Annotated in this window: 45 protein-coding genes, 1 tRNA gene and 2 pseudogenes (1 of these 48 only partly in view); 23 read left to right on the forward strand and 25 right to left on the reverse strand. The window is 63.2% G+C overall.

Features of this window, described 5'->3' with window-relative positions; all coding sequences use genetic code 11:
- The 6 genes and pseudogenes from ACWGTI_RS26415 to ACWGTI_RS26440 form a co-directional block, all read left to right on the forward strand.
- A pseudogene (locus ACWGTI_RS26415) lies at positions 1–173 on the forward strand (hydrogen peroxide-inducible genes activator); the annotation flags it as partial.
- A gap of 432 nt (positions 174–605) precedes the next feature.
- On the forward strand, positions 606–1793 hold the full coding sequence (locus tag ACWGTI_RS26420; protein WP_454589838.1) for a magnesium transporter: 1188 nt from the start codon (positions 606–608) through the stop codon (positions 1791–1793).
- A gap of 355 nt (positions 1794–2148) precedes the next feature.
- Positions 2149–3423 carry a tetratricopeptide repeat protein gene (locus ACWGTI_RS26425; RefSeq protein ID WP_454589839.1) on the forward strand — a complete coding sequence of 425 codons (1275 nt, stop codon included), beginning with the start codon at positions 2149–2151 and terminating at the stop codon, positions 3421–3423.
- Between the two features lie 88 nt (positions 3424–3511).
- Positions 3512–4237 (forward strand): FecR domain-containing protein, encoded by a 726-nt coding sequence (locus tag ACWGTI_RS26430; protein ID WP_454589840.1) that lies wholly within the window; start codon positions 3512–3514, stop codon positions 4235–4237.
- A gap of 15 nt (positions 4238–4252) precedes the next feature.
- Positions 4253–6298, forward strand: a complete 2046-nt coding sequence (locus ACWGTI_RS26435) for a CHASE2 domain-containing protein (protein ID WP_454589841.1) — start codon at positions 4253–4255, stop codon at positions 6296–6298.
- Positions 6299–6333: 35 nt separating this feature from the next.
- Positions 6334–6526 (forward strand): annotated as a pseudogene (locus tag ACWGTI_RS26440) (IS630 family transposase); the annotation flags it as partial.
- A gap of 335 nt (positions 6527–6861) precedes the next feature.
- Here the strand turns inward: ACWGTI_RS26440 and ACWGTI_RS26445 are convergent.
- The 4 genes from ACWGTI_RS26445 to ACWGTI_RS26460 all read right to left on the reverse strand — a co-directional run bounded on the left by ACWGTI_RS26445 (position 6862) and on the right by ACWGTI_RS26460 (position 9351).
- Complete coding sequence (locus ACWGTI_RS26445; RefSeq protein WP_454589842.1) at positions 6862–7233, reverse strand: hypothetical protein; 372 nt, start codon at positions 7231–7233, stop codon at positions 6862–6864.
- 176 nt (positions 7234–7409) lie between these two features.
- Positions 7410–7673, reverse strand: coding sequence for a hypothetical protein (locus ACWGTI_RS26450; RefSeq protein WP_454577475.1), 264 nt, complete (start codon positions 7671–7673; stop codon positions 7410–7412).
- Between the two features lie 149 nt (positions 7674–7822).
- Positions 7823–8980 (reverse strand): calcium:proton antiporter, encoded by a 1158-nt coding sequence (locus ACWGTI_RS26455; RefSeq protein ID WP_454589843.1) that lies wholly within the window; start codon positions 8978–8980, stop codon positions 7823–7825.
- Positions 8981–9129: 149 nt separating this feature from the next.
- Positions 9130–9351 carry a cysteine rich repeat-containing protein gene (locus tag ACWGTI_RS26460; protein ID WP_454577473.1) on the reverse strand — a complete coding sequence of 74 codons (222 nt, stop codon included), beginning with the start codon at positions 9349–9351 and terminating at the stop codon, positions 9130–9132.
- 80 nt (positions 9352–9431) lie between these two features.
- Between ACWGTI_RS26460 and ACWGTI_RS26465 the strand changes: the two genes are divergently transcribed.
- Together ACWGTI_RS26465 and ACWGTI_RS26470 are read left to right on the forward strand one after the other, a co-directional pair.
- Positions 9432–10601 (forward strand): efflux RND transporter periplasmic adaptor subunit, encoded by a 1170-nt coding sequence (locus ACWGTI_RS26465; protein ID WP_454589844.1) that lies wholly within the window; start codon positions 9432–9434, stop codon positions 10599–10601.
- Positions 10598–13738 (forward strand): efflux RND transporter permease subunit, encoded by a 3141-nt coding sequence (locus ACWGTI_RS26470; RefSeq protein WP_454589845.1) that lies wholly within the window; start codon positions 10598–10600, stop codon positions 13736–13738. The genes ACWGTI_RS26465 and ACWGTI_RS26470 overlap by 4 nt, the downstream gene beginning before the upstream one ends.
- Before the next feature lie 32 nt (positions 13739–13770).
- On the opposite strand, the gene ACWGTI_RS26475 is transcribed toward ACWGTI_RS26470, so the two are convergent.
- The 4 genes from ACWGTI_RS26475 to hisS form a co-directional block, all read right to left on the reverse strand.
- Positions 13771–15537, reverse strand: coding sequence for an AMP-binding protein (locus ACWGTI_RS26475; protein WP_454589846.1), 1767 nt, complete (start codon positions 15535–15537; stop codon positions 13771–13773).
- 246 nt (positions 15538–15783) lie between these two features.
- Positions 15784–16482, reverse strand: a complete 699-nt coding sequence (gene hisG, locus ACWGTI_RS26480) for an ATP phosphoribosyltransferase (RefSeq protein WP_454589847.1) — start codon at positions 16480–16482, stop codon at positions 15784–15786.
- A complete protein-coding gene (locus tag ACWGTI_RS26485; RefSeq protein ID WP_454589848.1) occupies positions 16479–17597 on the reverse strand; it encodes an ATP phosphoribosyltransferase regulatory subunit in 1119 nt (372 codons plus the stop codon). The genes hisG and ACWGTI_RS26485 overlap by 4 nt, the downstream gene beginning before the upstream one ends.
- 178 nt (positions 17598–17775) lie before the next feature.
- Complete coding sequence (gene hisS / locus ACWGTI_RS26490) at positions 17776–19278, reverse strand: histidine--tRNA ligase (RefSeq protein WP_454589849.1); 1503 nt, start codon at positions 19276–19278, stop codon at positions 17776–17778.
- Between the two features lie 248 nt (positions 19279–19526).
- Here hisS and ACWGTI_RS26495 point away from each other — a divergent pair, with 248 nt between their 5' ends.
- Positions 19527–19769, forward strand: coding sequence for a hypothetical protein (locus tag ACWGTI_RS26495; RefSeq protein WP_454589850.1), 243 nt, complete (start codon positions 19527–19529; stop codon positions 19767–19769).
- Positions 19770–19864: 95 nt separating this feature from the next.
- On the opposite strand, the gene ACWGTI_RS26500 is transcribed toward ACWGTI_RS26495, so the two are convergent.
- Positions 19865–20503, reverse strand: a complete 639-nt coding sequence (locus ACWGTI_RS26500) for a DNA-3-methyladenine glycosylase I (RefSeq protein ID WP_454589851.1) — start codon at positions 20501–20503, stop codon at positions 19865–19867.
- Positions 20504–20713: 210 nt separating this feature from the next.
- On the opposite strand from ACWGTI_RS26500, the gene ACWGTI_RS26505 reads away from it, so the two are divergent.
- Together ACWGTI_RS26505 and ACWGTI_RS26510 are read left to right on the forward strand one after the other, a co-directional pair.
- The gene (locus tag ACWGTI_RS26505; protein WP_454589852.1) at positions 20714–21457 is read left to right on the forward strand and encodes a L,D-transpeptidase; all 744 of its coding nucleotides are present in this window, start codon (positions 20714–20716) and stop codon (positions 21455–21457) included.
- Positions 21458–21825: 368 nt separating this feature from the next.
- Positions 21826–22746 (forward strand): bifunctional 5,10-methylenetetrahydrofolate dehydrogenase/5,10-methenyltetrahydrofolate cyclohydrolase, encoded by a 921-nt coding sequence (locus ACWGTI_RS26510; protein ID WP_454589853.1) that lies wholly within the window; start codon positions 21826–21828, stop codon positions 22744–22746.
- A gap of 4 nt (positions 22747–22750) precedes the next feature.
- Here ACWGTI_RS26510 and glcF read toward each other — a convergent pair whose 3' ends face one another.
- From glcF to ACWGTI_RS26535, 5 genes are all read right to left on the reverse strand, one after another.
- Positions 22751–24076, reverse strand: coding sequence for a glycolate oxidase subunit GlcF (gene glcF, locus ACWGTI_RS26515; protein ID WP_454589854.1), 1326 nt, complete (start codon positions 24074–24076; stop codon positions 22751–22753).
- A gap of 3 nt (positions 24077–24079) precedes the next feature.
- Entirely contained in the window at positions 24080–25291 is a 1212-nt protein-coding gene (locus ACWGTI_RS26520; RefSeq protein WP_454589855.1) for an FAD-binding protein, read from the reverse strand.
- Positions 25292–25505: 214 nt separating this feature from the next.
- Positions 25506–26018 carry an endonuclease domain-containing protein gene (locus ACWGTI_RS26525; protein ID WP_454589856.1) on the reverse strand — a complete coding sequence of 171 codons (513 nt, stop codon included), beginning with the start codon at positions 26016–26018 and terminating at the stop codon, positions 25506–25508.
- The gene (locus tag ACWGTI_RS26530) at positions 26018–27514 is read right to left on the reverse strand and encodes an FAD-linked oxidase C-terminal domain-containing protein (RefSeq protein WP_454589857.1); all 1497 of its coding nucleotides are present in this window, start codon (positions 27512–27514) and stop codon (positions 26018–26020) included. The genes ACWGTI_RS26525 and ACWGTI_RS26530 overlap by 1 nt, the downstream gene beginning before the upstream one ends.
- A 264-nt stretch (positions 27515–27778) precedes the next feature.
- Positions 27779–29101, reverse strand: coding sequence for a DUF3422 family protein (locus tag ACWGTI_RS26535; protein WP_454589858.1), 1323 nt, complete (start codon positions 29099–29101; stop codon positions 27779–27781).
- A 275-nt stretch (positions 29102–29376) separates the two neighbouring features.
- On the opposite strand from ACWGTI_RS26535, the gene ACWGTI_RS26540 reads away from it, so the two are divergent.
- From ACWGTI_RS26540 to ACWGTI_RS26550, 3 genes are read left to right on the forward strand one after another with little or no spacing between them, the layout of a single operon-like run.
- The gene (locus tag ACWGTI_RS26540; RefSeq protein ID WP_454589859.1) at positions 29377–30174 is read left to right on the forward strand and encodes an FCD domain-containing protein; all 798 of its coding nucleotides are present in this window, start codon (positions 29377–29379) and stop codon (positions 30172–30174) included.
- 19 nt (positions 30175–30193) lie between these two features.
- Positions 30194–31330: an alpha-hydroxy acid oxidase gene (locus ACWGTI_RS26545; RefSeq protein ID WP_454589860.1), complete on the forward strand. Its 1137-nt coding sequence runs from the start codon at positions 30194–30196 to the stop codon at positions 31328–31330.
- A gap of 56 nt (positions 31331–31386) precedes the next feature.
- Positions 31387–32154, forward strand: coding sequence for a metallophosphoesterase (locus ACWGTI_RS26550; protein WP_454589861.1), 768 nt, complete (start codon positions 31387–31389; stop codon positions 32152–32154).
- On the opposite strand, the gene ACWGTI_RS26555 is transcribed toward ACWGTI_RS26550, so the two are convergent.
- Both ACWGTI_RS26555 and ACWGTI_RS26560 read right to left on the reverse strand, forming a co-directional pair.
- A complete protein-coding gene (locus ACWGTI_RS26555; protein ID WP_006206855.1) occupies positions 32151–32291 on the reverse strand; it encodes a hypothetical protein in 141 nt (46 codons plus the stop codon). The two genes, ACWGTI_RS26550 and ACWGTI_RS26555, sit on opposite strands and share 4 nt — an antisense overlap.
- 277 nt (positions 32292–32568) lie before the next feature.
- Positions 32569–33267, reverse strand: coding sequence for a type 1 glutamine amidotransferase (locus tag ACWGTI_RS26560; protein WP_454589862.1), 699 nt, complete (start codon positions 33265–33267; stop codon positions 32569–32571).
- A gap of 86 nt (positions 33268–33353) precedes the next feature.
- On the opposite strand from ACWGTI_RS26560, the gene ACWGTI_RS26565 reads away from it, so the two are divergent.
- The 4 genes from ACWGTI_RS26565 to ACWGTI_RS26580 all read left to right on the forward strand — a co-directional run bounded on the left by ACWGTI_RS26565 (position 33354) and on the right by ACWGTI_RS26580 (position 37507).
- Positions 33354–34001 (forward strand): hypothetical protein, encoded by a 648-nt coding sequence (locus ACWGTI_RS26565; RefSeq protein WP_454589863.1) that lies wholly within the window; start codon positions 33354–33356, stop codon positions 33999–34001.
- A gap of 31 nt (positions 34002–34032) precedes the next feature.
- The gene (locus ACWGTI_RS26570; RefSeq protein ID WP_454589864.1) at positions 34033–34767 is read left to right on the forward strand and encodes a 16S rRNA (uracil(1498)-N(3))-methyltransferase; all 735 of its coding nucleotides are present in this window, start codon (positions 34033–34035) and stop codon (positions 34765–34767) included.
- Between the two features lie 246 nt (positions 34768–35013).
- Positions 35014–36387, forward strand: coding sequence for a glutamate--cysteine ligase (locus ACWGTI_RS26575; protein WP_454589865.1), 1374 nt, complete (start codon positions 35014–35016; stop codon positions 36385–36387).
- Positions 36388–36475: 88 nt separating this feature from the next.
- Positions 36476–37507 carry a DUF937 domain-containing protein gene (locus tag ACWGTI_RS26580; RefSeq protein ID WP_454589866.1) on the forward strand — a complete coding sequence of 344 codons (1032 nt, stop codon included), beginning with the start codon at positions 36476–36478 and terminating at the stop codon, positions 37505–37507.
- Between the two features lie 183 nt (positions 37508–37690).
- Here the strand turns inward: ACWGTI_RS26580 and ACWGTI_RS26585 are convergent, their stop codons facing one another.
- Positions 37691–37981 (reverse strand): DUF1127 domain-containing protein, encoded by a 291-nt coding sequence (locus ACWGTI_RS26585; protein WP_454589867.1) that lies wholly within the window; start codon positions 37979–37981, stop codon positions 37691–37693.
- Positions 37982–38157: 176 nt separating this feature from the next.
- Between ACWGTI_RS26585 and ACWGTI_RS26590 the strand changes: the two genes are divergently transcribed.
- Positions 38158–39114, forward strand: a complete 957-nt coding sequence (locus ACWGTI_RS26590; protein WP_454577449.1) for a LysR substrate-binding domain-containing protein — start codon at positions 38158–38160, stop codon at positions 39112–39114.
- 3 nt (positions 39115–39117) lie between these two features.
- On the opposite strand, the gene ACWGTI_RS26595 is transcribed toward ACWGTI_RS26590, so the two are convergent.
- Positions 39118–41331: a bifunctional diguanylate cyclase/phosphodiesterase gene (locus ACWGTI_RS26595; RefSeq protein WP_454589868.1), complete on the reverse strand. Its 2214-nt coding sequence runs from the start codon at positions 41329–41331 to the stop codon at positions 39118–39120.
- Positions 41332–41485: 154 nt separating this feature from the next.
- Between ACWGTI_RS26595 and xseA the strand changes: the two genes are divergently transcribed.
- Together xseA and ACWGTI_RS26605 are read left to right on the forward strand one after the other, a co-directional pair.
- Entirely contained in the window at positions 41486–43096 is a 1611-nt protein-coding gene (gene xseA, locus ACWGTI_RS26600) for an exodeoxyribonuclease VII large subunit (protein ID WP_454589869.1), read from the forward strand.
- Positions 43097–43202: 106 nt separating this feature from the next.
- Positions 43203–44321 (forward strand): DmpA family aminopeptidase, encoded by a 1119-nt coding sequence (locus ACWGTI_RS26605; protein WP_454589870.1) that lies wholly within the window; start codon positions 43203–43205, stop codon positions 44319–44321.
- A 36-nt stretch (positions 44322–44357) separates the two neighbouring features.
- Here ACWGTI_RS26605 and ACWGTI_RS26610 read toward each other — a convergent pair whose 3' ends face one another.
- From ACWGTI_RS26610 to ACWGTI_RS26620, 3 genes are all read right to left on the reverse strand, one after another.
- Entirely contained in the window at positions 44358–44606 is a 249-nt protein-coding gene (locus ACWGTI_RS26610) for a hypothetical protein (RefSeq protein WP_454577445.1), read from the reverse strand.
- Positions 44607–44782: 176 nt separating this feature from the next.
- Positions 44783–44859: transfer RNA gene (locus ACWGTI_RS26615), tRNA-His, on the reverse strand.
- Between the two features lie 348 nt (positions 44860–45207).
- Positions 45208–45666, reverse strand: a complete 459-nt coding sequence (locus tag ACWGTI_RS26620) for a phasin (protein WP_454577444.1) — start codon at positions 45664–45666, stop codon at positions 45208–45210.
- A gap of 299 nt (positions 45667–45965) precedes the next feature.
- Between ACWGTI_RS26620 and ACWGTI_RS26625 the strand changes: the two genes are divergently transcribed.
- Positions 45966–49964 carry a PAS domain S-box protein gene (locus tag ACWGTI_RS26625; RefSeq protein WP_454589871.1) on the forward strand — a complete coding sequence of 1333 codons (3999 nt, stop codon included), beginning with the start codon at positions 45966–45968 and terminating at the stop codon, positions 49962–49964.
- A 258-nt stretch (positions 49965–50222) separates the two neighbouring features.
- Here ACWGTI_RS26625 and ACWGTI_RS26630 read toward each other — a convergent pair whose 3' ends face one another.
- The gene (locus ACWGTI_RS26630) at positions 50223–52181 is read right to left on the reverse strand and encodes an acetoacetate--CoA ligase (protein WP_454589872.1); all 1959 of its coding nucleotides are present in this window, start codon (positions 52179–52181) and stop codon (positions 50223–50225) included.
- A 329-nt stretch (positions 52182–52510) separates the two neighbouring features.
- On the opposite strand from ACWGTI_RS26630, the gene ACWGTI_RS26635 reads away from it, so the two are divergent.
- Positions 52511–54364, forward strand: coding sequence for an AsmA family protein (locus tag ACWGTI_RS26635; protein ID WP_454589873.1), 1854 nt, complete (start codon positions 52511–52513; stop codon positions 54362–54364).
- A gap of 67 nt (positions 54365–54431) precedes the next feature.
- Here the strand turns inward: ACWGTI_RS26635 and ACWGTI_RS26640 are convergent, their stop codons facing one another.
- The 3 genes in view from ACWGTI_RS26640 to ACWGTI_RS26650 are tightly spaced (at most 9 nt apart) and all read right to left on the reverse strand, a layout consistent with a single transcriptional unit that may run on beyond the window.
- The gene (locus ACWGTI_RS26640; protein ID WP_454589874.1) at positions 54432–55250 is read right to left on the reverse strand and encodes an ABC transporter permease; all 819 of its coding nucleotides are present in this window, start codon (positions 55248–55250) and stop codon (positions 54432–54434) included.
- Positions 55247–56212 (reverse strand): ABC transporter permease subunit, encoded by a 966-nt coding sequence (locus tag ACWGTI_RS26645; RefSeq protein WP_454589875.1) that lies wholly within the window; start codon positions 56210–56212, stop codon positions 55247–55249. The genes ACWGTI_RS26640 and ACWGTI_RS26645 overlap by 4 nt, the downstream gene beginning before the upstream one ends.
- 9 nt (positions 56213–56221) lie before the next feature.
- Positions 56222–57336, reverse strand: the 3' portion of a protein-coding gene (locus tag ACWGTI_RS26650; protein WP_454589876.1) for an ABC transporter ATP-binding protein. The gene runs 25 nt beyond the window's last position; 1115 of the gene's 1140 nt are visible here — the last part of the coding sequence; its start codon lies off the right edge, out of view; it ends in the stop codon at positions 56222–56224.

Here is a 57336-nt window from a genome sequence, read left to right on the forward strand (position 1 = left end):
TGGCGGCCAAGCCGGCCAGCGTCATGCCGGACCTCAAGATCGTCCCGTTCCAGGAGCCGATGCCGCAACGCACGATCAGCCTGGCGTGGCGCCGCAACAAGGTGCGGCATGACGAGTGCGTGGAACTGGCCAAGATCATTCGTGGGCTGGGCGAGGTCGTGCTGGCGGCGTGAGTTGTCTGATAGGCCAACATCGAATGCCTGTTTCTGATCAAGGGGACCTGCGTGAGGGCCGGATGGGGGGTTTGCGCCGCTTCGCGGTCATTGAGATATTAGCAGCCGCTTCGCCGATGACCTTTTCGACGATGTCAGACTCTCCAACCCGCCATTGGCAGAGCTTGAATTGAAGCTGGCTGAAAGGATCTTGCCCCCACGCATTTCCCAGGACGGCCATTGATCGCTCAGGCCGGAATTCCCGGCCGGTCCGGATCACTCAAACGAGATGGCGTCTGCAGGTCGACGCTGGCGTCGGTCGGCGTACATCAACTCATATTCTTCGAGGACCACAAGGCGGACTGCTGCGGCCGGAAAAAGCTGTCGTATTTCCGCACTGGTGCGATCCGATACTTTACCTACTATGCGACCTTCAATTGGGGGCTATAGCAAATGAAAGAAGAGACCGGCGTTCAGAAGTTGGTGCGCACGCTGCGTGCCCGAGCACCCGATGACGCGGCTGAATTGCTCGCCAAAGAGTCTCCCGAGTTCATCCGCGACACACTAAAGCTGTTGCCGGACGGGCACGCCCGAAAGGTGGCCGAGCATTTGCCGCTGCACATGCGGCCCATCGGGTCTGATGACGGTGACGAGGGTGTCGCGATACCCGAGTCGCTCATCGAACTGATGGACCCGATTTCCGCCAGCGTTCCGGTCGGAACGACCGTTGCTGCCGCGGTTGAAGCTGTCAGACGCGCCAAGGTGCCGACCGAGCTCACCTATCTCTACGTCACGAGCGAGGGCGATAAACTGGTTGGCCTGGTGGTCCTGCGCGATCTGATGCTGAGCGAACCGGACGCCATTGTCGATCAGATCATGCTGCCCAGGCCGTTTGCTCTTAATGTCGATCTCTCTTTGAGCAACGCGTGCGAGGCAGCGGTACGGCGTCACTACCCTGTCTACCCGGTGGTGGACGCGGAGAACCGGCTGCTCGGGCAGGTTCGCGGTTGGCGCTTGTTCGAGCAGCAAATCATCGAGATTTCCGCCCAGTCTGGCCAGATGGTAGGTGTCCAGAAGGAGGAGCGCTCTTTTACGCCGCTGTTTTCAGCCTTCTTGAAGCGTCATCCGTGGCTACAGTTGAACCTCCTGACGGCCTTCATGGCCGCATTCGTGGTCAGCTCGTTCACAGGCACGATCGAGAAGATCGTCGCCCTGGCGGCGTTCCTCCCGGTCCTGGCCGGGCAAAGCGGAAACACTGGCTGCCAGGCACTGGCTATGACGCTGCGTGGCCTTGCCCTGGGGGATGTGGACAAACGACCGAAGCTGCACCTGGTGATGAGAGAGGGCGCGCTCGGGATCGCTAACGGCGTGCTCGTCGGCCTTGTTGCGGCAGCGGCGATGTGGTTCTACGCCTCGAGGCAACCGGAGTCGGCGGCCCAAGCGCCCATGCTGGCACTCGTGATCCTGCTTGCCATGTCCGGAGCGTGCCTCTTGTCCGGAATCTCCGGCGTGCTGATCCCGTTGGGCCTTCGCCGGGTCGGCGCCGATCCGGCGGTCGCTTCGGCGATCTTCCTCACCACCTTGACTGATATTGTAGGCATGGGCCTGATGCTGTGGCTGGCTACCCTGCTCGTGCTCTAGCAAGGCGCGGCCAGGGACGCGTCCCTGGGAATTGGGGCAACAAGCGAAGTCGAGGATGACCTTCGGTACCAGATGCGCGCAGAATCGCGCAACAACACAAATCTTGTGACCTGCCATCCGCCGCTGAGGATTTTGAGTTGTTTTCCGCTGGTGCCGGATACTCCAATTATGTTCAGCAACGCTAGGAAGATGTTTTGGCAACCAACGCAGCCGAAATAGGAATAAACCCGATAATTTGTTGCGCAGCTGCAACAGCTGCTGAAGCTCGCACGGTCTGGTGACGGTTTCGTCGCCTTTTTTTTTGTAGCCGTGCTAGATCCTTCGCACTAGTCGGGTCGAGGGTGGGGTTCTCGGCATGCAATCTTCGGCTCGAACGATCTTCGGCTTCGCCGCAGCGCTGCTTTTCGGCGGCGTATTGCCGGCCGGCGCACAAGGTCTTTTTGCGGGCTATGACGACGCGTTTTCGGCCCGCATCGCCAATCCTGCCGACAATGGAACGCTCGCCCAGTTCGTTACGGTTGCGGTCAACGCGGGCCAGTACGATCAGGCGATCTCCTCAATCGAGCAGTATCTGATCAAATACCCCCGCGATGCGCGCGCCCGGCTTGCGGCCAGCCGGTTGTATTATCATGTCGGGTCCTATGAATTGGCCCGGCGGCAGGTGCAGTACGGCATCGAAGTCGGCGGTCTGACCGAAAGTGAGCAACAGGAAGCTGTTCGTTTGCTCGCCCGCATCGAGCGCGCGTTGCGTGGCGTCACCTGGGAACTCGCCCTGACCGGAGGCGTATTCAGCGCATTCACCGATTTTGAGCCAGGCGGGGCGCAGGACGACGACAGCTTCGTCTCGCCCTACGGGCGGGCCGACGGCTTTGTTCGGTGGGACCTCGGCACGCCAAGCGCTGACGCCCTCGTTCTTTCGGGCTCGTTGATGGCGACACAGCGTTTTTTCACGGAAGACCTGTCGGTTCCGGGTAGCGAGAAGACTTTTGTCCACGGCAACGCAGCGATTACCTGGGACAAGGGGCTGCCCAACAGTGGGATCGATTCGCTTCGCCTGCTGCTTTCCGCGTTTACCGTTACAGATCGTTTCGACAGCGATATCAACGAAACCGGCGTCGGCCTCAGTGGACGTTTCCTCGTTCGCCCCACGGTCGAGACGACCCTCTTCGCCGGTGGCGGCTACATCGATCTAAGCGCCTCGCAAGGCATTTTCGCCGATAGCAGGGTCTTCTATGAGGCAGGCGGCAGCTACCGCTTCCGCAATGGCCAGGCGCTCGGACTGCGCTTTGTCGGCTCGAATGACTTCGCGTCAGGATCTGGCGAAATCGGCCACAGCTACTCGGGCGAGGTCCGCTATGGCGGCCTGTTGATGACCGTACCGGATCTTTTCGCATGGTCGCACCAGATCGCCTTCTCGGCCGGCCACAGCGACACTCCCGATCTGTCTGTCGGCATCGGCACAAATATCAAGAGTGACTTCTGGCGCATTGCCTCGGAAAGCGATTTTCAGATGACGGAAGCCCAGAAGATCAGCGTTGATCTCGCCTATCGAGAAACCAACTTCGCAGTCGCTAGCCGCGACCAAAAATCGTTCGAAATGCTAATGAGCTATACGTTGACGCTCAATTGAAAGGGCCGCGATGAGGTACCGTCAGATCGCGATTTTTATCGCCTGCCTTGCCTTAGCGTCACCCTCCGCCGCTGAGACGGTCGGGTCGATGACAGCCTATCAGACCAACATCGTCCGCAATAACGGTGGGACAATGAACGTTGGTGCCGGCGTCGAACTGGGCGACCAGCTGCACAGCGATCCCACCGGTCTTGGAATGCTGGTGTTCCGGGATGAATCGAGCGCCAAGATAGGTCCCAACACCAGCCTGACGATCGATGAATTCGTCTATAATCCGGGCTCCGGATCGGGAAAGATCGACATCGGCATGAACAGCGGCCTGGCCCGTTTTTATGGCGGCCAGGTTTCGAAACGGGGCGCCATGCAGGTTGCGACGCCGCACATGGTGCTCGGCGCGAGGGGCGGCATCATCGAAGTGCTGGTGGCAGCTGGCCAGACTGTCGGCATTCTGCGCGCCGGCCGTATGACCTGCACCATCAATGGCAAACGGCTGGTTATCACAAACCCGGGCTACGCCTGCACATCGCAAGATGGCAAGCTGCTGGCCGGCTACGGCGGAATCGACACCTTCCCGATATTGGACAGTATCGACCGGATAGCCGGTACCGGCCTGCCAGGCGCGCCGGGTCCTGGTTTGGACGTGAGCGCACTTTGTGCGTCGGCACTCGGCGGCGCGCTCAAAGTCTGCGATTCCACGGACGGCGCATTGCCAGGAGTGGTCATGGACTTCCCTGACAGCCCAACGCCACCCGTGGGCAGCGGCGGACGGAGGGACGATGGCGAGGGCGAAGGCTGCGGCCGCTTCTGCAATTAGGCCCGGGCGCCCGGTATGAGCCCCTTTGCTGCTCGACGTTGGGCGGATTGGCGCTGGACCGTGAGGCGCAAGATATCCGGTCTCGTGCTCATTCTTTTGCTGCTCGCTTGCCATTTGGTTTTCGACGGGCCGCTGTCGCGCCTACGCGAACGCACGTACGACTTCTACCAGTTTCTCGCCCCGCGCCAGGCGACGAGCAATCCTGTCGTGATCGTCTCGATAGACGACGCCAGCCTCAACGCACATGGACGATGGCCCTGGAACCGTGGCCTCTTGGCCGATCTGGTCGATGGCATCACACAATCCGGCGCGTCGGTGGTCGGGCTTGCGCTGGTACTCCCCGAGGCCGACACCTCGCCTGAGGGCATCGCCGGAGACAAGCGCCTGGCCACGGCGCTGGCCAAAAATCGAACGGCGCTTGCCGTCAGCCTGGGCAATGAGGCGACGGTTTCAGAAGCAGAACCCAAAGCCGGCTGGTCGATCGTCGGGCAAGTACCCGATACACTTCCCGGCTTCACCGGCCTGACCGGGTCGCTTGCCGAATTCTCGAACGCGGCCGTGGGCCTCGGCGTGATTCGCACCTTGCCCGATCCCGACGGCGTACTGCGCCATGTGCCGTTGCTCTGGATTCGCAACACCGCTCAAGGCGTGCAGCTGTGGCCGTCCTTCTCACTCGAGCTCCTGCGCCTTTACGCCGGACAGGACGGTTACATAGCCCGGATGAATGCAGCCGGGTTCGACGCGCTCAGGATGGCCGGCGCCATTGTGCCGCTCGAGCCGGAGGGGGGCATCCGCCTCTGGGAAACCGCCACCGATACGCCCCGCCTGTCTGCCAGCACCATCCTTTCGGGCCATGGCGATCCGCGGCTGCGGGACGCTATCGCCATTGTCGAGCTGTCGGCTGTGGGACTGATGCAGTACCTGCCCACGCCGACGCGTCCAACGCGACCAGGCGCGGACATCCACGCCGATGCGATCGCCCAGATGCTTGCCGGGCGCTACCTAGCAGAGCCAACGCACGCGCGAATGTTCGAGCGGCTCTGGTTTCTCCTCAGTGCCGTCGTTTTCATCGGGCTTTCCGGAGTGCTCGGCGGGCGTGTCGTGCTTGGCGCCCTCGCCCTGGCGCTGCTGACTGTCGCCCCGTTCGTGTTCGGCGCTCTCGAGTACAGCCTGCAGGGTGCACTCTACGACCCGCTGCAGCCGGCGCTTGCAACGATCATGGTTGCGGGCTTCGAAGGCTATGTCCTATACAGGCGCAGCGAGCAGCGCCGGTCCACGCTGACGCGACAGTTCTCCCAATATCTTTCGCCCTCAGTGGTGCAGCGCCTCGCAAGCTCGGACACAGAGGCAATCCTGTCCGGCGAGAAGCGCGAGATCACAATCCTGCTCAGCGACATACGCGGCTTCACGACAATGAGCGAACAGCTCGACACCCAAGAAATCGCCAAGGTGGTCAACCATTTCCTCGGCATTGCGACCGATGAGATCCTCAAGCGCGACGGCACCATCGACAAGTTCATGGGCGATGCGGTGCTGGCCTTCTGGAACGCACCGCTTGATCAACCCGATCATCGCGAACGTGCGCTGGACGCGGGCCTTGCCTTGATCGAGCGGGTCAAGCGCGAAAACGCCGCCTTCACCGCGGATGGCCATCGCTCCATCGAAATCGGCGTCGCCATCGAGACCGGCATCTGCTCGGTAGGCAATTTCGGCTCCGAAAGGCGCTTCGATTACACCGCGATCGGCTCCCCGGTGAACCGCGCGGCACGGCTCGAATCGACGACGAAGAAGCTTGGCATCCCCCTTGTGATGGGACCCGGCTTTGCGGCAGGAGCATCGACGCCGATTGTCCAGGCGGGCGCCTTTGAACTCCAGGGTTTCAAGGGCGAGGTACCGGTTTTCACCGTTCCGGAGATGCAAATTGCTCACCAAAGTATGAGCAGCGCAGTAGAGAGCCCAAGTGGTGAGCAATCTGGCGCCCCTGCCGGGGTGGTTGGTTCGCCGCCATCCGTGCAAATGTCCCCGCCTAATGTTGCACCCCGAACCCGAAGCACACGCTGACCGGATCCAGCGGATTGCAGGGGTGCCGACCTGAGCGCGGCTTGAAGGTCGATTGCCGTTCGGTGTGGGAGTTCGTCCACGCCCGACAGGCTCAGTCACAAAAAAGACGCTGATCGCGGGTGAGCAGGATCGCCCGGATGTGGCGCGTGCCGGCGGGCACAGTGGGCAAAGTATCAGGACCGTATCGATCCTCCCCGCCTGGTGTTCATCGACGAAGAGCTGACCCGAGCAATCGAGGAGTCTGCCGCGTCGCAAAACCAGGCGGGCTTGTTGCCGTGAAGGAGGTCGATATCTAGGTTTGGCAGTATCAACCGCAGGATCTAAATTGACATGGCGTCTGCTCCGCCGCCATGAGGGCAACCCGCGTGTCAGCCTGGCTTCGAGCGGCTGAGCCTTGAGAATATCTCTGCCATCGCCAACGCTGGCCGAGCGCCGTCAGCCACTCAGGCCGGTGGAGCGCGAATACATCGGCAACAATCTCTGCCTCACGCCGTCTTCCAAGCCACCATCCCCAGTTCCTTGGCCATTGCCTCACGCATCAGCAGCCGCATGCGTCGAACCTTTCATGGTACAAATATAAGAAATACATAAGTAAAAAATACAACAGCATGGACCATTCCGGTCAGGAACGTCGTCCTTTCGTTACTAAAGCTTACGCCGCATATGAAAAGCGCCAAAATCAAAAGTACGGCGTCAGCCTCCGGGAGCCCCAGGGTCAACCCTCGTCCCGTCAGCAGGCTGGCTGCTGCGACTGCCGGTATCGTCAAACCAATTGTGGCGCAGGCCGACCCCATTGCGACATTCAGGCCGCGTTGCAGCTCATTGTTGAGTGAAGCGCGAACCGCCGAAATGGCTTCCGGCATCAAAACCAGACCCGCGATCATTGCGCCCACAATGCTGTCAGCCTGGATAGCGGCTTCGTCGAAGTTTCCCATCCTGGAACCGGCTCGGTGCACATCGGGGCGTGCAGATATGATACGGTCAGTCAGGTGCTCGATTCTCGTCCGCGCTCATTCCAGAAATGGCTGCGAGGCCGGCCAGCGCCATGCCAGATCTCAAGATCGTGCCACAGGGCCGTAACAGGCTTTATGCCTCACACCATACTGTCTCACTATTTGATGTAGACGAGCACGTACCTGTTTTTGTAGGGCTGGTAGTATTTCGTGCCGCACTTCCAGACCACGATCCCACCGCTATAGGTGGTCTTAACGCAGCCCGATGGAAGTGTCGTAATGTAGATGGTGGTCTTCTGGATGACGACCGTCTTTGCTTCCGCCGATGCGATGAAACGAAATCCAGAGGCGCCTGCCATCGACGAAATCGCGAGCAAAGCTCCAACGGCAAATGTGCATGCAAACAAACCACGTCTGACCATAGGTTTCCCCTCTCCTTAACCTGCAGCCTCTCTAATGTAGCATCAGCGAGCTAAAGCCTCAACGGATCGATTGATTCCGTTCCAGTGAGGCGCGGCCAGATCGGCGATGCAGCACCCGGCACAGCCGGACCCTGCATCAGTGGCCAGTTTCACGGCACAAAGATCAGAAACACATACGTAAAAAACACCACGATATGGACCATGCCGGTCAGGAACGTGGTTCTTTCGGTACTGAAGCTTACGGCGCATGTGAAAAGCGCCAGGACCAAGAGGACCGTGTCAGCCGCCGGCAGCCCCAGGGTCAACCCCCTCCCCGTCAGCAGGCTGGCGGCTGCTACTCCCGGTATTGTCAGGCCGATCGTGGCGCAGGCCGAACCCATCGCGACATTCAAGCCGCGCTGCAACTCATTGTTGAGCGAAGCGCGAATTGCCGAAATGGCCTCTGGCATCAACACCAGCCCTGCTATCATTGCTCCGACAATGCTGTCGGCCTGGGTCACCTGGTAGGCAACGAGCATATCTTCAACGCTTGCGGCGACCTGCTCGGCAAGCATAACAATTCCGATCAGCCCGGCCATCAACAGCACAGCGCTGACAAAGATGTTCTCGTCAGAGGCCATTCGCACCGAAACGTGGTGCTCTTGTCCCTCGACAAAGTCTTCCCGGTGCCGGACCGTCTGCGCGAACACGAAGCTTGCATAGAGCAGTACTGAAAGGGCACTGACGAAACCAAGTTGAGCTGCCGAAAACGTGCCGGGACCCGTGGTCTGGGTGTAGGTCGGCAGAACAAGCGTCATGACGGTCAGCGCGATCAGAACCGCCAGATAGGCACTGGTTCCTTGCCGGACGATTGCCTGCTTGCGGTGGCGCCAGCCGCCAAGCGCGAGACAGATGCCGACGACGCCGGTTGAAGTGATCATCACCGTCGAGAAAACGGACTCGCGCGCCAGCGTAGGATTGTTTTCTCCGTGCAACATCATAGAGACGATGATCGACACTTCGATTGCCGTCACGGCAAAAGTCAGCACCAACGTTCCATAAGGCTCCCCCACGCGCCGGGCGACTGCCTCGGCATGCTCGAGCACCACGAAAATGGTGGTGAACAAGATCGCGCTCGACAGTGCGCCAACGAGCATCCTGAGGTTCAGCGATCCTTGGTCGACCGAAAGGCCGCTGGCCCTCACCGCGAGAGCCATGGCCAAGGCACCCAAAGGCATCACCCAAGACATCACCGATCGCCCGAAACCGCCCGATGCGGCCTTGGATGTTGCAACCCTGGGCGTTTGCGTAGGCCTGTCTTCAAGCATCCAGCCAACATTCCACGAGATCAGCGGGCCTTGCCGGCCAGCGTTCGCTGATCCCGCTCAGTCGTCGGATAGGACGAGCCCTAGAGCACTCTATCCCAATTCCGGAGGCAAAATCACCGCGCACTTTTGCTGGAATTGCCTTGGTGGCCCTATTGGGGCGTATTCTCCTTGACGACCTTCTGGCATTGCGGCGTCAGGTCACTTAGATGATCGTTCAGGCACTTGATGATGCGGCCTCCGCCCTGCTCCACCCCCTTGCAGAATTTCTCGTAGTCAGACTGGCAGGCTTCGCGCTCGGCCGCAGTCTGCGCAAATGCGACATTGGCCGTCACCTGAGTTGCCAGAAAAAGCACGCTTAACGCAATCCGCATGACAAACTCTCCAAAAAAAGCTAGGTTCACGCAATTTCACAGCAATACGATATATATACCGAAGTATTCAGAGGGGCAAAATGGTTTTCTCATGGAGGAGAGCCGCGCCGACGGCTGGTTCATTCGCATTTGCAGCAATTTTATTGTGCGCCTGCAGCAATGAAAACAGTTACGCGCCGCCCCCGCCACCCAAGATAGATGTAGCGCTTCCGGTCAAGCAGACTGTAACCCCCTATCTCGAGGCCACAGGCAGCGCCGCGGCGGTGAACACGACGCCGCTGGTTGCGCGTGTCTCCGGCTTCATCCAGGAAATCGACTATAGGGACGGAGATGAGGTCAAGGCTGGCACCAGGCTGTTCCTGATCGAACAGGATACCTACCAATTGGCACTCGAACAGGCCCAGGCCGGGCAGGGTTCGGCCGACGCCTCCGCCAAGCAGTCCGGAGCCGACCTCAAGCGGCAGCAGGAGCTGCTATCACAGAAGATCATCTCGCAATCGACCCTCGATCAGTCCGCCGCGGCGGCGGATGTCGACGCCGCCAAACAGAAGCAGAGCGCCGTCGACGTCGAGCAGGCCCAGCTCAATTTGAGCTACACCGAGGTCAAGGCGCCGTTTGCCGGCATCGTTGGCGCCCGCCAGGTGTCGATCGGGCAACTGGTTGGCGCCGGCAGCGCGACTACGCTGGCGACCATCGTTCAGCTCGCACCCATCTATGTCAACTTCAACATCTCGGAGCAGGACGTGCTGCGCATTCGCGCCGCCATGGCCAAACGGGGCATAACCGGTCAGGACCTCAAGAAGATACCGGCCGAAGTCGGCCTGCAGAACGAGACAGGCTATCCGCACAAGGGAATGCTGGACTACGCCTCTCCTGAGGTTACCGCCACCACCGGCACGCTCGCGGTGCGCGCCGAGCTGCCCAACGACGATCGGGCATTGCTTCCGGGTTACTTCGTGCGCGTGCGCGTGCCGCTGGGAGAAGAACCGGATACGCTGCTGGTTCCCGACCGAGCGATCGGAAGCGACCAGAGGGGTCGCTACCTGCTCGTTGCAGGAAAAGACGACGTCATCGAGGAGCGTCCGGTCGAGATCGGCCAGCTTGTCGGTGCCTTGCGCGTGATCAGCAAGGGGATCACTGCGGAAGACCGCGTCCTAGTCTCCGGCTTGCTGACGGCCGTGCCCGGCCAGAAGATCGAACCGCAGGTGAAAACGCTGGAAGCGGCTGCGGCCGACGGCACTGCCCAATGATCTCCAAATTCTTCATCGAGCGGCCGGTCCTGGCCAATGCAATCGCTGTCCTCATGGTCGTCATCGGCCTGGTCTCGCTCTTCGGCCTGCCGGTGGCGCAATATCCCGACGTGGTGCCGCCGACCGTTTCGGTGACCACCCGCTATCCTGGCGCCAGCGCGCGCTCGATGATCGACACGGTGGCGCTGCCGATCGAGCAGCAGGTCAACGGCGTCGAGGGCATGCTCTACATGCAGTCCTTCTCCGCGTCGGATGGCAGCTACAATCTGACCGTCACTTTCCAGATCGGCACGGACCTCGACCAGGCGCAGGTGCGTGTCCAGAACCGGGTGTCCACAGCGCTCGCATCGCTGCCGCAGGCAGTGCAGGTGCAGGGCGTCAACGTCCAGAAGAAATCGACCTCCATCCTCGAGATCGTCACGCTGACGTCGCCGGACAAACAATACGACAGCCTTTATCTCGCCAACTACGCAACCATCCGGCTGAAGGACGAGCTCTCCCGGATACCAGGTGTCGGCAACGTGAACGTGTTCGGCGCCGGGCAGTATTCGATGCGCGTCTGGCTCGACCCGCAAAAGATGCAGGTGCGCGGCCTTACCACCCAGGACGTCGTCCAGGCCCTGCAGCAGCAAAGCGAGCAGGTCACCGCGGGCCAGGTCGGCGCGCCGCCGGCGCCCGATGGACAGTCCTTCCAATATACGATCGAAGTTTCCAGCCGCCTTGACGACCCCGATCAGTTCGGCGCGGTGGTCGTCAAGACCGGCTCCAGCGGCGACCTGACCCGCGTGCGCGACGTCGGCCGGGTCGAGCTCGGCGCCCAGACCTATGGGCAATTCTTCAATCTCGACGGCCAGCAGGCGGCTGGCCTGGCCATCTTCCTGTCGCCGGGCGCCAACGCGCTCGACGTGGCCGGCAAAGTTGAGGCCAGGATGAAGGAACTGTCTGGCGAGTTCCCGCAAGGCCTTGCTTACTCGATCCCGTTCAACACCACGATCTTCGTCAGCCAAGCGATCGACGAAGTCTATAAGACGCTGCTCGAGGCCGCGGTGCTGGTGCTGATCGTCATCCTGCTTTTCCTGCAGGACTGGCGGGCGATGCTGGTGCCGGCAACGACCGTGCCGGTGACCATCATCGGGGCCTTCGCGGCGATGCTCGCGCTTGGCTTTACCGTCAACCTGTCGACCCTGTTCGCCATCGTGCTTGCCATCGGCATCGTCGTCGATGACGCCATCGTTGTGGTCGAGGGGGCCGCGCACAACATGGAGCGCGGCATGTCCGGCCACGATGCGGCGGTCGCGGCCATGAATGCGCTGTTCGGGCCGATCATCGGCATCACGCTGGTGCTGATGGCGGTGTTCCTACCGGCTGCGTTCCTGCCCGGCCTTACCGGGCAGATGTATGCGCAATTCGCCCTGGTGATTGCGGCAACGGCCTTGATCAGCGCCGTCAACGCGGCAACGCTAAAGCCCACGCAGTGCGCGACCTGGCTGAGGCAGCCGGTGCCGCTGGACAGGCGAAACGCCTTCTTCCGCGGCTTCAATGCCGTCTATCAGCGCGCCGAAAACGGCTACGCCCGCCTGATCGGATCCATGGTGCGCCACAGCACGGCGATGGGCATAATCGCGTTGCTTATCATTGGCGCGGCTGGCTACGGCATGTCGCGCGTGGCCACCGGTTTCATTCCGATCGAGGACCAAGGCTATCTGCTCGCTTCGGTGCAACTGCCTGACGGCGCGTCGCTTGGCCGTACGCAGGAGACGCTGCAGCAGATTTCGAAGATCGCCAAGGCAACGCCGGGGGTGGACCAGGTGGTGACGATCGCCGGCTTGTCGGCCCTCGACAACAACTCAACTTTAGCAAATGCCGGCGTTGCCTACATCATCCTCAAGGACTGGAGCGTGCGGGGCAAAGGCGAGGATCTCGCCTCGCTTTATGCGGCGCTGAACAAGAACCTGTCAGACATGGCGGACGGCAATGTCCTGGTGCTGCCACCGCCGCCGATCCAGGGCATCGGCAACGCCGCCGGCTTCACCATGCAGGTCGAGTTGCGTGACGGCAGTTTCGACCTTGCGAAATTGCAGGGCGCGACCAGCGCGCTGATCAGGGCAGCAGCTACGCAGTCCGGCATCCAGCGCGTATCGGCAACGTTCCGATCCAACGTCCCGCAATACCAGGTCGAGTTCGACCGCGAAAAGGTACAGAAGCTCGGGCTGACCACCGACCAGGTGTTTCAGACGCTCGCCGGCTATCTAGGCTCCACCTATGTCAGCCAGTTCAACAAGTTCGGGCGGGTCTTCCAGATCTATGTGCAGGGCGATTCTCAGTTCCGACTGTCGCCCGAGGACATCAGCCGCTTGACGGTGCGCAACCAGAACGGCGATATGATCCCGCTTGGCACGGTCCTGACGGTCACGCCAAGCGTCGGCCCCTCGCTGATCAGCCTCTATAACCTCTACCCCTCCGCATCGGTCCTTGGCGTTCAGGCGCAGGGTTTCTCATCAGGTGATGCGATCAAGCTGATGGAAGCGGCCGCGGCCGACACGCTGCCGCCCGGGACCGACTACGAGTGGACTGCGCTTTCCTTCCAGGAAAAGCTCGTCGGCAGCCAGATCTACCTGGTGTTCGGCATGGCACTGCTGTTGGTCTATCTGGTGCTGGCGGGCCAGTATGAGAGCTGGCTGGCGCCGATCTCGATATTGCTCGCCGCGCCGCTTTCGCTGGTCGGCCCGGTGCTGGTCCTCACCGGGCTCGGTATCGATAACAACCTCTATGTCCAGATCGGCCTGATCCTGCTGATTGCGCTGTCGGCCAAGAACGCCATTTTGATCGTCGAGGTCGCGCGCGAATTGCGCGCCGCCGGCAAACCGATCATCGAGGCGGCGATAGAGGCCGCGCGCGCCCGCTTTCGCCCCATCTTGATGACGTCCTTCGCCTTCATCCTCGGCGTCGCGCCGCTGGTGCTGGCGACGGGCGCCGGAGCCAGTGCGCGCAAATCGATCGGCATCACGGTCTTCTCCGGCATGATCGCCTCCACCTGCCTTGCTGTTCTCTTCGTGCCTGCCTTCTTCGTGCTCTTGCAGCGGTTTGAGGAATGGCGCGCCGAGCGCAAAGGGAAGCAGGTTACGTTTCCCGGCTAGGCATTATGGGCTTGTCGGCCCGCGCCCTGCCCTCACGCGGTCTTTTGCACCACCAGCCCCAATTCCTGCACCATCGCCTCGCGCATCAGAAACTTCTGCGGTTTTCCCGTCACCGTCATCGGCAGTTCGGTGCGGAAGCGGATGTAGCGGGGGATCTTGTAATGGGCGATCTGGCCGGCGCAGAAGTTCTTGATCTCCTGCTCGGTGGTGATCTGGTTGGGTTTGAGCACGATCCAGGCGCACAGTTCCTCGCCGTACTTGGCGTCGGGAATGCCGAACACCTGCACCTCCTTGACCTTGGGGTGGCGGTAGAGGAATTCCTCGACCTCCCTGGGATAGACGTTCTCGCCGCCGCGGATGACCATGTCCTTGACCCGGCCGACAATGTTGCAATAGCCCTCGGCATCGATCGTCGCCAGATCGCCCGTGTGCATCCAGCCGTCACTGTCGATCGCCTCGGCGGTCTTTTCCGCGTCGTCCCAATAGCCCTTCATCACGGAATAGCCTCGCGTGCACAGCTCGCCCGGCTCACCGACCGCGACGGTGGCGCCCTCGGCGTCGATGGCCTTGACCTCGACATGCGGGTGGATGCGGCCGACAGTGGAGACGCGCTTTTCCAGCGGATCGTCGACGCTGCTCTGGAACGACACCGGGCTGGTCTCGGTCATGCCGTAGGCGATGGTGACCTCTTCCATATGCATCAGCGAGACCACCTTCTTCATCACCTCGATCGGGCAAGGTGAACCCGCCATGATGCCGGTGCGCAGGCTGGAGAGGTCGAAGGTGGAAAAGTCCGCATGGTCGAGCATGGCGACGAACATGGTCGGCACGCCGTAGAGGCCGGTACAGCCTTCCTGCGCCACGGCTTTCAGCGTGGCGCCGGCGTCAAAACCTTCGCCGGGGAAAATCATCGTGGCGCCCTTGGTGACGCAGCCCATCGTGCCCATCGACATGCCGAAGCAGTGATAGAGCGGCACCGGGATGCACAGCCGGTCGTCGACGGTGAGCTTGATCGCCGCGGTGACGAAATTGCCATTGTTGACGATGTTGGTGTGGGTCAGCGTCGCGCCCTTGGGCGCGCCTGTCGTGCCTGACGTGAACTGGATGTTGATTGCCTCGCCCGGCTTCAGCCCCTCGGAGATGCGGTCGAGGCTGTCATGCTCGTCGCGCCCGGCCATCGAAAGCACATCGGCAAAATTGAACATGCCGGGCGAGTTGTCGTCGCCCATGCGGATGACGATCTTCAGCGTCGGCAATTTCTGCGCCTTAAGCTTGCCGGGTACGGCTTTGGCGAGTTCCGGCGCCAGCGTCTCGATCATGCCGAGATAGTCCGATGTCTTGAAACTGGCGGCCGTCACCAGCGCCTTGCAGCCGACCTTGTTGAGGGCATATTCCAGCTCGGTCAGCCGGTAGGCCGGGTTGATGTTGACCAGGATCAGGCCGATGCGGGCGGTGGCGAACTGCGTCACCAGCCATTCCCAGCGATTGGGCGACCAGATGCCGACGCGGTCGCCCTTTTCGAGGCCGAGCGCCAGGAAGCCCGCGGCCAGAGTGTCGACCGTGTCAGACAGTTCACTCCAGGTGAATCGCTTGTCCTGACCGACGAAGACGGCAGCATCCTGCGTGGCGTATTTGCTGACCGTATCGGAGAAAAGCTCAGGGATGGTCTTGTCGAGCAGCGGGACAGACCGGTCGCCCGAAACATGCGCCCGGCCGTCGATCGGGGCAATGAAAGTGCCACGCGCCCCACGCACGCGCAGATTGGTGGCGTTGTTGAGCTCGTCGAGATTGATCGCCATCGCCGTCTCCTCCCGGGGATAAGCTGAACCTATCAGCCTGATGGGGCGGTGGAAATCCCGTCGATGGTGGTGGGGACGCGAAGGCCCCTCTCCGTCTCGGGCTTTGCCCGAGCCACCTCTCCCCCCGCTCCGCAGGGGCGAGGAAACGCTGGGAGTCGCAGCCTTCGCAGAACCTGGGTTCCTCGCCCCCCACGGAGTGGGGGAGAGGTGGCCGCGAAGCGGTCGGAGAGGGGGGATGGCGCCGCGCTATGCGACTACGGAACCCATCTTCGCCGCAATGTCGCGCAAGACCGCCTCATCCGCCGCCGAGCGCTCCCTGCGCGATGCCACCAGACAAGCCTGCGACTTCAGCACGACCCCATCCGCCAGCACCTTGAGATGGTTGGCGCGCAGGGTCGAGCCGGTGGTGGTGATGTCGACGATGACGTCGGCAAGGCCCGCCGCCGGCGCGCCTTCGGTGGCGCCGAGGCTCTCGACGATGCGGTAGACCTGGATGCCGTGCTTTTGCGAGAAGAATTGTTGTGTCAGCCGCCAGTATTTGGTGGCGATGCGCAGCCGCCTGCCGTGGCGTTGGCGGAAATCAGCGGCGACATCGTCGAGATCGGCCATGGTGTCGACGTCGAGCCAGATGCCGGGCACGGCCACGACCACATCGGCATGGCCGAAACCGAGTCGCGCGACGATCTCGGCGCGCGACTCCCAGTCGGCGAGGTTTTCGCACAGCAGGTCCTCGCCGGTGATGCCGAGGTCGACGTTCCCTTGCCCGATCTCGCCGGCGATTTCGGACGCCGACAGGAACGCCACCTCAATGCCTTCCGCGCCGTCGATGCGGGCGCGGTACTGGCGCTCGTCGCCGGGCAGGCTGACGGCAAGTCCGGCTCTGGCCAGCACCTCCAGCGCCTGCTCCTTGAGCCGGCCTTTCGACGGGATCGCCAGGGTGATCATTTGGGCTCTCCCCGCAGCGCTTCGATGCGGTCGAGCCAGACGGAGAAGCCGACGCCGGGGATCGGCGTCTTGGCGCCGAGCAGCGTCAGCAGCCGGTCATACCGGCCGCCGCCGGCCAGCGGCCGCTCGCCACCTTCAGCCGCGATCTCGAAGACGATGCCGGTGTAGTAATCGAGCGGACGGCCGAAGGCGGCATCGTAGCGAATTGCGTTTGCCGGCAGGCCGTGCCCCTCGATGGCTTTGGCGCGGGCCGCAAATTTTTCCAGCGCCGCACCCAGCGACAGGCCGGCGGAGGCGGCGAAGCTTTCGAGCGCAGCACTCGCACCGTCGAGCGGTACGTCTATGGCCAGAAAGCCTTCGAGCGCCGCGAAAGCGTCGTTCGACAGCCGCACACTGCGCAGTTCGGCTTTCTCGATCAGCCGACGGGCAATATCAGCGGGTGCGCGCCCGCCCGATGCTGACAGGCCGGCCTCTTCCATGCCGCCGGCGATGTGGGCGGAGAGCGCTTCGAGATTGCCGTCGAGAACAAGTGCTGAAACCTCGGCCTCAAGCTGACTATTGCGCGGCGGGTTGGCGAGGTCGGCCAGCGCCGCCTGCAGCATCGGCGCCGAGCCGAAAGCGCGAGCAAGGCGCATACGCCAGCCGCGCGGCAGGCCGAGTGCTGCCAGCACCGCCTCGAAGATGGTCTGGTCACCGAGCGTGATCGCGAGGGGCTGGCCCGGCAGCACCAGCTCAAGCAGCGCATGCGCATCGGCCAGCGAACGGGCATCGGCTTCGGCCGTATCGCGGTCGCCCAGATCCTCGATGCCAGCCTGGAAAAACTCATTGCCGCCCTCGCGGCGCTGGCGGAAGACTTCGCCGAGGTAGGAGTAGCGGCGCGGCGTGCCGGCCTGGCTGGCAATGTGGTCGAGGCAGACGGGAATGGTGAATTCCGGCCGCAGGCACAGCGTCTTGCCGGTCTCGCTTTCGGTGAGAAAGATGCGGCGGCGCAGATCTTCGCCGGCCATGTCGAGAAACGGATCGGCCGGCTGCAGCACGGCAACCTCCACCGCATACGTGTTGCGGGTGGCGAAGAGGTTGGTGATTTCGGACGCGATGGCGGGATACCGATTCATCGGCTGGTTGGGCGCGAGGCACCCTCCTCTGTCCTGCCGGACATCTCCCCCGCAAGGGGGGAGATCGGCAGCTTGCGGCTCGGTGCCTTTTCTTCAACGCAGAAAATTGGCGAAAGCCTATGCGACATCCAATCTCCCCCCTTGCGGGGGAGATGGCCGGCAGGCCAGAGGGGGGTGTTCAAGCGCCACCTTTCGCGCGATCGGCCGCTTGCGCCGCCAATATCTTCTTCACCTCGGCAACCAGCTCACCCTCCGCCACGGTCACCTGCGCCGGCCTTGCGGCCCGCCATTCGGCATTGTCGGTGATCTCCGCCGACATGCGCGCGCCTTCGATCAAATCCTTGATCTGCAGCTCGCCCTTGGCGCGCTCGTCGCCGCCCTGGATAACGGCGACCGGGCTGCCGCGACGGTCGGCATATTTCAGCTGTGCCTTCATGCCGGCGCCGCCGAGATACATTTCGGAGCGGATGCCGGCGGCGCGCAGCTCCGCGACCATCTTCTGGTAGCGGCCGAGGCTTTCAATGTCCTTGTCCATGACCAACACGACCACCGGCGCGATCACCTCCGACACATCTAGCTTGCCAAGGTTCTTCAGCGCCGTCATCAGCCGCGAGACGCCGATGGAAAAGCCGGTCGCCGGCACCGGCTCGCCACGGAAGCGCGAGACCAGCCCGTCATAACGGCCGCCGCCGCCGACCGAACCGAAGCGCACGATCTGGCCTTCGTCGTTGGGGATCTCGGCCAATAGCTCGGCCTCGAAGACCGGGCCGGTATAGTATTCGAGCCCGCGAACGACCGAGCGATCCATGGCGATACGATCTTCGCCGTATCCGGCCGCCCTGACCAACGCTTCAATGGTGGAGAGTTCGCCAACGCCTTCCTGATAGATCGCGTTCGCATTGACATTGGAATCCTGGCGGGCCTGTTCCCTCGCTGTCGCGAGAAGGACGGCCTCGGCTTGCCCCTCATTCAGTCCGGCGCCCTTGGCAAAGTCGCCCTCGCCTTCCTTGCCGCCATCCCAGCGCCCTGGTCCGAGCAGCAGTCTCACGCCTTCCGGCCCGAGCTTGTCCAGCTTGTCGATTGCGCGCAGCACCGTCAGCCGGCGGCCGGCATTCTCATCGCCGCCAAGGCCAATCGCCTCCAGCACACCATCCAGCACCTTGCGGTTGTTGACACGAATGACGTAGTCGCCGCGCTTGATGCCGAGCGCTTCCATCACGTCGGCCATCATCATCGCCATTTCGGCATCGGCGGCCACGCCCGGCGTGCCAATCGTGTCGGCGTCGAACTGCATGAACTGGCGGAAACGGCCGGGGCCGGGCTTTTCGTTGCGGAACACCCAGCCGGAGCGGTAGCTGCGAAAGGGCTTGGGCAGCCGCTCAAAATTTTCGGCAACGAAACGCGCCGTCGGCGCGGTCAGGTCGTAGCGCAGCGACAGCCACTGCTCGTCATCGTCCTGGAACGAGAACACGCCTTCGTTCGGCCGATCCTGGTCGGGCAGGAATTTGCCCAGCGCATCGGTGTATTCGATCAGCGGCTGGTCGGCCGGCTCGAAGCCGTAGAGTTCGTATACCGAGCGGATGGTCACCATCATCTTCTCGACGGCGCGGATGTCTTCCGCACTGCGGTCGGCAAAGCCGCGCGGCAGCCGCGCTTTCGTCTTTTCCGATTTGTCGGCCATGGATAGGTACTCGGTGTTTCGTGGCGTTGCGTGGATCGGTCAAATTACCGCTTTCCACCGCGCGCGTGTCCTAACCGATGCGGCCGGGAGCGGCAAGGGTTTGCGCTCTCCCTTGTCCCCTGTGGGAGAAGGGAGAAGCGGCACCGTCCGAAACAAAACGCACCAAAAGGAAACAATTCCGCCACCGGTGCGGCATCGTGCCGACACAATGAGAGCCGATAAGCGCGCCGAAACAAAGGGTTGGGGCCATGACTGCAGCACAGAAATTCGATATCAGAGACGACGGCTTGCATGAAGTCCGGTTGCGGCCGGCCGAGATCCGTGCGCCGGTGACGGCGAGCCTCGGTCCGTTTGAGGTCACTGCCAACGAGCACAAGGGCTCGACCATGCGCGAGGCGCTGATGACCGGATTGCTGGTGATCTATCCCGCTTTTGCGGCGCTGGCGGCGATTGTCGCGGGGTTGTTCCTGACTGGTGCTAGCGGGACTTGATTATGAGGAATGGCACGAACTTTTGAATATTCGCGCCGCCCCTCATCCGCCCTTCGGGCACCTTCTCCCCGTGAATGGGGGGAAGGAAGAGAGGCTCACTTCGGCCGCTTGAACGCCTTCCTGTCTTTCTCCACCTGCGCCCGGCACACACAGCCCTCAAGATGGTCATTGACCAGCCCCATGGCCTGCATGAAGGCATAGACGGTGGTCGGGCCGACAAAACTCCAGCCGCGCTTTTTCAGTTCCTTCGAAATCCTGATCGAGACCGCCGTCGTCGGGTTGGCGCGCAGGTGGGCGAGGTCGACGATTTCGGGTCGCTCCTCCTTGCCGGGCTCGAACTTCCAGAACCAGGCCGCGAGCGAGCCGAATTCATCGACCATTTCACGGGCACGCCTGGCATTGTTGATGGTCGAGACGATCTTGCCGCGGTGGCGGATGATGCCGGCATTGCCGACCAGGCGCTCGACATCCTCGTCGGTGAAGGCGGCGATCTTGTCGAAGTCGAAACCGGCGAAGGCTTCGCGAAAATTCTCGCGCTTGCGCAATATGGTCAGCCAGGAAAGGCCGGACTGAAAGCCTTCGAGGCAGATCTTTTCGAACAGCCTGCGGTCGTCGGCGACCGGCCGACCCCATTCGTGGTCGTGATAGTGCAGATAGTCCGGCAGATTGCCGTGCCAGAAGCAGCGCATAACCCCGTCGGGGCCGGCGATCACGCCTGTGTTTTCTTGTGCCATCGGCAATATCCGTTCATTAACGCGCCCGAGCGCTGGTTTACCGCGGCTTTACCAGATTCCTGAACCCGGCGGTAACCACACCAAAAGGTTTACTGACAAAGCGGCATTTTACGCATTCCGATTCACGTTTCGGTTGCGGCTTCGCGCCAAGGATCGCGCAACCGGGGGCAAGTTCCGCCTCCGTCCGTTCGACGATCAAGGTGCGTTCCGATGAAGATCTTTTTGCGTTCCGTGCTCGGTGCCGTGGCCATTCTGGTCACCGGCATCACCTCCTCCACTGCGGGCGACCGCTATGCCGACAGGCCACCGGTGATGGTGAGCCCCGACCTCTCCGCACCCTGGGTGCTGCAGCTTGGCCGCGCTCCCGGCATCGTGCGGCAGAGCCGACAGATGGTCCAGCAGCCACACCTGCGCTATGCGCAACCGGCGCGACCCGACCGGGTGCGCACTGCTTCGGTACAGGCGCCGGCCAAACGCATGGCCATGCGGCCGCAGATCAATCCGCTCTATCTGCCGCAGGAAGTCGCCTATGACGGCCCGCAGAAGCCGGGCACGATCGTCATCGATACGACGCAGAATTTCCTGTTCCTGGTCGAGAACAACGGCAAGGCGCGGCGCTATGGCGTCGGCACCGGCAAGCCGGGCTTCGAATGGTCGGGCACGCACAAGATCACCAACAAGCGCGTCTGGCCGGACTGGCGTCCGCCGGCGGAAATGATCAAGCGCGAGGCCGCCAAGGGCCGTTACCTCCCGACCTATCTGGCCGGCGGCGAAGAGAACCCGCTCGGCGCCCGCGCGCTCTATCTCGGCACGACGGAATACCGAATCCACGGCACCAACCAGCCCTGGACGATTGGAGGCGCGGTCTCCTCCGGCTGCATCCGCATGCGCAACGAAGATGTTGTCGATCTCTACGAGCGCGTCAATGTCGGCACCACGGTCGAGGTAATCTAGTCACATCGAATCAGCCGGTTAGGCTGCGCAGCACTTTTAGTCTCATGCTGTTGCAGTCAAGTCATAGTGCGATCCCGCGCGATGTGCTTTAACCGGGTGAAGGGTTTACGGGGGACGGGCCGTGTGGGGATGCGGCCGGTCACGAAAAGGCAGCGCAGGGAAACCGCGCTGCCTTTTTCGTTCTACACTTTTCGTTTGATGCACGGCCCGGCAAGTCGCCCCGAAAGCAGGCGGTTTCGCTTTCGGGGCTGATTTCTCGGCGCTTCTCTGCTATTGCAGCGCACAAATCTCGGTAGTTACGCAATTCCGGACCGAAGGCCGCTTCAACGCTTGTCCTCGAATTGCTCCAGAAGGCAAAGGTGCCAGCCATGACCCGGACCGACGACAGCCGCTACCTGAAAGGCGGCCCGGTCGCCCAGCGCATCATCGCCGCCGTGCGCGAGGATGCCGCGATCGCCACGGCCGAAGGTTTTCCGCCCAAGCTGGTGTCGATCACGGTCGGCGATACCGATGCGGTCGATGTCTATGTGCGCAACCAGCGCGCCAAGGCCGCGCTTGCCGGCATCGGTTTCGAGGAGCGGCGGTTTCCGGCCGACATCACCGCTGGCGAGCTCGAAGCGGCGATCCATGGGCTGAATGCCGATCCGCGCGTCACCGGCATCATCATCCAGCGGCCGGTGCCGGTACACATCCCGATCAAGACGCTGCAGGCGGCCGTACACCCACTGAAGGACGTCGAGGGCATGCATCCGGCGTCGATCGGCAACATCGTCTACAACCAGCTCGATCTCGCGCCATGCACGGCGGCGGCCTCTGTCGAGCTGCTGAAGGAAACCGGCCTCGACCTCAAGGGGTTGGAAGTCGTCGTCGTCGGCCATTCCGAAATCGTCGGCAAGCCGATCGCCTTCCTGCTGATGAGCGAAGGCGCGACGGTGACGGTGTGCCACCACATGACGCGTTCGGTGGCGGCGCATGCGCGCCGCGCCGATGCGCTGTTCGTCGCCGTCGGCAAGCCACGGCTGATCAAGGCCGATATGGTCAAGCCGGGTGCTGCCGTCATCGATATCGGCATCAATTCGGAGATCGGCCCGGACGGCGAAAGCCGGATCGTCGGCGACGTCGACACCGACAGTGTCAAGGAGGTGGCGTCATGGATCACGCCCGTGCCAGGCGGCGTCGGGCCGCTTACGGTGGCGATCCTGCTGCGTAACACGATGGTGGCGCTCAACCGCCAGCGGGCGCTTTATCGGGCGACCTATGGCGTGGCGGATCAGCTCGCGGCGGAGTAGGTGCCTACTCGGCAGCGACCAGGGTTCCTTCGGAGACACCTTCCGGCCGTGGCCCACCATAGGCCCAGTCGAGCAGCTTGATCGTGTGCACCACCGGCAGCTTGGCGGCCGACGCGATCTGGGTGATGCAGCCTATGTTGCCGGTGGCGACGATTTCGGCGCCGGTCGCCTCGATGTTTTTCACCTTGCGGTCGCGCAGCTTGGCCGAAATCTCCGGCTGCAGGATGTTGTAGGTGCCGGCCGAGCCGCAACACAGATGCCCTTCGAGCGGCTCGCGCACGATGAAGCCGGCTCTGGCGAGCAATTCCTTCGGCTGGCGGGTGATTTTCTGGCCGTGCTGCATCGAGCAGGCGGAGTGATAGGCGACGACGGTGCCGGGCTTGCGCACCGGCTCCGGCAGGTCGAGGCTTGAGAGATATTCGGTGATGTCCTTGGCCAGCGCCGAGACACGCGCGGCCTTGTCGGCATAGGCCGGATCGAGGCGCAGCATGAAGCCGTAATCCTTGATGGTGGTGCCGCAGCCCGATGCGGTGACAACGATGGCGTCGAGCCCGCCTTGATCGATGGCGCGTGTCCAGGCATCGACATTCTGCCTCGCCGAGGCGAGTGCTGCTTCCTCACGACCCATATGATGCACCAACGCGCCGCAGCAGGCTTCGCCCTGCGGCACCACGACCTCGACGCCAAGCCTGGTCAGCAGCGCGATCGTCGTCTCGTTGATGGCAGGATCGAGCACCGATTGCGCGCAGCCGGTGAGAATGGCGACGCGGCCTTTTTTCTCCCCCTTGCCGGCATGGATGCCCGGAGAGGCCATCGGCGAGGCTGCCGGGATTGAGGCCGGCGCCAGCTTCAGCATCGCCCCGAGCGGCTTCAGGGCCGGCAGCTTTTCGAACAGGCCAATGAACGGCTTGCCCAGTCTCGCCAGTTTCAGCGCGGCGCGAAAGCGCCTGGGATAAGGCAGCACGAAGGCCAGCATGGCGCGTGTCATCCGGTCGAGCAGTGGCCGCCGGTAAGTCTCCTCGATATGGGCGCGAGCATGGTCGACCAGATGCATGTAGTTGACCCCCGATGGGCAGGTGGTCATGCAGGCCAGGCAAGAGAGGCAGCGGTCGATATGGGTGACGATCTCCTTGTCGGCGGGACGGCCGTTCTCCAGCATGTCCTTGATCAGGTAAATGCGCCCGCGCGGAGAATCCAGCTCGTTGCCGAGCGTCACATAGGTCGGGCAGGTGGCGGTGCAAAAACCGCAATGCACGCATTTGCGCAGGATCTTTTCCGATTCCGCGACGTGTGGATCGGCGAGCTGGGCAAGGGAGAAATTGGTTTGCATGATTTAGCTCTGCGCCATGCGGCCGGGGTTGAGGATGGCCTTGGGATCGAACTCGGCCTTGAGCCTGGCCGACAGGGCCGCCAGATGCGGCGCCTGCGGCTCGAACACCGGCACGGCAGCGCGATGCGAAGGGGCGGCGCGCACCAGCGTCGCGTGACCGCCACCATGCTTTCGGATCAGCCCGCGCAGCAGGCCGGCCTCGGGATCGCCCTCCTCCATGCGCAGCCAGACCAGCCCGCCCTGCCAGTCGTAGAAGGCGCTGACGCCAATCTGCATGCGCAGCGTCAGCACCATCTGGTGGGCCTGGGAGGGCGCCATCGAGACGCGCCATACCGGCTTTTCGCTGCCATCAGCGAAGGGCGCGCAATCCCTGACATCGCGCCAGACCGCAAGCGACGCTTCCCCCACAATCTCCTGCAGCGCGCCGGCATTCTTCAGCAGGGTTTTCAGCGCGGCGATGCGATAGGCGACCGACGGACCAAACCCTTCGACGCGCAGTAGCGTCGCCGCATCGGCGCCGAGCGCGCCGCCAGCAACACGCGCGGCTATGCGTTCGGGCATGTGGGCAGCGCTCGACACTTCGGCGCTGGAGCCGAGGGCCAGCGCCATGGCGCTTGCTGCTGCGTTGTCGAGCAGGCCACGGACGGCGAGCGTGACTTCGGTCTCGGCCGCCGGCAGCACCTTGAAGGTGACCTCGGTGAACACGGCGAGCGTGCCCCAGCTGTTTGCCATCAGCTTCGACAAGTCATAGCCGGTGACATTCTTGACGACGCGGCCGCCGGACTTGAACGCTTCGCCGCGACCGGCCACCGCATTGATCCCAAGGATGTGGTCGCGCGCGGCACCCGCCTTCAGCCGGCGCGGGCCGGACAGGTTCGCGGCAAGCACGCCGCCGATCGTGCCTTTGCCCGGCGTTCCGCCGAGCAGCGGGCCGTAGTCCATCGGCTCGAAGGCCAGTTGCTGGCCATTTTCAGTGAGCAGGGTTTCGATCTCGGAAAGCGGCGTGCCGGCCTTGGCCGACAGCACCAGTTCGGCCGGCTCGTAAAGGGTGACGCCGGTGAGTTGCGAGAGGTCGAGCGTGTGCTCGCTCTGCTGCGGCCGGCCAATGCCACGCTTGGAGCCGTGGCCGATGGTTTCCAGCGGCGATTCCTCCGCCGCCGCCCATTGGACGGTGGAGAGGACTTCGGCTGACGTGGTTGGGGTGAAGGTGGTCATGGGTTGGCGCCCTTCCTCGCAGAGGCCGGCGCCACCCCCTCTCCGTCCGCTGCGCGGCCACCTCTCCCCCATTTCATGGGGGCGAGGAACCCAAGCCTTTCAAGGGAATGGCCTCTGAGATTAGCTTTTCCTCGCCCCCATGAAATGGGGGAGAGGTGGCTCGGCGAAGCCGAGACGGAGAGGGGGAGCACCATCTGCGATTTCGATGACGTAATCACGAGGCACCGCCATCGATCTTCCGCGGAGCGAAAAGAAATCTCAAATCCGTAGCGACCACATCTTCAGCCAATCGTCCTTCCAACGCTGCCAAGATGGTTTCGCAAACACGTCTCGAATTCTTCAGCGCATCGAAATTCCAGAAATGCAGCACCGAAAAGCCATCGCTTCGCATGAATTCATCGCGTCGCCTGTCGTAACTGCTTTCAGCGTGCTGGCTGCCGTCCAACTCCACGATCAGCTTTTGGCTTCGGCAAGCAAAATCCGCGAAGTACGGACCGATGGGCATCTGGCGCACGAACTTGTGTCCGCCCAGTCTCTTGGCTTTCAGTTCGTTCCAGAGGGTCGCCTCGGCTTGATTGTCGCCCTGGCGAAGATCACGTGCGCGGGCGATCTTTTCGGGCGAGCGGCGGCTTGGCTGAGAGGGCGTCCCCCTCTCCGTCTCGGGCTTCGCCCGAGCCACCTCTCCCCCGCTTTGCGGGGGCGAGGAACCTTTGTCCCAAGCACCCATCAAAACCTCGGAATGTCGGGAAATGCCACCTGCCCGCGATGCACATGCATCCTCCCCAGCTCGGCACATCGCCGCAGTTGCGGGAACACCTTGCCCGGGTTGAGCAGATGGTTGGGGTCGAAGGCACATTTGACGCGCATTTGCTGGTCGAGGTCGATCTGGTTGAACATTTCCGGCATCAGGTCGCGCTTCTCGACGCCGACGCCGTGCTCCCCAGTCAGGACGCCGCCGACCTTGACGCAGAGCCGCAAGATGTCGGCGCCGAAGCTTTCCGCCTTGTCGAGCTCGCCCGGCACATTGGCGTCGTAGAGGATCAGCGGATGCAGATTGCCGTCGCCGGCATGGAAGACGTTGGCGACGCCGAGACCGTATTTTTCCGACAATTCGCGCATGCCGGCGAGCACGCGCGGCAGTTCCTTGCGCGGGATGGTGCCGTCCATGCAGTAATAGTCGGGCGAGATGCGCCCGACCGCAGGGAAGGCTGCCTTGCGGCCGGCCCAGAAGCTCAGCCGCTCCTGCTCGGACTGTGAGATGCGGCAGGTGGTGGAGCCGTTCTTGTAGGCGATCGCCTCGACGAGACCGATCAGGTGATCGACCTCGACGCCTGGCCCGTCGAGCTCGACGATGAGCAGCGCCTCGACGTCGAGGGGGTAGCCGGCATGGACGAAATCTTCCGCGGCGTGGATTGCCGGGCGATCCATCATCTCCATGCCGCCCGGAATGATGCCAGCGCCGATGATGTCGGCGACGCACTGGCCACCCTGCTCGCTGGTCGGGAAGCCTATCAGCAGGGCACGCGCCGTCTCCGGCTTCTTCAGGATGCGCACCGTAACTTCGGTGACGACGCCGAGCAGGCCTTCGGAGCCGGTCATGACGCCGAGCAGATCGTAACCTTCACTGTCGAGATGATTGCCGCCGAGGCGGATCACCTCGCCGTTCATCAGCACCATCTCGATGCCCAGCACATTGTTGGCGGTCAGGCCGTATTTCAGGCAATGCACACCGCCGGAATTTTCCGCGACATTGCCGCCGATCGAGCAGGCGATCTGGGAGGATGGATCAGGGGCATAATAAAAGCCCTCCTGCTCGACGGCGGTCGTGATGCCGAGATTGGTGACGCCCGGCTGGGCGACGACGAGGCGGTCGGGATAGTCGATCGCGAGGATACGGTTGAAGCGGCTCATGACCAGAAGCACGGCATCCTCGAGCGGCAGCGCGCCGCCCGAGAGCGAGGTGCCGGAGCCGCGCGGCACGACGCGGATGTTGCGGTCGTTGCAGTATTTCAGCACCCGCGACACCTGCGCCACCGTTTCCGGCAACACGACGACCAGCGGCAATTGCCGGTAGGCGGTGAGGCCGTCGCTCTCGAAGGCGCGCATTTCATTGGTGGCGTCGACGACGCCCTCGCCCGGCACGATGATGCGCATGTCGGCAACGATCTCTGCGCGCCTTCGCATCGTGGCGTCGTCTGGCTTCGGCATGGCAAGGCCGGACATCGGCAGCGTCCTCTGCTTGGCTGGTAAAAATCTTTTACCAGCGAGGCGCGCCGGTTGCAAACCCTGCTTGGTCGGGGGGACAGGCAAGGCATGGCGGCGGCCTTCCGCAGCGGCAATCTGCCGCTGTGCTTCTACCCTCCCCCTTTGTGAGGAGGGTCGCGAACGAAGTGAGCGGGGTCGGCGCAGGCTGGAGCTTTACGAAGACCCCACCCCCGATCCGCTACGCGGATCGACCCTCCCCACAAGGGAGAGGGTAAAATGCGCTTACTCGCCCGGATGTTTCGCTGGCTCGGAATGCATCCGCCGCACGCGGCGTACGCCCCACCAGACCAGCAGGATGGCGACCGGCACGGCTGCGGCGGTCACGACTTCAGGCGCAAAGGCATGACCGAAGATCGAGGCGCCCTTGGCGAGATAGGAGATGAGGCCCACGACATAGTAGGAGACGGCAGCGACCGAGAGGCCTTCCACCGTCTGCTGCAGGCGCAGTTGCAGGCGGGCGCGGTTGTTCATCGAGGCCAGCAAATCGCGGTTCTGCTTTTCGACCTCGACATCGACCCAGGTGCGCAGCAGCGTGGTGGCGCGGGTGAGTTTTCGCGACAGATTGGCCTGGCGCTCCTCGACCGAACGGCAGGTACGCATGGCGGGTGCCACGCGGCGCTGCAGGAAGCCGCCCCAGGTGTCGTGACCGGGCACCGCCTCTTCCTCCAGCGCCTCCAGCCGCTCGACAACGATGCCGTCATAGGCGCGGCTGGCGCCGAAGCGATAGAGGCTGGAGGCAGCATCGGCCTCCAGTTCGGCGGCAAGCTCGGTCAGGTCGGCAAGCAGCGTCTGGCTGTCGCGCGTTTCAGTGACCTTCATTTCCAGCGTGGTCTGCGCCAGCCGATCCTCGATGCGGCGGGCGCGCCCGGACAGCGTCAGCGCCAGCGGCAGGCCGAGCATGGCAAGCGTGCGATAAGTCTCGATGTCGATCAGCCTCTGCGACAGCGCGCCTGTGCGCGCCGGCGTCAGGCCGCGGTCGAGCACCAGGATGCGGGTGAGGCCGTCCCCATCCTGGCGGAAATCGGTGACGATGGCCGCGTTGCCGCGCTCGACCAGCGAATAGCAGAGGCTTGTCGGGTCGAAGCTGGCGATCAGCTTCTCGCTTGCCTGCGTCCACTTGCGGATTTCAAGCCTTATGCCTGAGATGACCGTTCCCGGCGGCGAAAACCCATTGCCGAAGGGAGAGACCTCCTGCGCCCTGCTGCTTTCGGCGAGCGGCCCTTCCCACAGATAGGTCGAAAATTCGGTGTGCCGCTCCCAGCGCAGCGTGCCCTTGCCCCACTTCATGGCGTGGTGGCGGGCATGACGATCGGGCGCGGCGATGCCGAGGCGCCGCGACAGTTCGGAAAGCACGGCCATATCGACGCCGGAACCGCCGTCGGTCATGAAGGCGAGTTGCACCAGCACGCGTGGCTTGTCGATCAGCGGATGAGGCCGGGCATGGACCTCGCCAAGCGCGCCGGGCCGTCCCTCATGCGCGGGAAAGCCCATGACGCTGCCCTGGGCGCGCGGCTGGAATTCGAGATTGGACGTCTCGTCCGACACGGCTGGTCCCCCTGTTCTCGACCCTTCGTGTTGTCGTGTCCTCTTGAGACAATCGATGAGGCGCGTAAACAGCAAAGTTTAGCCGAAGCGATTTCGCCGGCGCGGCGCTGAAGCCGACCCGACCGGGCGAATTGGATAAATAATTTGACCAGTTGGCGACACTGGCTTTAATCTGCGCGCACATTCTCAATCGAGAAGTAGAGCATGATGTCGTTCCGAAAACCGCTTCACACTTTTCGGCACCATGCTCTAGGCAGGATTTCCCAGGCGCCCCGTTGAGCGATATTTTCTCAAGGATCGAGCATTCGCGCACCGCCGACGAGGTCGTGCAGCAGATCGAAAACCTGATCCTCGAAGGCGTGTTGCGCACCGGCGACCGGCTGCCCGGCGAGCGCGAACTGGCGCGCCAGTTCGACGTGTCGCGGCCGACCCTGCGCGACGCGCTGAAGGCGCTGGAGGGGCGCGGGCTGTTGACCACCAAAGCCGGCGGCGGCACCCATGTCGCCGATGTCATCGGCCAATTGTTCACCAAGCCGGTAACCGACCTCATCTCCATGCACCGCAAGGCGGTGACCGACTATCTGGAATATCGCCGCGAGATCGAAGGCGTGGCGGCCGAATATTCGGCGCGGCGCGCGACAGCAGACGACATTGCGCTGCTCGACCGCATCATGGCGCGCATGGACGATGCGCACCGCACCGGCAATTTCGACGACGAGGCGGAGATCGACGTCGAGTTCCACCATGCGGTGTGCGAATGCGCGCACAACATCATCCTCCTGCACACGCTGCGCTCCTGCTACCGGCTGTTGTCGGAAGGCGTATTCCAGAACCGGCTGCTGGTGTTCACCGTGCCCGGCGCGCGCGAGGCACTGCTGGCCCAGCACCGGGCTATCTACAGAGCGGTGAAGGCCGGCGATCCGGCTGCTGCCCGCCAGGCGGCGATAGACCACATCTCCTATGTCGAACGCTCGATGCTCGAGGCCGAACGCAGCGGCGACTGGCAGCGCGTCTCGCGACTCAGGCTCAAGCAGCGCTCCGACGCCGGCGACGGCGCAAAAGCAACAGACTAGCGAACCCGCGAGAACCACCATGAGCGACATCCTCACCATTGCCGACCTCAAGGATCTTGCGCGGCGGCGGGTGCCGAAGATGTTCTTCGACTATGCCGATTCCGGCGCCTGGACCGAAAGCACCTACCGCGCCAATGAGGAGGATTTCGGCAAGATCAAGTTCCGCCAGCGTGTGCTGGTCGACATGAGCAACCGCTCGCTGGAATCGACCATGATCGGCGAAAAGGTGGCGATGCCGGTGGCGCTTGCCCCAACCGGGCTGACCGGCATGCAGCATGCCGATGGCGAGATGCTGGCGGCGATAGCCGCGGAGGAATTCGGCGTGCCGTTCACGCTGTCGACGATGAGCATCTGCTCGATCGAGGATGTGGCGTCGGTGACCAGCAAACCGTTCTGGTTCCAGCTCTACGTGCTGCGCGACAAGGATTTCGTGCTCGACCTGATCGACCGGGCGAAGGCGGCGAAATGCTCGGCGCTGGTGCTGACGCTCGACCTGCAGATCCTGGGGCAGCGCCACAAGGATGTCCGCAACGGGCTGTCGGCGCCGCCCAGGATGACGCTGGCCAACATTGCCAATATCGCCATGCGGCCGCGCTGGCTGATGGGCATTGCCGGAACCAAGCGCCGCACCTTCCGCAACATTGTCGGCCATGCCAAGGGCGTTGGCGACGTCGCTTCGCTTGCATCATGGACGACAGAGCAGTTCGACCCGCATCTGTCGTGGAAGGATGTCGCCTGGATCAAGGAACGCTGGGGCGGCAAGCTGATCCTGAAGGGCATCCTCGACAAGGAGGACGCGCTGATGGCGGTCGAGACCGGCGCCGATGCGATCATAGTCTCCAACCATGGCGGGCGCCAGCTCGACGGCGCATCGTCGTCGATCATGGCTCTGGAAGAAATCGCCGACGTCGTCGGCGACAGGATTGAGGTGCACATGGATGGCGGCATCCGCTCAGGCCAGGACGTGCTGAAGGCGCTGTGCCTCGGCGCCAAGGGCACCTATATCGGCCGTCCGTTCCTGTACGGCCTCGGCGCCATGGGCAAGCAAGGGGTGACAACGGCACTGGAAATCATCCGCAAGGAGATGGACATCACGCTGGCGCTGTTAGGCAAGCGCCTGGTGACCGACTTGGGCAAGGATCAGTTGCGGCGCTAGGGTCTTGTTCACCGATTGGTCCTAGCCTTGCCGGGATCACGGAGACGACGCCAGCCTTGACCGAGACCGGCATCCACTATCTCGACGCACGCGCGCCGGACGGCATGCGCCTTTATGCGATCGGCGACGTGCATGGCCGGCACGACCTGCTCGCCGCCATGCACCGCCGCATAGAGAGTGAGCTCAAATATAAGCCGACCGCCGACTGGCGCGTCATCCACCTCGGCGACTATGTCGACCGTGGGCCCGACTCCAAGGACGTCATCGATTTCCTGATCGAGGCGCAAAAGCGCGATCAGCGCAACCTTATGCTGGCCGGAAACCACGACATCGGCTTCCTGGACTTCCTCACGGAGCCCGATCCGGACGGGTTGTTCATGCGCTATGGCGGCGTGCAGACGGCACAGTCCTATGGCGTTGACCTGATTGGAGACGCACGCTGGTTCGGCAAGGCGGACGCAGTGCGGCGCGGGCACGCTGACTTGGTCAATGCAGTGCCGCAAGCCCATGTCGACTTCCTGCGGTCGCTGCAATTGTCACTGATTTTTGGCGATTTCTTCTTCTGCCATGCCGGCATCAGACCGGATGTGCCGCTGGACAGCCAGAGCCCGCAGGATCTGGTCTGGATCCGTGACGTCTTCCACAACCATCCGGGGCTCTACCCGAAAGTGGTCGTGCACGGCCACACGCCGGTGCCGGAGGCCGAACTGATGCCGAACCGTGTCAATGTCGACACGCTAGCCTGGCAGTCAGGCATGCTCAGCGCGCTCGCCGTGGACGGCGCCGACAAGCGTATCCTGACGGTGCAGGGAAAAGCGTTTTAACGGAGCGCGGCGGTGACGCCGTAGCCGTCGACGGCCTGATGGTTGTTGGCTGCATCGGCGGAATAAATGCCGAGACCGCACAGCACGATGGCAGACAGCATGACAAAGGACAGAAGCGCTGCTTTCACGGACGTCATCTCTTGTTGAGCTTCCTGCATCTGGGCACGAGGCGGTTACCAATGCGTTGAAACGGAGAATTCGTCTCAAAGTTTCGACGATTTCGCGCTTGTAGGTCGATTCTGTATCGGCGGTGTGTCGCGCGGATCACACAAAAGGTTCATCGCGGTTGCATTGCCGATGCAGAGCGCGCGCCTTGTAGGCTAGCGTTCGGCCACAAACCAAGGATGAAAGATGTTGTCCCCGGCGGATTCACCGCCGCGTGCCAATTATGCAACGGCCGGCTTCCGCCAGGGCTCAGATCGTCGCCACCCAGGCGCGGGCAATGGCGAGGCCGGCGGCATCGGCGTCGGGACCGTTGCGGGCCATTTCGCCATCAAGCCGGTCATGCCAGTCGGGATGGCGCTCGGCAATAAGCGGTGCGAAGGATGTGCTCCAGTCCTTCACCATCGGCCGGTCGGCCTCGAAATGGAACTGGAAGCCGTAGACGGCGCGGCCGATGCGAAACGCCTGGTTCTCGGCAATTTCGCTACCGGCAAGCCGCACCGCATTTGCAGGGAGCACGAAGGTATCGTCGTGCCATTCGAAGATCGGGAAGTCCTGGGGAAGTGCGGCGAGCACCGGATCGGTTTTGGCGTCCGGTGTCAGCGACACCTTGTGCCAGCCGAATTCCGAGGCGCCGCCGATCTGGTTCTCGCCGCCGAAAGTGCGGGCGACCAGTTGGCTGCCGAGGCAGATGCCGAGCACCGAGCGATCCTTGGCGGCGAAATCGCGGGTAAGGTCGAGCAGTGCGGGGAAATAGGGATAGTCGTCGTCGGCCAGCGCGTTCTGGCCACCGCCGAGCATCACCATGGCATCGTGTCCGGTCGCGTCGTCCGGCAGCGGATCGCCCTTGTAGGGCCGGCGCAGGTCGAGATCGGCGCCGGCTTCGGCAAGCGCCGCGCCCACCTGGCCGAGGCCGGTGTTGTCGTAGTTCTGGACCACCAGCACCCGCATACGGAAACCCTGCTGACATGAAATGACGCGACGAGCGATATCATGTCGCCAGCATTGCAGCCAAGATGCGCATTCGGGAGAGAACTATGCCACTGCAAAACCGGGTCGACCCGTTCGGCGCCATCCATGCCGTGCCGGAGCGCGGCCTGCTTACCGGCAACCGCGGCATCATCCACGACCCGCAGACCAAGACGCTGCTGAAGAAGCGCTGGGCTTTGCCGGCCTGGATCATCTGCGTCTGCCAATTCCGGGACGTTCGGCGCGAGCCGATGGGCAGGAACAGGCCCGGCGGCAAAGCCGGCTGGACCGAGCTGTTCTTCCTCGACGAGGTGACGGCGCTGGCGGCCGGGCATCGGCCTTGTTTCTATTGCCGGCGTGAGCGAGCCACGGATTTTGTCGGCCGCTTCGGCAAAGCCGTCGGCATAACCGAACCGCGCGCGCCAATGGTCGACAAGCGCTTGCACAAGGAGCGGCTGGCGTCGGGGGGAAAGCCACCGGCTGTTACCGGGGAGGAGCTTTCCGGGTTGCCCGACGGAACAATGATCACAGATAGCGTCACCGCCTATGCGCTGCGCGGCAGCAAGGCACTGCCTTGGTCGTTCGCGGGCTATGGCGGTCCAGCTGCCTTCGGCAGCGTTACCGGGCGGCAGCTGCGCCTACTGACACCGGCGACCTCCCTTTCGGTGCTGCGACAGGGCTACCTACCGATGTGGCATCCTTCCGCCGAGACTTGACGCCAGACATCGCCTCGCCCATTCCTCGGCGATGCGCGCCAATTACAAGATGCAGCGGCTGTTCGTGCCGGACGATCTCGCAGCCGATATCGAATTCGATGCCGGCCAGCAGCAGAGCCATTATCTCATGCATGTGCTGCGGCTCGGAGAAGGCGCTGAGATCCTGGTTTTCAACGGCCGCGACGGCGAGTGGTCGGCGGCGATCGCCGCCAGGTCGAAGAGGGCGGTGCGGCTGAAAGTTCTGGTCCCGCAGCGGCCGCAACCGCCGCTGCCCGATCTGATCTACTGCTTCGCGCCGCTGAAGCAGGGCCGGCTCGACTATCTCGTGCAGAAGGCGGTAGAGATGGGCGCCGGCATCCTGCAGCCGGTGATCACCCAGCACACGCAAGTGGCAAAGCCCTCCATCGAGCGCCTGCGCGCCAACGTCGTCGAGGCGGCCGAGCAATGCGGTATACTGGCGGTGCCGGAGGTGCGTGATGCCGAGAAATTCGAGCGCCTGCTCTCCGGCTGGGACAAGCAACGGCGGCTGATCTTCTGCGACGAGGATGCCTCGACCAACAATCCGCTGCCGGCATTGCAGGCGATCAAGGAAAAGAAGCTTGGGCTGCTGGTCGGGCCGGAGGGCGGCTTCTCCGATGAGGAGCGCAAGATGCTGCGGGCGCTCCCCTTCGTCACCGCCATCCCGCTCGGCCCGCGTATCCTGCGCGCCGACACGGCGGCGGTTGCGGCGCTTGCCGTGATGCAGGCAACGATCGGCGACTGGTGAGACTTCGCCTATTGCAAGGGACGGACGGGGCGGCCAGGTTCAATTCCTGTTGACCTGTGGCTCAGGATTTTTCGCTTGATCGGCTACTGACATTTCGTCCACTTAGCGCCGGCGGTCTTCCGAGAGCCGCACTACAGCGCCGCGCGTCCTTTCGGACGCGCAAAGGACGCTGTAGCATTTTGATTTGAGCACATGATCCTTTCCGAAAATCGAAAGTCGATTTTCGGGGTCATGTGGGGGGGTCCCATGGCGCGCGACACAACCGATTTCCGGCCCATCGAAGGCGTAGACGAACTGGTCGAACACCTGGCCGAAGGCAACAAGCCTCGGGACAAGTGGCGGATCGGCACCGAGCACGAGAAGTTCCCGTTCTATGTCGACGGCAACGCGCCGGTGCCCTATGGCGGCGAGCGCGGGATCCGCGCCATCCTCGAAGGCATGCAGCACAAGCTCGGCTGGGATCCGATCATCGATGATGGCCGCATCATCGGCCTGGTCGAGCCGACCGGCCAGGGCGCCATCTCGCTGGAGCCGGGCGGCCAGTTCGAACTGTCCGGCGCGCCGCTGGAGTCGATCCATCAGACCTGCCGTGAGGGCAATGCGCATCTGGCGCAGGTGCGCGAGATCGCCGAGCCTATGGGCATTCGCTTCCTCGGCCTCGGCGGCAGCCCGAAATGGTCGCTTGCCGAGACGCCGAAAATGCCGAAGTCGCGCTACGAGATCATGACCCGCTATATGCCCAAGGTCGGCACCAAGGGTCTCGACATGATGTATCGCACCTGCACCATCCAGGTGAACCTCGACTTCGAGAGTGAAGCCGACATGCGCCGCAAGATGCAGGTGTCGCTGAAGCTGCAGCCCCTGTCGACGGCGCTGTTTGCCAACTCGCCCTTCACCGACAGCCGGCCGAACGGGCTGCAGAGCTGGCGCGGCGACATCTGGCGCGACACCGACAACCAGCGTTCGGGCCTGCTCGAATTCTGCTTCTCGCCCGAGTTCGGTTTTGCCGACTATGTCGAATGGGCGCTCGACGTGCCGATGTATTTCGTCATCCGCGACGGCCACTATCACGACATGACGCACGTCACCTTCCGCCAGTTCATGGCTGGTGCCGCCCGCAATGAAATTCCCGACGGGCTGCCGACGATGGGCGACTGGGCGAACCACCTGTCGACGCTGTTTCCGGACGTGCGTTTGAAGCGCTTCCTGGAAATGCGCGGCGCCGATGGCGGACCGTGGCGGCGCATCTGCGCGCTGCCGGCCTTCTGGGTCGGTCTGCTCTATGACGAAGCAGCGCTTGACGCCGCCGAAGCGCTGACCTCGAGCTGGACCTATGAAGAAACGCTGGCGATGCGCAATGCGGTACCGGAGCAAGGCATTTCGGCGCCGTTCCGCAACACGACTCTGCGTGAGATCGCCCGCGATGTGATGGCCATTTCACGCATGGGCCTGAAGAACCGCGGCAAGACAAACCGCGACGGCTATGACGAGACCTCGTTCCTCAACACGCTCGACGAAGTCGTGGCGCGCGGAACCACCAGCGCCGAGGAAATGCTGTCGGCCTATCACACGCGCTGGGGCGGTTCGATCGAGCCGGTGTTCATGGAATATGCCTATTAACTGCGCGCCTTGAGGAGCGGCAAAAGCCGCTTCAATCGAACATCGAAACGAACTAGGTTCTCCCAAGGATTTCCCGGAGGAGAAACCGATGCCTACCTTGTTCGACATATTGGCACAGGCGCAGAACGGCAACGGCATGCAGGCGCTCGCCCAGCAGTATGGACTCTCAATGCAGCAGACGCAGGCGGCGGTCGCCGCGCTGCTGCCCGCTTTCTCGCAAGGGCTGCAACGCAACACGGCCGACCCCTACGGGCTCGGTGCCTTCATGACGGCGATGGCCAGCGGCCAGCACGCCAAGTACTTCGAGGACGTGACCAGGGCCTTCTCGCCTCAAGGCGTCAATGAAGGCAACGGCATTCTGGGTCACCTGTTCGGCTCGAAGGAGCTTTCGCGCGCCGTGGCCAGCCAGGCCGCGCAGGCGACCGGCGTCAGCCAGCAGGTCCTGCAGCAGATGCTGCCTGCCATCGCCTCGATGATGATGGGCGGACTGTTCAAGCAGACCACAAACCAGATGCAGGCCGCCGGCGGCTTCGGCGGTGGCAGCAATCCGCTCGGCGAGATCATCGAGCAAATGATGCGGCAGGCCGGCGGCGGCACGCAGCCTGCGCCGCAGCCAGCACCCAATCCTTACGGCGAGAACCCGCTCGGCAAGGTGCTGCAGGACATGTTCGGCGGCGGCGCGCAACAGCCGCAAAGCCAGCCGCAGCAAGCGCCCAATCCCTATGGCGACAATCCGCTCGGCAAGGTGCTGCAGGACATGTTCGGCGGCGGCGCGGCGCAACAGCCGCAGGGCCGGGCGCAGCCAACGCAGCCGCAACAGACTCAGAGCCCCTACGGCGACAACCCGCTGGGCAAGATTTTTGAGGAGATGCTGCGGCAAGGTGGTAGTGGTTTCGGCCTGCCCGGTGGGCAACCAAGCGAGCAGCCAGCGCCGCAGCAGCCCCAGGCGAAGCAGCGCCAAGCGCCGCAACCGCAGGCCAATCCGAGCGGCAGGCCACGGAATCCATTCGACGATATTTTCGGCAAGATGTTCGAGACCGGTGCTCAGCAGCGCGACGAATACCAGAAGGGCGTGGAAACGATCTTCGACCAGTTCAAGCGGGACATGGACCGGCGATAGAGGCTTCTCGCTGAGGTGAGTTGAGATTCAGCTCACCTAAAAGAAAAGCCCGGTCCTGGAGGAGGACCGGGCAGTACGCAGGCTGGCCAGCGGGGAACCGGCAGGGAGTGGGGAGCCTGCTATACTCCTTGGTTGCCGCGAGCCTGAAAAAGGTTCACGGCCACCGAAACAATGCGCCTGATATCACACTACCTGGCGGGCAAGATTTTCGATCGTGTCGACACGATCGCTCGCGATCGCACGCAGCTTCACGGTCGGATCACCGCCGAACGGCACATCGATGGCAACATGGAGGTCGGCGCGCGTCAGGCCGATATCGGCAAGCTCGGCGTCCGACATCTCGCCAAGGCGATAGAAGGCGCGGCGATTTTTCCAGGCTTGGAACGCGTTGAGAAGAGCATTGGCCACGCGCGTCGCAACGGCCGGACGCGAGGTTATGCGCGAGGTCTCGGTGGCGAAATCATACGTAGCCATGTCAGTCTCCTTCGGAGTCGAGCGGACGAAGCCGGGCAAACAGCGCCTGGAGAAGCGCCGTTCCGGTCTCGATTCACATGCATTCATGTGGACAATCCGAATTTGCCATGACACGATTGATTAATCCAACGAATGTTTCTAATCTTTAGCATCAACGCTAGTGATGGATTGGACCGATGAAAGCGCCACTCGATCTCGACCAGTTGCAGACCTTCATCTCGATTGCCGATACCGGCAGCTTCACCCGCGCGGCCGAGGAAGTGCTTCGCACCCAGTCGGCGGTGTCGATGCAGATGCGCCGGCTGGAAGAGCGGATCGGCAAGCCGCTGTTCGAAAAGGACGGCCGCACCAACAGGCTGACCGAGGAAGGCGACAAGCTGCTCTCCTATGCGCGGCGCCTGCTCTATCTCAACCGCGAGACACTGGCCGCCTTCGATGACCGGCGGCTCGAAGGCACCATCCGCATCGGCACGCCCGACGACTATGCCGACCGCTTCCTGCCCGAGATCATGGCGCGCTTCACGCGCTCCAACCCGCGTGTCGAGCTGACCGTCATCTGCGAGCCGACGCCGGGGCTGGTCGAGCATATCAAGCGAGGCAATCTCGATTTGGCGCTGGTGACGCACAACGACACGCGCGGCCAGTCGGAAGTGGTTCGCCGCGAACCGCTTCTGTGGGTCACCTCGGCCAACCATGCCACGCATGAACAGGAAGTCCTGCCAATGGCTTTCGGCCGGCCGAATTGCATCTGGCGGCGCGCCGCCGTCGATGTACTCGACCGGCAGAACCGCGACTATCGCATCCTGTTCACCAGCTTCTCGGCAACCGTCATCACCGCTGCGGTGCTGTCCGGGCTGGCAATCTCGGTGCTGCCGGAATGTGCGCTCAGGCCCGGCATGCGGGTGCTGGGCGAAGCCGACGGTTTCGGCGCGCTGCCCGACTGCCGCATCGGCATCATGCGCGGCCAGACCTCGCGGCCGGAGATCGTCGACGCTCTGGCCCGCCATATCTCGGAAAGCCTCGACAACATCTCGGTGCCGCTCGGCGATGAGGCGGGCAGCTTCGACTTCGCCGCGCTCGCCTTCGCCAAGATGAAGCGGACCAAGCCGAACCAGATCCTGCCGGGCTGGTAACAATCAGGCGCGGGCGGCCGTCTGCTCACCAGCATCGCCGCCTGACGACAGGTCCGCTAAAGCCAGCAATTGCGCCGGCTCGAGCGGCGGCGACAGAAGGTAGCCCTGCAGCTGGTGGCAACCCATGCCGACAAGCTGCGCCTTCTGCTGCTCGGTTTCGACGCCTTCCGCGGTGACTTCGACACCAAGCGCGACGGCAAGGTCGATCAGCGCCTTGACGATCGCCACCGGGCTTCCGTCGCCATCGAGAAGCCGCACAAAGGAACGGTCGATCTTGAGCTTGTCGATGGCATGGCGGCGCAAATAGCTCAGAGACGAATAGCCGGTGCCGAAATCGTCGAGCACGATGCCAATGCCCGACTGGCGCAGAGCCGCCAGCGCCGTCCTGGTCGCATCGTTGTTTTCGAGAAGCACGTTTTCGGTGATTTCGATCTGCAGGCGTTCCGGCGCCAGCCCGGTCTCGGCAAGGATCGAGGCAACCTCGTCGGCGAAACCGAAATCACGTAACTGCAGCGGCGACACGTTGACGGCTATCCAGGGCAATGCGGAGCCGGCGGCGAAGCGGCAGGCTTCGAGCAACACCCATCTGCCGAGTTGCCCGATCATGCCGCGTTCTTCGGCGATGGCTATGAATTGTGCCGCCGGCAGTGCGCCATGCACCTCGTGGCCCCAGCGGATCAGGGCCTCGGCGCCGAGGATCTTTCTGCCGTCAGTGCCAAAAACCGGCTGATAGGCGAGCTTGATGTCGGTCCCGCCAGCCAGCGCCTCGCGCAGCGCGCTTTCGACCTTGCGTTTGCGCAGCAACAGATCGTCCATATCGCCGGCGAAGACCTGGTAGCGGCTACGGCCATTCTTCTTGGCCTCGTAGAGGGCGATGTCGGCCTTGCGCAACAGGTCGTCGGCCTCCGCATCGGGCCCGGTCGACAGCGCGATGCCGATGCTGGCGCTGACAAAGACCTGATCGTCCATCAGCTTGAAGGGTTCCTGCAGCTTTTGCAGCAGCCTGTCGGCAACATCCTCCGCACTTCTGACATCGCGGACATCGATCAGGACGACGGCGAATTCGTCGCCGCCGAGCCGCGCCACAGTGTCGACCTCGCGGGTGATGAGCTGGAGCCTGGCGGCGGTCTGGCGCACAAGCTCGTCGCCGGCCGGATGACCGAGCGTGTCGTTGACATGCTTGAAGCGATCGAGGTCGAGGTAAAGCAGCGCCACCTTGCCGGTTTCGTGGCCGGTGGTGAGCAAGGCGCGCCGCAGCCTGTCCTCGAACAGCGCCCGGTTGGGAAGGCCGGTGAGCGTATCGTGGAAGGCGAGATATTGTGCCTGGTCCTGGCTGGTCTGCAGCGCGGACGAGGCCCGGCGCAGGCGCCTGAGAAGGAATGCCAGGACGCTAGCAGCGAGCAGCGCTGCCAGGATCAATGCGGGGCCGGCCTTGCGCACCAGCGTCAGGCCGGGCCGTTCCTGGTCCCAGCCGATATAGCCCAGGATGACGCCACGCGAATCACGCAGCGGAATGGCGGCCGAGCCGACCGGCTGCGACAGCGGCAGCAGATGCGCGCCCGCCAGCAGATATTTTTCAGCGATCCTGCCTATCACGACGTCGTTGATGAACTCCACGGAAACATGGAGATATTCGCTGCCGGGCGCCTGGGTGAGCCGGTCCGAACTCGGCACCAGCGGCATGATACTGAGGATGGCCGGCTTGCCCCCGAGCGACACCAGATCTTCGGCGACCAGTTTGGCCGGATCGCCGGCCTGGTTTGCATCCGCCGCGCCGATCAGCTGGCGCAACCTGACGATCATCGGCCGCAGCGCGGGCTCGTCCTCGTCATAGGCGGCCGGCGCCACCACCTGCCCCTCCCGCATCGCATGGATCGGGCGGTTGGCGTCGTCCAGCACATAGACCCGGTTGTGCCCGTAATAGGAATACATCCAGACGCTGATGTTCTCGACCATCCACTGCTGATTGCCGGCCTTGGCATTGGTGACGGCGTCGTCCCAGACAGCGATGCTTTCCTGTTCACGCTCCACCGTTGCGATCTGATCCTGGAGGCCGTTGGCGAAGAAGATCTTCTGCCGCTCGAGCGAAACGCGGTCGGCCTGCATGGTGGCGTAGAGGCCGAAACCGACGACCATTGCCAGCGCAAAAACGGCAAGCGTCAGCACCGTCACGGTGACCTGGACCGTCAACGGGCTGCGGTGCGCGCGTGCGCTCATGCGTCTTGGGCCATCTTTTGCGTCGTGAGCCATTTTTCCCTGCGCAGAGCCAATCAAATCCGCCTTAAGATCGCGTTATGAAACCGGCAATGATTGCAACGGCCTTATTGCAGCGCCCTTGACGCGGGCTGACAAACCGTCCCCCAATCGGCCGATGAGCGACGCGGCATCCGAATCACGCACCAACGCCACCGAATATACGGTGAGCGAGATTTCCGGCGCGCTGAAACGCACGGTCGAGGATGTCTTCGGCCATGTGCGGGTGCGCGGCGAAATTTCGGGCTATCGCGGGCCGCACTCCTCCGGCCATGCCTATTTCACGCTGAAGGACGATCGCGCGCGGCTCGATGCCGTGGTCTGGAAGGGCACGATGAGCCGGCTGAAATTTCGTCCCGAGGAAGGGATGGAGGTGATCGCCACCGGCAAGCTCACGACCTATCCCGGCAAATCCAACTACCAGATCGTCATCGACAATCTCGAGCCTGCCGGCGCCGGCGCGCTGATGGCGCTCTTGGAAGAGCGCAAGCGGCGGCTGCAGGCCGAAGGCCTGTTCGATACCGGCCGCAAACACCGGCTGCCGTTCATGCCGCGCATCATCGGCGTCGTCACCTCGCCGACGGGTTCGGTCATCCGCGACATCATCCACCGCATCAAGGACCGCTTTCCGCTGCATGTGCTGGTCTGGCCGGTCAGGGTGCAAGGCGAGACGGCGGGCGCGGAAGTGACCGCCGCCGTCAACGGCTTCAACGCGCTGGCCTGGGATGGCGCCATTGCACAGCCCGATCTTCTGATCGTAGCGCGCGGCGGCGGCAGCCTCGAGGATCTCTGGGGGTTCAACGATGAAGGGCTGGCGCGCGCGGTCGCAGCCTCACGCATCCCGATTATTTCCGCCGTCGGCCATGAGACCGACTGGACGCTGATCGATCTCGTCGCCGACATGCGGGCGCCGACGCCGACGGGTGCCGCGGAGATCGCGGTGCCGGTGAAAGCGGACCTCGAAGCGACGCTTGCCAGTCTTGGCGCACGGCTCAAGGCGGCCACCTTGCGCAATTTCGAACGCAAGCGGCAGGCCTCCCGTGCAGCCGCCCGCGCACTGCCCTCGCCCGACCAGTTGCTGGCGCTGCCGCGCCGGCGCCTGGACGAGGCTACCAGCCGGCTCGGCCGGGCGCTGTCGGTCAGCATCGAGCGCAAGCGGACCAAGCTGCAGGGCCAGCGGCTGACGCCGGCTACCCTGTCGCGGCGCATCAACGAGGCACGCACACTGACCGGCCGCGACCTTGCCCGCGCGCAGGCGGCGTTCTTCGCCATCGTGCGCGAACGGCGATCGCGCTTTTCCCGTACGTCGACAAGACTATCGCCGGCGCCGATCGCCAGGCGGCAGAAATTGCAGGCGGACGCGCTGGCCGCACTGACGCGCCGTCAGCACCAGGCGGTGTCGCGACGGCTGGACCGGCTGCGCGGACAATTGACGCAGGCCGACCGGTTGCTGGCGACGCTGTCGCACAAGGCGGTGCTTGCGCGCGGCTTCGCGCTGGTCAAAGACGCAGAAGGCGCGGTGATCAAGCTGGCGGCGGATATAGCGCCTGGAGCGGCGCTGCAAATCGAGTTCGCCGACGGCACTACGGATGCGGTTGCGACCGGCGGTACGGGGCAGCCGGAGGCAGTCGCCAAACCGGCGGCCTCGCCACTTGCCAGCAAGCCCGCGGCCACCAAGGCGGCTCCCAGCAAACCAAAAGAACCGGGCAATCAGGGCTCGCTATTCTAGGGCAGTTCATCGTTTCTCAGAAACGACGAACCGCTCTATCTGTTGTCTTGATGCATTCCGGACGGAAAACCGCTTCGCATTTTCCTAGATTGCTCTGGAGGACGGCATGACCGGATACGACCCGCATCTTCAAACGCCGGCCGGCAAACCGCGCGCCCGCACTTTCGGCATTGCCTTTGACGGCATGCCGGGCCGCTTCAATGCCATCACCGATGTGCCCGGTGTGAGCGTCGGCTACGCGACGCTGATCTCAGGCGATGGGCCGCTCGATGTCGGTACGGGGCCGGTGCGCACCGGCGTCACCGCCATCCTGCCGCGACCGCTGGTCGAACTCGCCACACCGGTGTTTGCCAGCGTGTTCAGCCAGAACGGCAATGGCGAGCTGACGGGCTCGCACATTATCGAGGAGGTCGGCGCCTTCAACCTGCCGGTGACCATCACCAACACGCATTCCTGCGGCGTCACCCGTGACGGCACGCTGCGCTGGATGCAGCGCGTGCTGCCGGCTGCACTCGACAGCGGCTGGGGCCTGCCAGTGGCGGCAGAAACCTATGACGGCTTCCTCAACGACATCAACGGCCATCATGTCGGCTTCGAACATGTCGAAGCCGCGCTCGACGGAGCTACGGGCGGAGCGATCGAGGAAGGCAGCGTCGGCGGCGGCACCGGCATGATCGCCTTCGGCTTCAAGGCCGGCTCGGGCACGGCGTCGCGCATCGTCGAATGGCAAGGTATCAGGCATACGGTCGGCGTGTTCGTGCAGGCGAATTTCGGCAAGCGGCGCAATTTCACGCTGCGCGGCGCGCGCGTCGGGTCCGATCTGGTGGAGCCTGCGATCCGTGAAGGCACGCAGCGCGCTGAGAAGGGCTCGATTATTGCCATCGTCGCCACCGACGCGCCGTTCCTGCCGCATCAGATGAAGCGGCTGGCAAGGCGTGTGCCGCTCGGCATCGCGATGACCGGCGGCTTCGGCTACCACAGTTCGGGCGACATCTTCCTGGCCTTCACGACGGCCAATCCACAAGCAGCACTTGCGCCGTCAGGACAGACGGCAAGCGCCGATTACATCCCGGATGTCGATATCGACCCGTTCTTCGACGCCGTTGTGCAAGGCGTGGAGGAGGCAATCCTCAACGCCTTGGTCGCCAATGAGGATATGAGCGGGCGCGACGGCAATTTCGTGCCGGCGCTGCCGAAAGCATGGCTAAAGGATCGGTTTGGATAGATGCTGAGCCCGGCTCGTGCGGCCGGGCAAGAGACGTCATTCGGACGGCTTGTCCGAATTCGCTTTGCCCTGATCGGCCTCGGCCGCCTCTTCGAGCCGCGAAGCGATCAGTTCCTGGATGTCGCCGACTTCTTCCTGGATGTCCTCCAGGGGAATACCGGCCTCAGCCGCCTTGGCCGCACATTCCCTGGCGAGGGTTTCGGCCTGCTTTTCGGTCTTTACCGGCGAATGCTGGCAATGGTCGCCAATCCACTCGCGCAAGAACTCGATCGCATGTTCACTCATACTGCCATTCCCTAGCGGCTATGCCGGTTGGTAATCGTAAACGTCTGCATCCGGCAAAGGATGCATACTCCCATTCCAACCGAGTCGGCTTCCCCCGGCAAGCTGATCTTGTCCAAGGTCCACAGAGCCGGAGGAAAGGAAGGGTTCAAGGAGCACGTTCTGATTGTTTGATATGGTGGTACCGTTGGCTGGGATCGAACCAGCGACCTCCGGATCCACAATCCGGCGCTCTAACCATCTGAGCTACAACGGCACGTTCGCCCGAGCCAGATCGTGGTGAAAAATTCATTCTCCGAGATCCGCTCTGTCGTTCGGCGATGCGTCCAATACGGTCTATCAGAGTCTAATTCAAGGCCTTTGATAAGGCAAAGTCCGGTTCCTCGAACGGGCACCGCTTTTCAGCGGGCAAAAGAAAAGGCCGGCGGGAGGAGGTGCCGGCCTTTTCCTGTTACGAGCCAGCGGGAGGAGGTGCTGGCTGGTCACCCCGGGGAGCAGAGGGAGGAGGTTCTACTCGCCGGGTATTCACTGAACAACTCTATCGCACATCTATTTGTCTGACGAAATGCGACGTTTTGATGCATCGTAGAGTTGTGCGTAATTATTAGGCGGCCTTGATGTCCTTCAGGGCCTTCTCGAAAGCGGTCTTGACCGGCTTGGAGACGTCTTCGGCAGCTTTGGAAGCAACGGCCTGGAAGTCCTTGGCCTGCTCGACGGTGGTCTCGACGCGCTTGCGCAGGAAGGCGGTCTGCAGCTCGACGACTTCCGACAGCGACTTGGCGCCGATCAGGGCTTCGAGGTGCGAGAAGCCGGCTTCGGCATTGGCGCGCAGAGCGGCGATCGTCTTGAGCGACAGGTCGCTGGAAACGGCCTTGGCGGTCTCGAAAGTCGATTCGAGAACTTTCTGGGTCTCTTCGGCGCCGGTCTTCAGCTTGGTGTAGGCTTCCTTCGACTGCTCAACGCCCTTTTCGGCGAAAGCGCGGATCTGGTCGGTCGCCTTGGAAGCGTCGAAGCTCGGGAATTCAACGTTTTCGATGGTCTCAGCGGTCTTGGCCTTGGTCATTATCCATCCTTTCGGGGTAGCGGCTTTGACAAAAAGCCGTCTCGTTCATGTATGATGGCAATATAGCGGTTTTTTTGTGCGATGCAATATCTTTGTTGCAGTGCACCATAAATTTCTTCCCATACGTTACCCCCAGGCATTACCCAAGGGCCGTTAACCAAGAGGCCAGAGATTCCATCTGCTTTCCGCCATGGCTTGTGGACCTTCGCCGCGCGGGCTTTTATTAATAAAGCGTTAACTCCAAATTGCCCGCCTTGTAGGTTCGCCAAGAGGTTTTACCGAAAGGGTCCGCCAAGCGCATGCCTTCCGAGAACTACTCTTTCCTCGATGTCGCCGTGCTCGACGCGGTCCGCCAGCGCTTTGCCGCCGGCGACGCGATCGCGATCCTGTCGGCTGACCTCGAACAGGTGATCTGGGCCAACGGGCCGGGCGCGGCGGTGTTCGGCTATCCCGATATCGAAACCATCATCGGCGCTTCGGCACAGCTGCCGCTGATCGCCAGGCGACAGATCATGGCGACCGCCGGCTTCCCGAAGATCGGCAGCGACCGCGCCATCACGGTGCGGCTGGCAACCGGCATGACCAGCCGCGCCGCCGGCTTCCTGGCCAGCGCGGTGACGATGCCGGACGGCGAAAGCGCTATCATGCTGGCAGTGCCGGCGGCGCAGACCGGCTCGCGCAATGCCGCCGAGATTGCGGCCCGCGCCATCAGCGGCTTTACCGAAGACGGCCATTTCATCGCCTTCGTCGACGCCGCCGGCACGGTCGAGGCGGCTTCGGATGGTTTTGCCGGGCTCGCCATCCGGCCTGAGACGCTGGCTGCCCTTGTCGCCGACGTGGCGAGCCAGGACGACCGCATCGTCAAGCGGCTGGTCCCCGGTGGCACCAATTCCTATCCGGCCGGCTTCGCCCGCCTGACCGATACCAGGCATTTGTTGGTGGTCATCGACGAGGATCAGCTCGGTGAGGAAAATCCCGTCGGTGAACTGGATGCCGAGCCTGTTGCAGCTGGGCAGGACGCGGGCCCGACGCAAGCCGCCCCAGCGGACGCAGTCACGGCGGATGCGGTAGCTGACCAACCCACAGCAAGCGGGAATCAGGTCGCATCAGTCACAGCCGCGCCGGACGTCGTGGAGACAGTTCCGGCTGCGACCGAACATGATGCTTCGACGTCAACCGGCACAAAGGCAGACGATCGCGAGCAGACGACCGGCCGCGAGAAGGCGGCCAACGACAGCGCGCCAGCGCAACATGATCATTGGTACTTCCATGCCGGCGAAGAGCCGCAGGCAAGTGAGCCGGACAGCCCTGGACAAGCCGGGGTGGAATCGGGGGCCGATAATGCGCAGCCCGACAGCGCTGCTGCCGCCTCGTCCGCCCTGCCCGCTAACGCGGCCCCACCGACCGAGCCTCCTGCCGCCCGCGAGATCGACCGTTCGGCGCCGCCGCTGCGTTTCGTCTGGCGCACCGACGCTGACGGTAAATTCAGCGCGCTGTCGCCAGAATTCGCCGACATTGTCGGCAAGCCGGCCGCCGACGTGATCGGCCGCCGGTTCAAGGACGTTGCGACGACGTTCGGCCTCGATGCCTCGGGCGAGATCGCCGGCCTGCTCGAACGGCGCGACACCTGGTCGGGCCGCTCGGTGCTGTGGCCGGTTGCCGGCACCGACCTGAAGATCCCGGTCGATCTGGCCGCACTCCCCGTCTACGGCCGCAGCCGTGCCTTCGAAGGGTTTCGCGGTTTCGGCGTCGCCCGCGCCAGCGATGCCGTGGTCGACCCGGAAGCGCTCGGCATGGCGTTGGTTCCCAATGGCGCGCCACCGGTAGCAGCCGAGGCAGCCCCGGACGAGACCGTGGCGGAAACTCCCAAGGCGGCCGATCCGTTCGAGGGCGAAGTGCCCGCACTGACCATCGTGCCGAAGCAGGAACGACGTTTCGCCGACAAGGTCATCCGGCTGGCCGAGCATCGCCAGCCCGCCAATGACAAGGGGTTGTCGACGCTGGAGCGCAGCGCTTTCCGCGAGATCGGCGAGCGGCTGAAGAAGGACAATCCCCCGCCGAAACAGCCTGAGACCACCGAGCAGGCCGAACCTGCCAAGCCAGGTCAGGTCGCGCCGGAGCAGGCCGGGCCCGACCACGCCATGGCAGATCAGCCCAAGCCGGATGACGCCGTGGCGGTCCAGGCTGAAACGGCCGCGCCAGCCCAGCAACCCGCCGAGACCTCCAGCCTGGACGAGGCCGGCCCGGCTGCCGCGGCTGAACCATCGGCAATCGCAACCGAAAGCGAAGCGGCTGAGGCCGAACCGCCGGAAAGCGATACCGAGGACGAAAAGGATCTGGCGCGGCTCGACGGCGCGCGGCCGAGCGACGTCATTGCGGGCAGCGAAGCAGGCAAGGCGAAGGCGCCGACAGTCTCGCGCTCGCTACTCGACTATGCCGATCCCGAACCAGGCTCCGTCACCGGAGAAAGTCCCGAAGCAACGTCTTCCAACAGGGAACCGGCGCCGGTTTCCGAACCGGATGAGACGAAAGCTCAGGAGATCGTCCAGGCCGTAGAGGCACAGCCGGCCGTTGCCGAGACGCCGGCCGATGCCGGTGAAGACGACAGCATGACGTCGGCCGATTTCCGCGATGCCGAGGACAATGAGGATTGGGCCACGGCCGACGAGACGACCGGTTCGGCCGCGGAGGACGGGGACAAGGCCGGCGATGCAGACGCAGTGCCGGCAGAACCGCCGCGCCTGAAGGTGCCACCGCTGAAACTTGAGGGGTTCGTGCCTTCGGCATTTTCGGCCGGAGACGAACACAAAGCGCCGGACACGTCGATCCTCGGCAAACTGCCGGTGCCGTTGCTTATCCATTCGGGCGACGAGCTTCACTACGCCAATGAGGAATTCCTCGGCCTGACCGGTTATGACACGCTCGAGGACCTGAGCGACGCCGGCGGCCTCGACGCCCTGTTTGCCGACCCTTACTCCGAGGCGGCCGATGAAAGCGACCACGCGCTGCGGCTGAAGACGCGCGAGGGCCAGGAATTTCCGATCGAGGCCATTTTGCGTTCGGTGCCGTGGCGGGCCGGCAAGGCGCTGATGCTGGTGGTGCGGCGCACCGGCGAGGACGAGGCGCCGATGGTCGCGCCTATGGCAGGCGCGGAACAGACGCAGCCCGACGTTTCCGAGCTCAAATCGCGCATCGCCGAAATGCGCACCATCATCGACACCGCGACCGATGGCGTGGTGCTGATCGGCCGCGACGGCGACATCCGCTCGATCAGCCGGCCGGCCGAGGCGCTGTTCGGCTTCGACAGCGACGAGGTGACCGGCAAGCCGTTCGCCTCGCTGTTTGCCATCGAAAGCCAGCGCGCGGCGCGCGACTATCTCAACGGCCTGTCCGAACCCGGCGTGGCGAGCGTGATGAATGACGGCCGTGAGGTGATCGGGCGGGAGTCACAAGGGCGCTTCATCCCGCTGTTCATGACCATTGGCCGGCTGCCCAACGACAGCGGCTTCTGCGCCGTGGTGCGCGACATTACGCAGTGGAAGCGGGCCGAGGAGGACCTGACCCAGGCGCGAGCCGTGGCCGAGCGCGCCTCCTCGCAGAAGACAGATTTCCTCGCCCGCATCAGCCACGAGATCCGCACCCCGCTCAACGCCATTATCGGTTTTTCCGAGCTGATGGTGGACGAGAAGTTCGGCCCGGTCGCCAATGACCGCTACCGCGACTACCTGCGCGACATCAACCGCTCGGGCAACCACGTGCTCGACCTCGTCAACGATTTGCTCGATATCTCGAAGATCGAGGCCGGCCAGCAAGAAATGGACTACGAGGCGGTGTCGCTCAACGATACGCTGGCCGAGACGGTGGCGATGATGCAGCCGCAGGCCAATCGCGAACGCGTCATCATCCGCTCCAGCTTCGCTTCGCGTCTGCCGGAAGTGGTCGCCGACCTCAGAAGCGTGCGCCAGATCGCGCTCAACATCCTGTCCAACGCCATCCGCTATACGCAGGCCGGCGGCCAGGTGATCGTGTCGACCGCCTATGAAACCTCCGGCGATGTCGTCATGCGGGTGCGCGACACCGGCATCGGCATGAGCCATGCCGAGATCGAGCAGGCGCTGAAGCCGTTCAAGCAGATCAACGCCCTGAAGCGCGGGCGCGGTGACGGCACCGGTCTCGGCCTGCCGCTGACTAAGGCGATGGTGGAGGCCAACCGCGCACGCTTCACCATCACCTCTACGCCGGGCGAAGGCACACTGGTCGAGGTGGCCTTCCCGTCGACGCGGGTGCTGGCTGAATAGGGTCGATCGATCCTGAGCCGGCAAAAGAAAAGGCGTCCAACAGGACGCCTTAAAGGGATTTTGCTGTCACAACGGGGGCTTGAGCGAATCTGGTCCTCAGGGGACGAGGAACGGGATTTCTCCCTCAAGTTACGTGCGACTATCGACGCCGGGCCTTAACAACTCCTTACCGGCCGGCCAAAAAATTTACGAATGTGTACCACTCGTGAAATCTAGGTAAATTCGACCGACATATCTCGTTAACCATAGCGGCGGCGATCACTCCGCCAGTTGCGGCAGATCCTTGAACAACTCCAGCGCCTCCGGATTGGCCAGCGCTTCCTTGTTCTTGATGGCGCGGCCATGCACGACGTCGCGGACCGCAAGCTCGGTGATCTTGCCGGATTTGGTGCGCGGAATGTCGGTGACGGCAACGATTTTTGCCGGCACGTGACGCGGGCTGGCGCCGGTGCGGATTTTGGCCCGGATACGCTTTTCCAGGTCCTCGTCCAGCGTCACGCCGGCGGCCAGCCGCACGAACAGCACGACGCGTACGTCATTGTCGAAATCCTGGCCGATGCACAGCGCTTCCAGGATTTCCGGCATCTGCTCGACCTGGTTGTAGATCTCCGCCGTGCCGATACGCACACCGCCCGGATTGAGCGTCGCGTCGGAGCGGCCGTGGATGATCATGCCGCCATGCGCCGTCCATTCGGCGAAATCGCCATGGCACCAGACATTGTCGAAGCGTTCGAAATAGGCCGCCTGGTATTTCTTGGCCTCGGGATCGTTCCAGAAACCGATCGGCATCGACGGAAACGCCTTGGTGCAGACCAGTTCGCCCTTCTCACCGCGGATCGGCCTGCCGTCATCATCCCAGACATCGACGGCAAGGCCGAGGCCGGGCCCTTGGATCTCGCCGGTCCAGACAGCTTGCGTCGGCACGCCGAGCACGAAGCAGGAGACGATGTCGGTGCCGCCCGAGACCGAGGCCAGATGGACGTCGCTCTTGATGCCCTCATAGACGAAGCGGAAATCCTCGGGCGAAAGCGGCGAGCCGGTGGAGGAAATCGCCCGTACGCTCGACAGATCATGGCTGCGGATCGGCTTCAGCCCGGCCTTGCGCACGGAATCGATGAATTTTGCCGAGGTGCCGAAGAAGGTCATCTTCTCGGCATCGGCCAAGGTGAAGAGCACATTGCCGTCGGGGTAAAAGGGCGAGCCGTCATAAAGCAGCAGCGTCGCTCCCGAAGCCAGGCCCAACACCAGCCAGTTCCACATCATCCAGCCGCAGGTGGTGAAGTAGAAGAAGCGGTCGCCTTCGAGCAATCCGGCATGCAGCCGGTGTTCCTTGACATGCTGGATCAGCGTTCCGCCGGCCGAATGGACGATACATTTGGGGATGCCGGTGGTGCCTGACGAAAACAGGATATACAGGGGATGAGAGAACGGCAGCCGCTCGAAGGTGACAGGCTTGGCGGCAAAAGGTGACAGCGCCTCTTCGAGCGCGACGGCCTTGTCGATGATCCCTGCGATGTCGCGCGACGTGCCGAGATAATCGACGATCAGCACCTTGCCGACGGTTTCGAGTTTCCCGGCAACGGCAGCGATCTTGTCGGCGACCTCGATCGCCTTGCCATTGTACCAATAGCCGTCCGGCGCGATGAAGATGACCGGTTCGATCTGGCCGAAACGGTCAAGCACGCCCTGTTCGCCAAAATCAGGAGAGCAGGACGACCAGACTGCGCCGATCGAGGCAGCCGCCAGCATGGCGGCAACGGTTTCCGGCATATTGGGCATCATCGCCGCGATGCGGTCGCCTTTCTTCACCTTGAGCGACAGGAAAAGCTGCTGCAAGCGCGAGGTCAGCTGGTGCAGTTCGTTCCACGACAGCCGCCGCTCGATCTTGTCCTCGCCGCGAAAGACGATGGCGTCACCTGAACCGGTTTTTTTCAGCAGGTTCTCGGCGAAATTCAGCGTCGCATCGGGGAAGAAGGCGGCGCCTGGCATCTTGTCGCCGTCGACGAGCACCGTCTCGCCCTTGTCGCCGACAATGCCGCAAAAGTCCCACAGCAGGCTCCAGAAGCCTTCGCGATCCTCGACCGACCAGCGGTGCAGTTCGGCGTAAGAGGCGAAGGATGTGCCGGTTTTGGCTGCCACGGCCTTCATGAAAGCAGTCAAGGGCGCTGCGTCAATCTGGTCTTGCGTCGGGGTCCAGAGCGGTGCTTCGGCAGCCATGATCGATCCTCCTTGAAGCCCGTCGCGTCGCAAGACTGATATGCTTTTGTTTCTATGCATGTCGTTGCCCCGGAACCGCTGCACACTTCCGGGCGACATGCTTTAGCCCCAGCTTTACAGGCGCCGCTGTCCCAAAAACGCCGCGCCTCGTAGCAGGCTGAAGCTGCATCGCTTATGCCTATCGCCCTGCGGCAGAGCAAGATTTTGTTCAGCTAAACTCGGTCACATGTGCGCAATTGCCATCGCCGAGCCATAAAGACTTGAAATGCGTCAGCGCTGGGTTACACCCGTCGGACGATTTTTGGCGGAATGAAAGCATACGGGGCGATATGCCATCACCTTTGATCCGGCGCGGAATATGGGCGATCGGCGTTGCCGTGCTCGTCATCGCGCTGGTCGTCGCCGCTCTGCCGCTGATTGCCTCGACCCGGATCGTGCGCGACCGCATCGCCTGGGAGATGAGCGCATGGAGCGGTTTCAGGGTCACCATTGACGGTTCGCCGCGCATCGAGGTGTGGCCGAAGTTCCGCGCCATATTGAGCGACGTCACGCTGTCTCAGTGGACAGAGACCGACGCGCCGCCGGTGATCGAAGCCGAACGGGTCGAGGTCGACCTTTCAGCCATGGCCGCGCTGCAGGGCGATGTGGTGTTTTCGACGGCGCGGCTGGTGCGGCCGACGATCCGGGTTCAGCGCACCGCAAACGGCATGTTTCTGCCCGCCGTACCGACGGGAGGACGCATCACGCGCTCGATCGACACGGCGCGCGGCGTGGTCGGTGCGGATCCGTCCAAGCCCGATCTGAGCAAGCTGCCGACCGATCCGTTCGGTACGGTGGAGTTCAGGGACGGCCGCATGGTCGCTTCCATCGGCAGCAAGGACGTCGAATTGCTCACAAGCCTGTCCGGCCAGGCGAACTGGGCAGCGATGAACAGCAACGCGACCTTGTCGGCGACCGGCATCTGGCGCGGCGAGAGTGTAACCGTCGATGCGTCCTCGGCCAATCCGCTGGTTTTGTTTGCCGGCGGTGCTGCGCCAATCACCTTTTCGCTTAAGGCTGCGCCGGCCAGCTTCTCGTTCGACGGCACGGCCGGCATGTCGCAAAACGCCTATTTCGACGGCCAGGCGAAATTCGCCGCGCCCTCGCTCAGGCGCGTGCTGGAATGGTTGCAGGCCGGCATTGCCCCTGGTACGGCGATCGGTTCGGTCTCGATTTCGAGCAAGATCACGGCGACCGCCGGCCGCGTGAAATTCGAAAACACCGCGGTTGCGCTCGACAATAACCCGGGAATGGGTGCGCTGGACTTCTCGTTAGGCGACGCCCTGCCGGTGATGTCGGGCACGCTTGCCTTCGACACGCTCGACCTCAGGTCGCTGTTCTCGGCCTTCACGCCGCTGGCGCCGACCGGCGAAACCGGGCCCGGCGAGATCGACACCAGCTTTGCCGACCGCGTAAATCTTGATCTGAGGCTATCGGCGGCGCATGCCTCGGCCGGCGCGATCCAGCTCGCCGACGTCGCCGCCACCGCGCAGGTCAAGAACGGTCTTGCCGTCTTCGATATCTCCGATGCGTCGGCCTTTGGTGGCAACATCCAGGGCAGCCTGCGTTTCGACCGCAAGCCAGAGGGTTCGCAGGTCGAGATCCGGCTGCTCGCCTCCGATATAGACGGCGGCGCTTTTGGCAGCGCGGCCGGAATGACACGGCTGGTGCCGGCCAGCACCGGCACGGTCTCGGTCATTCTCAAAGGGCCTGGCAAATCCTGGGACTCGATCTTCGAGAACGCCGACGGCTCGGTCTCGGCTACGTTTGGGCCGGGCGCGCTGAGCGGGCTCAATTTGCCGGCGTTTCTGAAACACACCGAACAGGGCGGCTTCTTCGCGCTCGACGATGTCTCGGACGGGACGCTGCCGATAGACGGCGCCGAGCTCAAGGCCACCATCACGAAGGGCGTGGCGCGGTTGGACAAGGCCGAGGCCAATTCGGCGAAATACAAGGTCTGGCTGTCCGGCATCGCGTCCTATGGCGGACGCGGGCTGGCTCTGTCGGGCGGCGTTACCCAGGCCGATCCGGCGGCGGCACCCGCCATTGGCCAGCAGGGGCCCAACCAGTCGTCCTTCTTCGTCGGCGGCACCTGGAGCACGCCGTTCATCTCGCCGATCAGCCGCGGCATTTCAGGCGAATAGACAGCCCCTCCCCTGGGGCTGCCGTGCTCTATTTGTTTGACGCAACTCCGAACGGAATTGCTCTGGATCAACCGCGCTGCGCGGCCTGCTCGTCGAGCTGACGCTGCACCTCGCGCCGCTTGTTGGCGACCGAGGCGATGATGACGCCTACCGCCACGACCGCGATCAGTATGGTGCAGGCGGCGTTGATTTCCGGCGTCACGCCGAGACGAACCTGGCTGTAGATCTTCATCGGCAGCGTGGTGGCGCCGGGGCCAGAGGTGAAACTGGCGATGACCAGATCGTCGAGCGACAGCGTAAAGGCCAGCATCCAGCCGGACACGATGGCCGGCATGATGACCGGCAGCGTGATCTGGAGGAAGGTCTTCACCGGTGTTGCGCCGAGATCCATCGCGGCCTCTTCCAGCGACCGGTCGAACGAGACCAGGCGCGACTGCACGACGACGGCGACGAAGCACATGGTCAGCGTGATGTGGGCAAGCGTGACGGTGAGGAACCCGCGATCGAGACCGACGGCGACGAAGAGCAAAAGCAGCGAAAGGCCGGTGATGACTTCCGGCATGACCAGCGGCGCAAACACCATGCCGGAAAACAGGATGCGGCCGCGGAAGCGGGTGTAGCGGGTCAAGGTGAGGGCCGCCAGCGTGCCGAGCACGGTCGCTACCGTCGCCGAAATGACACCGACACGCGCGGTCACCCAGGTGGCGTCCATCAGGCCCTGATTGTGGAACAGCGAGACATACCATTTGGTCGAGAAGCCACCCCAGACCGTGACCAGCTTGGATTCGTTGAACGAGAAGACGACGAGCAGCACGATCGGCAGATAGAGGAAGGCAAAGCCCAGCACGACCGACGTGACGTTGAAGCGGCTCCAGGTGGGGTTCATTTGTCCTGCTCCTGGGCGCGTGCCTGGGCCTGCTGGAACAGCATGATCGGCACGATCAAGAGCAGCAGCAGGATAACGGCGACGGCCGACGACACTGGCCAGTCACGGTTGGCGAAAAACTCGTTCCACAAGGTCTTGCCGATCATCAGCGTCTGCGAGCCGCCGAGCAGGTCGGGAATGACGAACTCGCCGACCGCCGGGATGAACACCAGCAGGCAGCCGGCAATGACGCCTGGCAGCGACAGCGGGAAGGTGATCTTCCAGAAGGCGGCGGTCGGCGGGCAGCCAAGATCCTTGGCCGCCTCGATCAGCGAATAATCCATCTTTTCCAGCGACGAATAGAGCGGCAGCACCATGAATGGCAGGTAGGAATAGACGATGCCGATGAAGATCGCCGTGTAGGTGTTGAGGATAATCAGCGGCTGATTGATGATGTGCAGTGACAGCAGCAGCTGATTGAGCAGCCCCTCGGGCTTGAGGATGCCGATCCAGGCATAGACGCGGATCAGGAAGGAGGTCCAGAACGGCAGGATCACCAGCATCAGCAAGGTCGGGCGGATCGTCGCCGGCGCGCGCGCCATGCCGTAGGCGATGGGGAAGCCGACGATCAAGGTCAGGACCGTCGAGATCGCCGCGATAATGACGCTGGTCACGTAGGCTTTGAAGTAAAGCGCGTCCTGCGTCAGCCAGACATAATTGTCGAAGCTGAGTTCGCGGAAGCCGGCGAAGAAACCGGAAATGCCGTCCGTGAAATCGAGCACCGGCGTGTAGGGCGGCATGGAGATCGCCGACTGCGACAGCGAAATCTTGAAGACGATGATGAACGGGATGAGGAAGAAGAACAGCAGCCAGAGATAGGGAACGATGATGACGAGCCGGCTGAGGAAGCCGGCGCCGAGCCGCGTCAGCAATGGTTTGGCCGCTGTCGATGGGCCGGCGTCGGTGATGGCGATGTTGGACATAGCCGCCACCTACCGCGTCAGGACAACGCCGGCGTCGGGCCGGAAGGAGACCCAGGCGCGGTCGTTCCAGGTCAGCGGATCCTCGGTGACGCGCGCCGCATTGAGTGCGCTTGCCCTGATGATCTGCCCGTCATCCAGCCTGACGTGGTAGACGGTCATGTCGCCGAGATAGGCGACGTCGTAGACTTCGCCCTCTAGCGCATTGACGGCGTCCGCCGGCTTCTTCGACGTTACCTTGATCTTCTCCGGCCTGATGGCGAAGACGATGTCGGAACCGGCCTTTGAATCGGTGCTGTTTTCGACGACGATCTGGGCGCCTGTCGCGCCGGTGATACGCGTGGTGTTTGCCGCCCGCTCGGCGACCTTGCCTTCGAACATGTTCACATTGCCAACAAAGTGCGCGACGAAGCGCGAGCTAGGCGCCTCATAGACTTCGGCGGGCGTGGCGACCTGCATCACCTCGCCCTTTTCAAGGATGGCGATGCGGTCGGCCATGGTCATGGCCTCCTCCTGGTCGTGGGTAACGACGACAAAGGTGAGCCCCAGCGTCTGCTGCATATCCATCAGCTCGAACTGCGTTTCCTCGCGCAGCTTCTTGTCGAGCGCGCCGAGCGGCTCGTCGAGCAGCAACACTTTCGGCCGCTTGGCAACCGAGCGGGCGAGCGCGACGCGCTGGCGCTGGCCGCCGGACAATTGGTGCGGCTTGCGCTTGGCGAACTGCTCGAGCTTGACCAGCTTCAGCATCTCGGCGACGCGTTTTTCGATGTCCGGCGCCGGCATGCCTTCCTGCTTGAGGCCGAAGGCAATGTTCTTTTCCACCGTCATATGCGGGAACAGCGCATAGGACTGAAACATCATGTTGACCGGGCGGCGGTAGGGCGGGATGCCGCGCAGGTCCTGGCCGTCGAGAAGGATGCGGCCGGCGGTTGGCTCCTCGAAGCCGGCGAGCATCCGCAGCAGAGTGGATTTTCCGCAGCCCGACGCGCCGAGCAGGGCAAAGAACTCGCGCTCGAAAATGGTCAGCGACAGATTGTTGACGGCGGTGAAGTCACCGAACTTCTTGGTGACGTTTTCGAATTGGATGTACGGCTTGGCGTTCGGGTCGTTCCATGGCGCGAAATCCC

The sequence above is a fragment of the Mesorhizobium sp. ArgA1 genome (assembly GCF_053714375.1).

Bases quoted from the DNA above. Each gene is read 5' to 3' on its own strand.
- ACWGTI_RS26420 (WP_454589838.1), top strand. From the start codon at position 606: ATGAAAGAAGAGACCGGCGTTCAGAAGTTGGTGCGCACGCTGCGTGCC.
- ACWGTI_RS26425 (WP_454589839.1), top strand. From the start codon at position 2,149: ATGCAATCTTCGGCTCGAACGATCTTCGGCTTCGCCGCAGCGCTGCTT.
- ACWGTI_RS26430 (WP_454589840.1), top strand. From the start codon at position 3,512: ATGACAGCCTATCAGACCAACATCGTCCGCAATAACGGTGGGACAATG.
- ACWGTI_RS26435 (WP_454589841.1), top strand. From the start codon at position 4,253: ATGAGCCCCTTTGCTGCTCGACGTTGGGCGGATTGGCGCTGGACCGTG.
- ACWGTI_RS26445 (WP_454589842.1), bottom strand. From the start codon at position 7,233: ATGGGAAACTTCGACGAAGCCGCTATCCAGGCTGACAGCATTGTGGGC.
- ACWGTI_RS26450 (WP_454577475.1), bottom strand. From the start codon at position 7,673: ATGGTCAGACGTGGTTTGTTTGCATGCACATTTGCCGTTGGAGCTTTG.
- ACWGTI_RS26455 (WP_454589843.1), bottom strand. From the start codon at position 8,980: ATGCTTGAAGACAGGCCTACGCAAACGCCCAGGGTTGCAACATCCAAG.
- ACWGTI_RS26460 (WP_454577473.1), bottom strand. From the start codon at position 9,351: ATGCGGATTGCGTTAAGCGTGCTTTTTCTGGCAACTCAGGTGACGGCC.
- ACWGTI_RS26465 (WP_454589844.1), top strand. From the start codon at position 9,432: ATGGTTTTCTCATGGAGGAGAGCCGCGCCGACGGCTGGTTCATTCGCA.
- ACWGTI_RS26470 (WP_454589845.1), top strand. From the start codon at position 10,598: ATGATCTCCAAATTCTTCATCGAGCGGCCGGTCCTGGCCAATGCAATC.
- ACWGTI_RS26475 (WP_454589846.1), bottom strand. From the start codon at position 15,537: ATGGCGATCAATCTCGACGAGCTCAACAACGCCACCAATCTGCGCGTG.
- hisG (WP_454589847.1), bottom strand. From the start codon at position 16,482: ATGATCACCCTGGCGATCCCGTCGAAAGGCCGGCTCAAGGAGCAGGCG.
- ACWGTI_RS26485 (WP_454589848.1), bottom strand. From the start codon at position 17,597: ATGAATCGGTATCCCGCCATCGCGTCCGAAATCACCAACCTCTTCGCC.
- hisS (WP_454589849.1), bottom strand. From the start codon at position 19,278: ATGGCCGACAAATCGGAAAAGACGAAAGCGCGGCTGCCGCGCGGCTTT.
- ACWGTI_RS26495 (WP_454589850.1), top strand. From the start codon at position 19,527: ATGACTGCAGCACAGAAATTCGATATCAGAGACGACGGCTTGCATGAA.
- ACWGTI_RS26500 (WP_454589851.1), bottom strand. From the start codon at position 20,503: ATGGCACAAGAAAACACAGGCGTGATCGCCGGCCCCGACGGGGTTATG.
- ACWGTI_RS26505 (WP_454589852.1), top strand. From the start codon at position 20,714: ATGAAGATCTTTTTGCGTTCCGTGCTCGGTGCCGTGGCCATTCTGGTC.
- ACWGTI_RS26510 (WP_454589853.1), top strand. From the start codon at position 21,826: ATGACCCGGACCGACGACAGCCGCTACCTGAAAGGCGGCCCGGTCGCC.
- glcF (WP_454589854.1), bottom strand. From the start codon at position 24,076: ATGCAAACCAATTTCTCCCTTGCCCAGCTCGCCGATCCACACGTCGCG.
- ACWGTI_RS26520 (WP_454589855.1), bottom strand. From the start codon at position 25,291: ATGACCACCTTCACCCCAACCACGTCAGCCGAAGTCCTCTCCACCGTC.
- ACWGTI_RS26525 (WP_454589856.1), bottom strand. From the start codon at position 26,018: ATGGGTGCTTGGGACAAAGGTTCCTCGCCCCCGCAAAGCGGGGGAGAG.
- ACWGTI_RS26530 (WP_454589857.1), bottom strand. From the start codon at position 27,514: ATGTCCGGCCTTGCCATGCCGAAGCCAGACGACGCCACGATGCGAAGG.
- ACWGTI_RS26545 (WP_454589860.1), top strand. From the start codon at position 30,194: ATGAGCGACATCCTCACCATTGCCGACCTCAAGGATCTTGCGCGGCGG.
- ACWGTI_RS26555 (WP_006206855.1), bottom strand. From the start codon at position 32,291: ATGACGTCCGTGAAAGCAGCGCTTCTGTCCTTTGTCATGCTGTCTGCC.
- ACWGTI_RS26560 (WP_454589862.1), bottom strand. From the start codon at position 33,267: ATGCGGGTGCTGGTGGTCCAGAACTACGACAACACCGGCCTCGGCCAG.
- ACWGTI_RS26565 (WP_454589863.1), top strand. From the start codon at position 33,354: ATGCCACTGCAAAACCGGGTCGACCCGTTCGGCGCCATCCATGCCGTG.
- ACWGTI_RS26570 (WP_454589864.1), top strand. From the start codon at position 34,033: ATGCGCGCCAATTACAAGATGCAGCGGCTGTTCGTGCCGGACGATCTC.
- ACWGTI_RS26575 (WP_454589865.1), top strand. From the start codon at position 35,014: ATGGCGCGCGACACAACCGATTTCCGGCCCATCGAAGGCGTAGACGAA.
- ACWGTI_RS26580 (WP_454589866.1), top strand. From the start codon at position 36,476: ATGCCTACCTTGTTCGACATATTGGCACAGGCGCAGAACGGCAACGGC.
- ACWGTI_RS26585 (WP_454589867.1), bottom strand. From the start codon at position 37,981: ATGGCTACGTATGATTTCGCCACCGAGACCTCGCGCATAACCTCGCGT.
- ACWGTI_RS26590 (WP_454577449.1), top strand. From the start codon at position 38,158: ATGAAAGCGCCACTCGATCTCGACCAGTTGCAGACCTTCATCTCGATT.
- ACWGTI_RS26595 (WP_454589868.1), bottom strand. From the start codon at position 41,331: ATGAGCGCACGCGCGCACCGCAGCCCGTTGACGGTCCAGGTCACCGTG.
- xseA (WP_454589869.1), top strand. From the start codon at position 41,486: ATGAGCGACGCGGCATCCGAATCACGCACCAACGCCACCGAATATACG.
- ACWGTI_RS26605 (WP_454589870.1), top strand. From the start codon at position 43,203: ATGACCGGATACGACCCGCATCTTCAAACGCCGGCCGGCAAACCGCGC.
- ACWGTI_RS26610 (WP_454577445.1), bottom strand. From the start codon at position 44,606: ATGAGTGAACATGCGATCGAGTTCTTGCGCGAGTGGATTGGCGACCAT.
- ACWGTI_RS26620 (WP_454577444.1), bottom strand. From the start codon at position 45,666: ATGACCAAGGCCAAGACCGCTGAGACCATCGAAAACGTTGAATTCCCG.
- ACWGTI_RS26625 (WP_454589871.1), top strand. From the start codon at position 45,966: ATGCCTTCCGAGAACTACTCTTTCCTCGATGTCGCCGTGCTCGACGCG.
- ACWGTI_RS26630 (WP_454589872.1), bottom strand. From the start codon at position 52,181: ATGGCTGCCGAAGCACCGCTCTGGACCCCGACGCAAGACCAGATTGAC.
- ACWGTI_RS26635 (WP_454589873.1), top strand. From the start codon at position 52,511: ATGCCATCACCTTTGATCCGGCGCGGAATATGGGCGATCGGCGTTGCC.
- ACWGTI_RS26640 (WP_454589874.1), bottom strand. From the start codon at position 55,250: ATGAACCCCACCTGGAGCCGCTTCAACGTCACGTCGGTCGTGCTGGGC.
- ACWGTI_RS26645 (WP_454589875.1), bottom strand. From the start codon at position 56,212: ATGTCCAACATCGCCATCACCGACGCCGGCCCATCGACAGCGGCCAAA.